Raw genomic sequence first — 55,910 nt, 5'->3', positions numbered from 1 at the left:
CTGTTGCGCCTATATCTGGTCGGACCGCCAAGTCCAATCGCAGCGTTTGCTGCGAGTTGAAAGGTTAACGTGCGAGGTTCTCAGGGGCAACAGGCAAATGGACGGGATCTAAAATTTGGATCATTCGCCTGTGCGGCAATCTGCTTTTCTGTGGGAGCTGGCTTGTTGTGGCGAGCAGGCTTGTCCTGCGTTGGGCTGCGAAGCGGCCCCGGCTTTTTCTAGCCACCGCGTCGACTGAATGGGGCGGCTTCGCCACCCAACGCAGGACAAGCCTGCTCGCCACAAGTCAGCTCCCGCATTTGATCACATGCGGTTTTAGACCCTTATAACGCAGCCAGCACCGCCTCGAGCTTCTCCTGATCCCGCGCAAACTGGCGAATGCCTTCGGCCAGCTTCTCGGTGGCCATCGCATCTTCATTCGACGCCCAACGGAACTGCGCTTCGGTCAATGGCTGACGCGCTTCACCCTCTGCACCTGGCGCCAATTTGCGTTGCAGCACGCCGTTATCGTCAGCCAGTTTTTGCAGCAGGTCAGGGCTGATGGTCAGGCGGTCGCAACCGGCCAGTTCTTCGATCTGGCTCAAGGTGCGGAAGCTGGCGCCCATCACCACGGTGTCGATTGTGTTGGCCTTGTAGTAGTTGTAGATACGCGTCACCGACTGCACGCCCGGGTCTTCGGCACCGGTGTAGTCCAGGCCGGTGTTTTTGCGATACCAGTCGTAGATGCGGCCCACGAACGGCGAGATCAAAAACACCCCGGCATCGGCGCAGGCCTGGGCCTGGGCGAAGGAAAACAACAGCGTGAGGTTGGTCTGGATGCCGGCTTTTTCCAGGCGCTCGGCGGTGCGAATGCCTTCCCAGGTGGAGGCCAGTTTGATCAGCACGCGGTCGCGGCCGACACCGGCCTGGTCGTACAGGGCGATCAGCTGGTTGGCCTTGGCCCACAGCGCGTCTTCGTCGAACGACAAACGTGCGTCGACTTCAGTGGAAATACGCCCCGGAATCACTTTGAGAATGCCCGCGCCCACCGACACCGCGAAGTGGTCGCAGGCCAGGTCCACATCGCCTTTGGACAGGCTCACGGCATTGCGCAGCAGCTCGGCGTATTCCGGGATGGCGGCGGCCTTGAGCAGCAGCGACGGGTTGGTGGTGGCATCCACCGGGCGCAGGCGGCTGATGGCTTCCAGGTCGCCGGTGTCGCAGACCACGGTGGTGAATTGCTTGAGTTGTTCGAGCTTGGACGTCATGAGCGGCAGTCTCCAGAATAGGGTTAGTGGTTGAGGGCCTGGGCGGTGTCGAGGTCGGTGATCAATACATCGAGGTAGCCGCCCTTGAGCGCGCCGCGAATGGCCTGCACTTTGTTCAGCCCGCCGGCCAGGCCGAGCACGCGTTGGATCGAGCGCAACTTGGGCAGCGCCACCGACACTACAAATTCTTCGTCTTCATCCAGTACCGGTTTGCCCTGGGCATCGAAGTAGCGCAGGCAGATATCACCCACCGCGCCGCGTTCGGCCAGCAGGCGCAGCATGTCTTCGGTGTAGTAGTTGCCGCTGTTGCGCAGCAGTTGCGAGGGCTCCAGGTCGCCAATGCCGACAATCGCCAGGGTGATGCTGTCAAAGCGCTGCAGCACCTCCTTGACCTCTTCCATCTCGACAATACGCTGCTTGCTTTCCACCGATTGCTCGATGCTCTGCGACGGCAGCAAAAACGCCGGGCAGTTGAGCAGGGTGGCCAGGCGCTGGGTGAGCAAGGTGGCTTCAAACGCGCCTTTGTTGCCGACGCCGCCGAGCAATTGCACCACTTCCTGGGCGCCTTGCTTGCCCGGTTGCGCATGCAGATGGCCGACCATGGCGCGAATGGTGCTGCTCCACGACGAAATGCCGATATGGTCCTGGGGCGACAGGCTGGTCTCCAGGTAATGCGCGGCGGCCGAGCCGATGGCCTGCTTGATGCTTTCGTCGTTGCCTGGCTCGGTGGCTTCCACCACGACCACCTGGCGCACGCCGTAGCGGCGCTGCAACTGGGTTTCCAGCTCCAGGTGCAGGCCTTGCAGGCGCATCACGCTGATCTTCACTACGCCTTCCTGCAGCGCCCGGCGCAGGGCGCGGCTGATAAAAGACTGCGAAAGGTCCAGCTGCGCGGAGATTTCGGACTGCTTGAGCCCTTCTTCGTAATAGAGGCTCGCGATCTTGGTGATCAGGCGCTGTTCTTCGATCTGGCTCATGAAGGCCTCAGTTGATGTTTCAATGCCGGTGAGGATACCAAACCCTTACGACATGATCAGGCCGCCGTCGATATTGATTGCCTGGCCTGTCAGGTACGCCGCGTCATCGGAGGCCAGAAACGCCACCAGCCCGGCCACATCCGAGGGTTTGCCGGCGCGGCGCAGCGGGATGTTCTTGACCCATTCGGCCATCAACTCACCTTTGCCATAACGTTTTTCCTCGGTGCTGAGGATCTCGCCCCACACGCGATCGTTGTAGTCCCACATCTCGCTTTCGATGATGCCGGGGCAGAACGCGTTGACCGTGATGTTATGCCGCGCCAGTTCCAGCGCCAGGCTCTGGGTGATGCCGATCACGCCCATTTTGCTCGCGGCGTAGTGCGGCGTGTAGATAAAGCCCTGGCGGCCCTGGCCGGACGAAGTATTGATCAGCCGCCCGCTGCCTTGCTTGACCATGTATTTGGCGGCTTCACGGCAACCGAGCCACACGCCGGTGGTGTTGACTTGCAGCACCTTGTCGAAGTCGGCGCGGGGCATTTTGTCGTAGTGGTCGATGGTGATGATGCCGGCGTTCTGCACCGATACATCAATGCTGCCAAAGCGTGCGTGGCCTTCGCGGTAGAGCTTTTCGATGTCACTTTCGCAGGTTACATCGATGCCCAGGGCGAGGGTGTCGACCTGGTATTCCTTGGCCAGTTGCTCGGCGGTGAAGGTCACGCGCTCAAGGTCGTTGGAGGCCAGCACCAGGTGGGCGCCTTCCTGGGCGAAACGCTCGGCAATCCCGGCGCCGATGCCACGGCAGGCACCGGTGATGACTACAGTTTTACCGCTGAATCGTTGCGACATGACAGGCTCCAAAAAGAGGTTTACCAGCAGACAAAACCGCCATCGACCAACAAGTCGACGCCGGTGCAGAACGACGACGCCTGGCTGACCAGAAAGATCGCCGGGCCGACCATTTCGTCTACGCTGGCCATGCGGCCCATGGGCGTGGTCTGTTCAAAGATCTTCACCTGGTCGGCGACTTCCGGCCGCGAGTTCATCGGTGTGGCGGTGTAGCCGGGGCTGATGCAGTTGACCCGCAGGCCCTTGTCAGCCCATTCCATCGCCAGGCTTTTGCTCAGATGGATCACGCCGGCCTTGGAGGTGTTGTAGTGCGCCTGCAGCAGGCCGCGATTGACGATGCTGCCGGACATTGAGGCGATATTGACGATGGCGCCTTTGCCCCGCGGCAGCATCACGGCGGCCTGGGCCTGGCAGCTCAAGAAGATGCCGGTGAGGTTGATGTCCAGCGTGGCTTGCCAGCGTTGCAGTTCCAGGTCTTCGGCGGCCTGGGCATTGGCGATGCCGGCGCAATTGACCGCCACGCTCAACTCGCCCAGTTCGCTTTCGGTGCGGGCCACGGCGGCGTCGAGGGTGGCGCGGTCGGTGACCGTGCCGCTCAAGGCCAGAGCGCGACGGCCGAGGGTCTGGATGCGCTCGACGGTGCTGGCAATGCCGGGGCTGCCGGGCAGGTCAAAGCAGGCTACGTCGGCGCCGGCTTCGGCCAGGCCCACAGCGATGGCCTGGCCGATGCCGCTGCCTGCGCCGGTCACAAAAGCGACTTGGCCGTGAAGACTAAAAAGTTGCATGCATTACTCCATTCGTGAAATCACAGTACAACCCCTGTGGGAGCTGGCTTGCCTGCGATAGCGATAGTTCAGTCACATCCGTAGTGGCTGGGCCACCGCTATCGCAGGCAAGCCAGCTCCCACAGTTGATCTCTAGTGTTTGTAGGTTAAGCGGTGGCCATTTCCATCACCGAAACCGGCGTGGCCTCGCCGCGCTCCAGAATCCCCATCTGCCGCCCCCGGCTCATGACCATTACCCGATGGGACAGCCCCAGCACTTCATCCAGATCCGAGCTCACCACAATCACCGCCATGCCCTTGGCCGCAAGGTCCGCGATCACTTCATAAATCGCGGCGCGTGCGCCCACGTCGATGCCGCGTGTGGGTTCATCGAGGATGAACACCTTGGGGTTGCGCGCCAGCCACTTGGCAATGATTACCTTCTGCTGGTTACCACCGGACAAACTCGAAATCCGCGACTGCGGCGCGCCTTTCACGCCCAGGCGCGCCACCGCCGTGCGCGCAAACTCGCGCAGTGGGGCAGGGAACACCCAGCCGCGCTGATCGAGCAGGTCGGTGTTGCCATAAATCAGGTTGTCTTCGATGCGATGTTCCACCACCACGCCTTGTTGCTTGCGGTCCTCGGGCACCAGCACCACACCGGCCTGGATCGCTTCGAACGGCGAGCGCAATTGGCGAACTTCGCCATCGAGCTGCATGTGGCCCTGGATGTCCTGGGCCGCACCGGCAATGGTGCGTACCAGTTCGGTGCGCCCGGCACCGACCACTCCGGCAATGCCGAACACCTCACCGGCGCGCACGCTGAAATCAATGTCGTGCAGGGCAAACTCACGGCAACTCAAGCCCTTGACCTGCAACATCACCTGCTCTTTGGGCGCCTGCAACGAGGGGAAAATCCGCTCCAGGCTGCGCCCGACCATCTGCTCCACCAACTCACGCACCGGCACCTGGGCCGTGGCGTGCAGGGCGATCTGGCGACCGTCGCGCAGCACCAGCACGCGGTCGGCGATGCGTGCTATTTCTTCCAGGCGATGGCTGATATAGATAAACGACACGCCCTCAGCCTTGAGCCGCTCGACCTGTTGAAAGAGCAACTCGGTTTCTTCACCGCCCAAGGCGGCGGTCGGTTCATCCAGAATCAACAAACGCGCTTTAAGGGTCAGCGCCTTGGCGATTTCCACCAGTTGCTGCGCCGCCACGCTGAGCCCTTCGACCTTGCGCGAAGCCGGCACGTCAAGCCCCAGGCGCTCCAGCTGGATCTGCGCCTGGGCCTCGATGTATTCGCGGTCGACCCGCCCGTAACGCATGGGCAGGCGGCCGACAAAGATGTTCTCGGCAATCGACAATTGCGGCAGCAGGCGGATTTCCTGGTGGATCAAGCCGATCCCCGCGCTCAACGCCGCACCCGGTGAGGCGGGTGCATAGGCCTGGCCCAGCCAGGTCATGCTGCCGCCGGCTTCGGGTTGCACCAGCCCGGCGATAATCGACGACAAGGTGGATTTGCCCGCGCCGTTCTCGCCGAGCAAGGCCAGTACTTCGCCGGGACGGATATCCACATTGACCTGCGACAGCACCTGCACCGGGCCATAGGCCTTGCTGATGTTGCGCAGGCACAGCACCGCGTCGGCTGCTGTGTCCAGAGCTGCTGCTTGCATGGCGACCTCCCAGGTTTACGGGTGCTGTTGCAGGAACGGCGCGACGTTGTCTTTGGTGGTCAGCACGGTGGGCAGCAGTTGCTCCTTGGGCACGGCTTTACCGGCTTTGAGGTCAATCGCCGAGGCCACGGCCAGGCGGCCCATCTTCTGGGTCTGCTGGGTCATGGTGGCATCCAGCACGCCGCTTTCCACGGCCTTGAGGCCGGCGACGTCGCCGTCAAAACCGACCACCACGACCTTGTGGTCGAGGTTGCCGACTTTTACCGCCTGGGCAGCGCCCAAGGCCATGGCGTCGGCGCGGCCGAAGAACACGCTGATATTCGGGTCCCGCTGGAGCAGGTCCTGGGCCACGGCGAAGCCTTTGTCCTGAGCCCATTCGGCGGGTTGCTGGGCGACAATCTTGAGGTCCGGGAAGGCTTTCAGGCCCTCTTCAAAGCCTTTGGCGCGGTCGATCTCGGGCGTGGTGCCGAGCTGGCCTTGCAACACGGCGATGCGGCCCTTGCCGTCGGTGATTTTGCCGACGTATTCAGCCAGCGCCTTGGCACCGGCGACGCTGTCGCTGGCGATGAACGTGTCACCCGGCGCGTCAGGCGCGTTGCGGTCCACGGCGATCACCGGGATGCCCGCAGCCTTGGCGGCTTTAACCGGCACCCCCGCGGCCGTGGCGCCGGCCGGGATGTAGATCAGCACGTCGATTTGGCGGGTGATCAGGTCTTCAATCTGGCTGACCTGGGTGGAGGAGTTGCCCTGGGCGTCCACGGTGATCACCTTGATGCCCTTGGCCTTGCCCTCGGCTTCCACCGATTGCTTGATCTGGTTGAAAAAGTCGGCCTGCAGGTTAGCCACGGCCAGGCCGATGGTCAGGTCCTTGGCCCAGGTGGTGCCGGCGGCGGTAAGCGTTGCGGCAGCCAAAGCAGTAGCGATAAGCAGTTTCTTGGGGCTGAACATGTCGGTGACTCCTGGTTTTATTGTTGGAGGGTGTCAACTGTCGAACAGGTTTAACGGGCAGTGCTGGAGCGGCGTCGCAGGGTGTCGATGGTCACGGCGAGGGCGATGACCACGCCGATCACCACTTGTTGAATAAAGGGCGAAACGCCCAGCAGGTTGAGGCCATTGCGCAGCACGCCAATGATCAGCACGCCGACCAGGGTGCCGCCGATGCTGCCCACGCCACCGCTGAGGCTGGCGCCGCCGATCACCACGGCGGCGATGGCGTCCAGTTCCAGGCTCAACCCGGCGCTCGGTTGCGAAGAGTCCAGGCGCGCAGCCAGGGTTACGGCGGCGATACCGGCCAGCGCACCGCTCACGGCGTACACCCACAAGGTAATGGCGCGCACCTTGATGCCCGACAAGCGCGCCACTTCCGGGCTGCCGCCCATGGCGTAGAGGTTGCGGCCACCGGCACGAAAGCGCAGGAACACCCAGGCGACCACCAGCATCACCAGGAACAGGCCGACGGTTGCCGACAGGAAACCAAAGTGCCGCACCGTGGCCAGGCTGGTGAACCAGTCCGGGTAGCCGACGATCTGCCGGCCTTCGGTAAGAATGTTCGCCAGGCCACGGGCCACCGACATCATGGTCAGCGTGGCAATAAACGGCGGCAGCTTGGCGTAGGTGATCAGCCCGCCGGACACCAGCCCGGCGAGCATGCCGCTGGCAATCGCAATCGGAATCGCAAAGCCCAGCGGCACCGCCTGGTCCTGATACAACCAGCCGAGCATCATCATCGAGAAGGCCAGCACCGACCCTACCGACAAGTCGATGCCGCCAATCACGATCACCGCCGTCATGCCAATCGCCAGAATGCCCAGCACGGTGACCTGATCCAGGATGTTCAGGCCATTACGCAAGGAAAAGAAGAATTCGGAGCTGAAGGAGAAGACCAGCACCAGCAGTACGAGGCCGATCAGCGGGCCGCCGATATTACTGGGGAGCAATTTCACCAGCCGCGGGCGGCGGGTCGGCTTGAGATCGGCCGGATGGACAGAGGCTTTGGCGTCCACTTTGTTCTCCTGACTTATTTTTTTTGGAGTTCATTCAGGCGCCTTGAATATTTATGCATGCCTGACTGTTAATTCAGATTCTAGTGACACCGTGTCAAAGTCAAGCGCTTAATTTTTCATGCAGGCGGTAAAACGGCTGTTCGCGTTGGCCGCAAAGCCACGGTTTAGAGTAGCGCGTGGCGGATTTTGGCCGCTGGTCCGAGGGGGTTTAGCAAGGTTTATTTGATTTTTCCGCCGATCACTCACTTGACCTGCTGACGGATCGGCGTCTAAATAGAAATATATTGTCAGCGCTGAATAAATATTCAAATGCAGTGCTGAACACTTTCACCCCGCGTGGTCAGCCTCAAAGGAGCCGCTGCATGAATGCCTTCCAGTACGACGCCCACCAGATCAAAGAACAGGCCCGCCTGATCCGGCGCCACGTGATCCGCCTGAACGCCGACTCACCGGCGGGCGGGCATACCGGGGCCGACCTGTCGGAAACCGACATCCTCGCCACCCTGTATTTCCGCATCCTCAACACCGGCCCGGAACGCACCCAGGACCCGGAACGCGATATCTATATCCAGAGCAAAGGCCATGGCGTCGGCGGTTTGTACTGCTGCCTGGCGCAGGCCGGCTACATCCCCACCGACTGGCTGGCGACCTACCAGCACTTCAACTCACACTTGCCCGGCCACCCGGTGCGGCAGAAAACCCCTGGCATCGAGTTGAACACCGGTGCCCTCGGCCACGGCTTGCCGGTGGCGGTGGGGCTGGCGTTGGCGGCAAAGATGTCGGGCAGTAAAAAGCGCATTTATGTGCTGACCGGCGACGGCGAACTGGCCGAGGGTTCGAACTGGGAAGCGGCGATGGCGGCGGCCAAGTACGGGCTGGATAACCTGTTTGTGATCGTCGACAAAAACAAACTGCAGCTGGCGGGTTTGACTGCCGAGATCATGCCGCTCGACCCGCTGGACGTGAAATGGGCCGCCTTTGGCTTTCGCGTCAGCGAGTGCGACGGCAACGATGTGAGCCAGTTGATCCCGGCGCTGGAAAGCATGCAGAGCCAAACCGGCGCCCCGCAGGTGTTGATCGCCCACACCATCAAAGGCAAGGGCGTGTCCTTTATCGAAGCCCGCCCCGAATGGCACCACCGTGTGCCCAAGGGCGATGAAATCCACGCAGCATTGGAGGAGTTGAGTCATGGCGAGTGAACATCTGGCGAGCGTCATGGTGGAGGCTTTTATTGCTGCGGTAGAGGCGGGCCTCGATGTGGTGCCGGTGGTCAGCGACTCCACCTCCACGGCCAAGATCGGCCCGTTTGTGCAGCGCTTTCCCGAGCGGCTGATTAACGTCGGGATTGCCGAGCAGTCACTGGTCAGCGTCGCGGCGGGCCTGGCGCTCGGCGGCAAGATCGCGGCCACCTGCAATGCGGCGCCGTTCCTGATTTCACGCGCCAATGAGCAGATCAAGGTCGACGTTTGCTACAACCAGGCCAACGTGAAAATGTTCGGCTTGAACGCGGGCACCAGCTACGGCCCGCTCGCCAGCACTCACCACAGCCTCGACGATATCTCGGTGATGCGCGGCTTCGGCAATGTGCAGATTTTCGCCCCGGCCGATGCCATCGAATGTCGCCAGATCGTCGATTACGCGCTGCGCTATCAAGGCCCGGTGTACATCCGCCTCGACGGCAAAGCCTTGCCGGATGTGCATGGCACCGACTATCAGTTCCGGCCAGGCCAAGTGGATATCCTGCGTCAGGGCGCGGATGTGAGCATCGTCGCCCTGGGCTCGGTCGTGCATGAAGCGGTGGAGGCGGCGGCCTTGTTGGCGGAGCAGGGCATTGAGGCGCAAGTGATTAACCTGTCGTCGATCCGGCCGTTGCAGCGTGAGGTGTTGCTCAATGCCCTGCGCGGCACGCATGGGGTGGTCAGCGTGGAAGAGCACAACATCAACGGCGGCGTCGGCAGCCTGGTGGCCGAAGTGCTGGCCGAGGCCGGGCTGGGCGTGCCTTTGATCCGCCTGGGCATCGGCGACGGTGAATACGCTGCCGCCGGTGCACGCGAACCCACCCGCGCCTTGCATAACATTGATGCGGCTGGGATTGTGGCGGCAGCCACTCGCGTGCGGTGAATTCAATGACTGACAATAAACCGCTGATCCTGGCGATAGATGAAGGCACCAGCAATGCCAAGGCCGTGCTGGTCAATGAACTCGGGCAGGTGATTGCGCGGGGTTCGCGGCCACTGAGTATCAGCCATCCCGGCCCTGGGTTTTCCGAACAGGACCCGCTGCTGATCTGGCAGAACACCCTGGCGGCCATTGATGAATGCCTGGCTCAAGTGGATCGGCCGATCACCGCACTGGCTGTCAGCAACCAGCGCGAATCCGTGGTGGCGTGGGACCGTGCGACCGGCGAGCCGCTGTCGCCGTGCATCAGTTGGCAATGCCGACGTTCAACGGCGCTGTGCACTGAACTGCATGCGCAAGGCCACGAAGCCGTCATTCTTGAGAAAACCGGCCTGGCCTTGGACCCGATGTTCTCGGCGGGCAAGTTTCGCTGGATTCTCGATCACCTGGACAACGGCCATGCCCGCGCCGCTGCCGGTGAAATCTGCCTGGGTACCGTCGACAGTTGGCTGTTGTGGCAACTCAGCGGCGGCCAGGTCTTTGCCACCGACTATTCCAACGCGGCGCGCACGCAACTGTTCAACCTGCACACCTGCGCCTGGGACCCGGTTTTGCTCGACCTGTTCGGCATTCCGCTTGCCGCGCTGGCGCCGATCCGGCCCAGCGCCGGCTTTTTCGCTGAGACCGTCGCAGCCGGTGGCTTGCCCGCAGGTATCCCGATCATGGCGATGATCGGCGACTCCCATGCCGCGTTGTATGGGCAGGGCGGGTTTGTACCGGGGCTGGTCAAGGCCACCCTCGGCACCGGCTCATCCTTGATGACGCCCATGAGCGGCGCGATTGCTTCCACCCATGGCCTCTCAACCACTCTGGCCTGGCATGACGGCGCTAAACCCACGTTCGGCATGGAAGGCAACATCGTGCACACCGGCGCCGCCGTGCAATGGGCCTCGCGGCTGGTGGCGGGTGAATCCCTGGATGCCCTGGCCGAGCAGGCCGCGCAGTTGCCGGACAATGGCGGCGTGTACTTCGTGCCGGCGCTGTCCGGGCTGGGGGCGCCGCACTGGAAAGCCGATGCGCGTGGCTTGATGTGCGGCCTGAGCGAAGCCACTACCGGTGCGCATCTGGTGCGCGCGTCGCTGGAGTCCATCGGCTATCAGATCCGTGATGTGTTCGAGGCGATGCAGCAGGATATCGGCAGCCCGCTCAAGGAGCTTTGGGTGGACGGCGGCGCCACGCGTAACCGCTGGTTGATGCAGTTTCTGGCCAACCTGCTGCAACGCCCGGTGGTGCGCAGTTTGTCACCGGAAGTCTCGGCACTCGGTGCGGCGCACCTGGCGGGCAGGGCGCTTGGAATTTGGGCCAGCGACGAGGCGCTGGCAGCACTGGAGCGCCAGCGTGAGCGGTTTGAGCCGCAGGCGGATGGGCAAATGTCAGCGCGTTACGCCGACTGGAAAAAGGCCTTGGCCCGCACCCTGCTCTAAAGACCGATCGAGATCAAACTGTGGGAGCTGGCTTGCCTGCGATAGCGCTCTGTCAGCCACCACCGCTATCGCAGGCAAGCCACCTCCCACCTGAACCGCGCCAACCTTCACGGCTTCCAGGTATCCACATCCCTGGCGTCCACCGCCTTGGGCAACAACCCCGCCTTGAAGAACGCATCCGCAATCTTCTGCTGCTCACCCAACTGCTCCACCGTCACCGGTTGCACCTGATAACTGCGGTGCGCATTGGCCGCTTCCACCGTGGCCACATCCAGGTTGCCCCACAGCGGGCCGAGTACTTTGGCCGCGTCCTGCGGGTGGGTTTTCACCCACTGGCCGGCCTTTTCCAACTGCTCATACACCACCTTCAAGACCTCAGGGTGCGCCTTGGCATAAGGCGTGCCCGTCAGGTAGTAGCGCTTGTAGCTGGCAAGGCCTGCACCGTCGGCCAGCGTGCGTGTCGGCAATTGTCGCTGCACGCTGGTGAGGAAGGGTTCCCAGGTCACCCAGGCATCCACCTTGTTGTTCTCGAACGCCGCACGACCATCGGCGGGCGATAAATAAGCCGGTTCAATGTCCGAAAACGCCAGGCCGGCTTTAGCCAAGGCAGCGATCAACAAATAGTGGGTGCCGGCCGCTTTGGTCACGGCGATTTTCTTGCCTTTCAAATCCGCCAGCTGCTGGATCGGCGAGTCCTTGCGCACCACGATGGCCTGGGCCGATGGCGAGGGCGCTTCCTGGGCGAAGTAGGTGAGTTTGGCCTGGGCCGCCTGGGCGAAGATCGGCACGGTGTCGGCCACGTCGGCGCTGATGTCCACGTTGCCCACATTCAGCGCTTCAAGCAACGGCAGTCCGCTGGGGAATTCGTGCCAGCTCACGTCAATATTGTCGGCCTTGAGGGCTTTTTCCAGGGTGCCCTGGGTTTTCAGCAAGGTGATCAGGGTCGAGGATTTCTGGTAACCGATGCGCACGGTTTCCTGGGCCGCGGCACTCACCGCGACAGAAAAAGCCAATAACCCGATAACAGCGGCGAGGGGACGACGAATAGACATGGCGCGCTCGTTCTTCAGCGAAATAGCGCCAAGCTTAAAGTTATGAAAAGCATTCGATAAATACTCTTTCGATCTGAGCTTAGGGCGCTTTTTGCAACATCCGACCAATCGGTCATAACCATAGAGTTATATGATTCTTTCATAATCGTGCGTGATTAATATAATCAAAAGCGAACTTCCTAACGAAGACGCTTTATGACCACACGCCGCCAGATCCATTTGTCAGCCTTCCTGTTAAGCGGCCCGGTGGTACACAGCCATGCGGTGTGGCGCCACCCGCAAACCGTGGGCAATTACCTCGACCCCGAGTACTACACGCGCATCGCCAAGGTCGTGGAAGAAGGCCTGTTCGATTTCCTGTTCTTCGCCGATCGCCTGGCCGTGGGCGACCAGATGGGCGGCTCCCGTGAGTTTGCCTTGCGCTACGGCGCCCAGGACGCCACGCGCCTGGACCCGTTGCCGATCCTGTCGTACCTGATCGGCCAGACCACCCGGCTTGGGCTGGGCGCGACCCGTTCCACCACCTATTACGAACCGGCGCACATTGCCCGTGAATTTGCCACCTTGGACCACCTGTCCAAGGGCCGCGCGGCGTGGAATATCGTCACCTCGATGAATGACAGCGAAGGGCGCCTGTTCGGCAAGGCCAAGCACCTGGAGCATGACCTGCGCTATGACCGCGCCGATGAGTTTGTCGAGGTCGCGCTCAAACTCTGGAACAGCTGGGGCAAGGACGCGCTCAAGCTCGACCGCGAAAGCGGGGTGCTCGCCGACCCGGCATTGATTACCTCGGTGCAACACCGGGGCGAGTGGTTCCGGGTCGAAGGCCCGCTGAATATCCCGCGCTCGCCCCAGGGCCGGCCGGTGCTGATCCAGGCCGGTTCGTCCGGGCGGGGCCGGCGCTTTGGCGCGCGGTGGGCCGAGGCGATTTTTACCATTCACCCACACCTGGCGGCGATGCGGGCGTTTCGCGATGACGTGCGCGCCCAGGTGGTGCAACAAGGCCGCGCCGCCGACAGCTGCAAAATACTCACGGCGGTGATGCCGTTTATTGGCGGCAGCGAAGCCGAAGCCCGCGCCAAGCGCGACCAGCACAACGCCCTGGCGCGGCCGGAGCTGGGGTTGGTGACACTGGCTTCGCAATTGAATGTGGACCTGTCGCCGTTCCCGCTGTCGGCCACCTTGGCCGAGGTGGCGCAATCGCCGCTGATCCACGCGGCGGCCGCTGAAAAGCTGCTGATGCAAGGCTCTGAGCTGACCCTGGAACAGCTTGGCCGGATCTTCGCCAGCAGCGTGCGCGTGCCGCAGCTGGTGGGCACCGGCGCGCAGATCGCCGACCAATTGGCCGAGCTGTTCGAGCAAGGCGGTTGCGACGGCTTTGTGATTTCGCCGGGGTACTTGCCGGGCTCGTTCACCGAATTTGTCGAGAGCGTGATTCCGCATTTGCAGCGCAAGGGCCTGTTCCGCACCGCGTACGAAGGCTCGACGCTGCGTGAGCACCTCGGGCTCGACTGAATGCGTTCTATGTGGGAGCTGGCTTGCCTGCGATAGCGGTGGGTCAGTTTGCATCGATGTTGACTGACACTGCGCTATCGCAGGCAAGCCAGCTCCCACATTTGGACCGTGGTGGTTTTTTTATTGGTTACATCAATTTAAAGGAATAGTGCGCATGGCTGCTTTCGATCACTTGACCCGTCGCCGCTTGCTCGGCATGGCAGGCATTTCCATGGCCGGCCTGGCGCTGCCCAGCCTGGGCTTTGCGGCCGACGAGCACGCCGGGCACGGCACGCCTGCGGAACCAGCAGGCACCGGCGAGTTCATCCGCCTTGATGCGCCGCGCAAGCTCAAACTGGCGGTCAACCTCAACGCTGTGTGCCTGGCGCCGGTGGTGATCGCCCACGGCCAGGGCTTTTTCACCAAACACAACCTCGATGTGGAGCTGGTCAACTTTGGTAACTCCACCGAAGTGCTGCTCGAAGCCATCGCCACCGGCAAGGCGGACGCCGGTATCGGCATGGCGCTGCGTTGGCTCAAGGCACTGGAACAAGGCTTTGACGTCAAGCTCACGGCCGGCACCCACGGCGGTTGCTTGCGCTTGCTGAGCGCCGCGAACGGTGGCGTGAATAAGCTCGAAGACCTCAAGGGCAAGGCCATCGGCGTCACCGACATGGCCAGCCCCGACCGCAACTTCTTTTCGATCCTGCTGAAAAAGCACGGCGTCGACCCGGTGCGCGACGTCGAATGGCGCCTGTACCCGGCCGACCTGCTGGGCACCGCGCTGGAGCGTGGCGAAGTGCAGGCGGTCAGCGGCAGTGACCCGTTCATGTACCGCCTGATCAAGTCCGGCGTGGCGCGGGAGTTGTCCACCAACCTGGTGGAGGAATACGCCAACCTCAGCTGCTGCGTGGTCGGCGTCACCGGCAAGCTGGTCCGTGAAGACAAGCGCGTAGTCGCGGCACTGACCCAGGCGATTCTGGAGGCCCATGATTATTCCGTGCAGCACCCCGAAGAGGTCGCCAAGGGCTTCCAGGCCTATGCGCTCAATACCACGACAGAAGAAGTGCAGGCGATCCTGCACGATCACACCCACGGTCACCATGCGGTCGGCGCGGCATTGACGCAGGAAATCACCACCTATGTGACCGACCTGAAAACCGTCGAGGTGATCAGCAAGGGCACCGATCCGGTGGAGTTTGCCAAGGAGATCACCGCTGATGTCTTCAGTTGATGCAACCACCCTGAACCCAAGCCTGGCATTCAAGGCCGGCTGGCAGGGCGCAACGGTGGTGGCTGCCTGGGTGGCCGTGGCGCTGTTGATCAGCTATTGGCCCAATGCCGTGCGCCATTGGCCAATGACCCAGGGTCTGGCCAATGTGTGCGTGGCGGTGGCTGCGCTGTTCATCGTGTTGAGCCTGCTGGGCCTGCGTTTTTCGCGGCTCGGCCAGCGCCTGAAAAACGCCGGGCCGTGGCTGATTGCCTTGCCCGTATTGCTGGGTATCTGGGAGCTGCTCACCGCCAAACTGGCGCTGCTGCCGGTGCCGTTTTTTGCGCCGCCCCAAGCCTTGCTCGCGGTGTATACCGAAGACTACGCGCGCCTGGCCGACAGCCTGCTGCATTCGGCCTTGCTGCTGGGTTCGGGCGTGGCGTTGGGCGCTGCCACCGGGTTTGTCGCGGGCGTCTCCATCGGCTGGTCCACGCGCATCGGCTATTGGTTGCACCCGGTGCTGCGCATCCTCGGGCCGGTGCCGTCGACGGCATTGCTGCCACTGTGTTTTTTCCTGTTTCCCAGCAGCTGGAGCGCGAGTGTGTTCCTGATCGCGCTGGCCACCTGGTTTCCGGTCACGGTGCTGACCTGGTCCGGCGTGGCGAGTGTCGATAAAGCTTATTACGACGTGGCGCGCACCTTGGGCGCCAAGCCGGGCTTCCTGATTTTCAAAGTGGCGATTCCCGCCGCGTTGCCCCACGTGTTTGTCGGCTTGTTCATGGGCCTGGGCGCCTCGTTCTCGACCTTGGTGGTGGCGGAAATGATGGGGGTTAAATCCGGCATCGGCTGGTACTTGCAATGGGCTCAGGGCTGGGCCGCCTACGCAAATATGTACGCGGCCCTGTTGATCATGGCGCTGGCGTGCTCGGGGCTGATCACCGGGTTGTTCCTGGTGCGCGACCGGTTGTTGGCCTGGCAGAAAGGAGCGATGAAATGGTAGCGCTGGCACAGGCAGTTCAACCCTCGTCGGGGCTCGCGCTGCGCATTGAAAACCTCAGCCATGGCTTTGCACTGGACGGCCAGCATTTGCCGGTATTGGAGCGGGTTTCCCTGGAGGTGGCGCCCGGTGAATTCGTGGCGTTGCTGGGCCCTTCGGGCTGCGGAAAATCCACTTTGCTGCGCCTGGTGGCCGGGTTGGAACCGGCTGACTCCGGCCGCTTGCTCGCCGACGGGCACGCCATCACCGGCCCCGACCCGAGCCGCGTGGTGGTGTTCCAGGACCCGACCCTGTACCCGTGGCGCCGCGTGTGGGACAACGTCGCACTGGGGCTGGAGGCTCAAGGCTTGCTCAAGACCCACTCGGCCAAGGTCGATCAAGCCCTGGAGAAAGTCGGCCTCAGCGCTTTCGCGCGCGCCTATCCTCGGCAACTCTCTGGCGGCATGGCCCAGCGCGTGGCGCTGGGCCGTGCGCTGGTCAACCAGCCACGGCTGCTGATCCTGGATGAACCCCTGGGCAAGCTGGACTCGCTGACGCGTATCACCCTGCAAAAGGAGCTTATCGACCTGTGGCAGCGCCAGGGCTACACCGCGCTGCTGGTGACCCACGACGTGGAAGAAGCCCTGCTGCTGGCCAACCGCGTGATCGTATTCAGCGATCGCCCGGCGAAGATCCAGGCGCAGTTGACCATCGACCGGCCCTATCCTCGGCATCGCGATGATGCCTATCTGGTGGATTTACGCCGGCAGATTCTGGGGTTGTTGGGGTTGGGGGAGAGCTGGTAGTTGTCAGTCTGATCGTTCCCACGCTCTGCGTGGGAATGCCGCTTGGGGCGCTCCGCGTCCCGCACCCCCACAGTCTGACTGCATAGTCCTTGACACCGCCAACCCCAACGCGCAAGGATCAACTCAATTTTAGAAAATTGAGTTTCAGCCATGGCGAGAATCCATAAGCCAACCGAATTCGCCGACTTGTTAAAGCAATATGGCCTGGAGGTTTTCGAGCTGGCGCGCGTCTACAAAGCGGTCGACGGCAAAGGTCGATACTTGCACTGGGATGAATTTCGTCGATATCCCGCGCCGGGCATCAATAAAGACGCTGCCTGGGCCGCGATCAAAATGTCGCGGGCCTGCGCAAGCAAGACCCTTGAACTGCGCAGCGAGTGTGGCAGCCCTTTTTTTGTGTGCACCACGGATTTCTGTGACGCGGTCGTTCACGCCGTGGAGTCGGTGACGTCAAGGTTGGGCGGGGCGGCGGCGTCGTCTCCTCAATACCGGGATAACACCCGCTACCTGGTTGACGCCTTGATGATGGAGGAAGCCATCGCCAGCGCCCAACTGGAAGGCGCCGCGACGACCCGTAAAATCGCCAAGGACATGTTGGCCAAGGAGCGCCCGCCTCAGGATGATGATGAGCGGATGATCCTGAATAACTATCAGCTGATGAAGCATGCCAAATACAACAAGGACGAAAGTCTGTCGCTCGGGTTGATCTGCGAGTTTCATGGCATTGCCACGGCGGGCATTGATGAGGCGCATGTTCATCCGGGGGCCATCAGGGACGAAGACGATGTGTTTGTCGGTGGTGCGGGCAATGACATTGTGCATCAGCCGCCCAAGGCCGCCTTGCTGCCAGCCAGGCTTGAAGCGCTCTGCCGGTTTGCCAATGAGCGGCATGATGGGCAGGAGGGCAGGCACTTTATCCACCCGGTGGTGAAAGCCATCATCCTGCATTTCATGCTGGGCTATGAGCATCCATTCAGGGACGGGAACGGGCGCACCGCACGCGCGTTGTTTTATTGGTTCATGCTCAAAAGTGGTTACTGGCCGTTTGAATATATTTCTATCAGTACGCTGCTTAAAGAGGCGCCAATGCAATATGGGCGTTCCTATGTCTACACGGAAACCGACGCCTTCGACCTGACCTATTTCGTGATTTACCAATTGCGCGTCATTGAGCGTGCTATGCAAGCGTTCATGACGTATTTCGAGGCCAAAAGGAAAGAAGCCACCGCGCTGATGGGCTGGCTGGATACGCTTGAATTGAAAGATGCACTCAATTATCGGCAGGGGCATTTCCTGAAAAAGGTGCTGCAACACCCAGGGCGTACCTTCACGCCCAAGGAGATCACCCATGACTATGACGTTTCGGAAAATACCGCGCGTAAGGACCTGGAGAAGTTGGTCGGCATGAAGGTGCTGTTCAAGGTCCAGGAAGGCAAAAGCTTCCTTTATCTGGCCAGGGATGACGCCGAAGCCAACCTGAAGAAACTCGCATCCAAGGCCTAGGTGCGCTTAAACCTGCTCCTCCGCCCGCAACTGCACGCTCATGTCATCACAACTGTTTGCCCAGTCGCTCAGCCATTGCGGCATGGGCGGTGATGCTTCGGCCAAGCCGAGTTCGCGCACAAAGTCGGCAGGAGGCAAGGTGCCTTTGGCGGAGCGGAACAGGCCGCGCATCACCACCACGCCCACCACTCGGCCCCGGCTGACAAAACGGTGCTCCATCAGGCTCCATTTGTGGTCCCAGCCGAGCATGCGGGTGTGCACCTCGAACACTTCAAAGAGCTTCAGCTCGCGGCGGAACTTGCCCCAGGTGTCGCCCACGACGGGCAGCGCCTTGTTGCGCAGGGCCACACGGAAAGCGCCGGTACGCAGCACGAAATCCATCCGCGCAACGTCTGCCAGGGTGAAATACCGGCCATTGGTGACATGCCGGTTGATATCCAGATCCAGCGGCCACACGCGCATGCGCACCACCGTGGTGTCCAAAGCCTGCACGGGCTTGCGCCAGGGACGACGGAACAACATAAACAGCAATCGAAACCAGAGATTCATACACGTGCCAGGCAGTTGATCAGAAGCCGCACTGTACGGAGCCGGAATCGGCTAAGGTAGGTGCGCAAATGACTTATTACATGCGAAAAGCGCAAACAGGTTTTTTATGCACATTACCTTGCTCCTGGCTGATGATTGTTCTGCCGCCAACGCCACCCTGGTCCTGGAAATGCTCAGCGCTGCCAATCTGTTTGCCGACAGCCCGCCCTTTGAGGTTGTGGTGGTCTCCCTGGACGGCCGGCCCGTCACCACTTGGAGCGGGCAGTGCATGCAGGTGGCGTGCGCGGCGGCGCAGGTGCGCCGCACCGACCTGGTCCTGATCCCCGGTTTCCTGTTTACCCTCAAGCAGGCCTTGCCCACCTTTCCTGCCTACGGCCCGTGGTTGCGCGAGCAATATGCCCAGGGCGCGGTGCTGGCATCGATGTGCACCGCAGCTTTTTTGCTGGCCGAAAGCGGCCTGTTGCAAGGCTTGCGCGCTACCACCCACTGGGCGTTTGCCGAGCTGTTCCGGCGCCGTTACCCCGACGTGACCCTGGAGGACGGGCAGATCCTGTGTGAAGAAAACCGCGTGATCACCAGCGGTGGCGCCAGCGCGGCGATGGACCTGATGCTGCACCTGATCCGCCGCTTCGGTTCACCAGAGCTTGCGCATACCTGTGGCAAATACCTGCTGATCGACGGCGTGCGCACCGAGCAGTCGGTGTACGCCCTGTGGTCGTTGCCCAAGAACCACGGCGACGGCGAGATCCTGCGGGTGCAGCATTGGCTGGAGCAGCACTTTGCCCAGGCGTTGGTGATTGACGACGTGGCGCGGCGCTTTGGTTTTGGTGTGCGCAATTTCAAGCGGCGTTTCAAGGAAGCAACCGGCTATACGCCCGTGGGCTATGTGCAAACCCTGCGCCTGGAGCGGGCCAAGCAAATGCTGGAGTCCACGCGCATGACCCTCGAAAGCATCACCTACGCGGTGGGGTATGAAGACAGTAATTCGTTTCGCCGCCTGTTCCAGCAGCGCGTGGGGATGCTGCCGGCGGCGTATCGCAAGAAATTCCTCGCCACGGCCTGAATCAGCGGCGTAGCTGCGCCTGCGCTTCAATGCATTCCACCAGAAACTCCATCACCACCTTCACCGACGGTGAACGGCGCATATCCGGGTAGACCGTCAGCCAGATATCACGCGCCGGGCCGTCGCTGGGCGTGGGCAGCCGCATCAACAGCGGGTCGGTATCGCCCACCAAGGTGGGCAGTACCACTGCGCCGACCTGCGCACGGGCGGCCATTTGCTGGGTGATCAACTCGCTGGCGGCAAACACCACGGGGCGCGGGCCGCGCAGTTGGTGCAGCCACGCTTGCTGGGGCAGGTGATCGCGGCTGGGGTCGTAGGCGATGAAGGTCCATTGCGCCGCCGGCAAGTGCTCGATCGCAGGTGCGGCGTACAAGCCGAAGCGCACCACCCCGACCTTGCGCCGCACCAGGGCCGCTTCGTCGGGGCGCACGGTGCGCAAGGCGATGTCGGCTTCGCCCCTGTCCAGCGCAGCCAGTTGAGTGGACGGCATCAGCACCAGATTCAGCTGCGGGTAGTGGGCGCGCAACCGCGCAAGCTGAGGGGCAATGCAGTGATTGGCGATGGAAGGCGGGCAGCTGACGCGCACTGTGCCGGCCAGTTCGATGGAGGCCACGCGCGACAGGCGCATCACCTGCGTGGCCATATCGCCCATGCCCGCCGCCACGTGCGCCAAGGCCAGGCCTTGTGCCGTGAGCGGGCGGCTGCGGGGCAGGCGGTCCACCAGTTTTACGCCCAGGGCTTTTTCCAGCGCATCGACCCGGCGCCCGACGGTGGCGTGCTCCACCTGCAACTCACGGGCGGCGGCCGACAGTGACTGGGTGCGCGCCAGCACGGTGAAGTAGTAGAGGTCCTGCCAATCGAACATCGGGTTATTTCCGCACAGAGGCTGGGAAAGATTGGGGAATATTCCAACCGAGTAAACCCTTTTACCATGGCCGCTTCCCAGTGCAAAACGGAGTTGTTCCCTGATGAAAGCCATCACCCTGCAAGCCTACGGCGGCCCCGACGTCGCCCTACTGCGCCATGATGTGGCCAAGCCCCAAGTCACGGCGGGGCATGTGCTGGTCAAGGTGGCCTGCGCCGGGATCAATTTCATGGATATTCATACCCGCCAGGGCAAATACGCCGCGTCAATGACTTACCCGGTGCGCTTGCCCTGCACCTTGGGCATGGAAGGCGCCGGCGTGGTGGTTGAGGTCGGCGCCGGCGTGAAGCATTTGGCCGTGGGCGACCGGGTGGCCTGGTGCATTGCCTGGGGCGCCTATGCCGAATATGCCAACGTGCCCGCCGATAAAGTTGCGCAGATCCCCACGGCCATCCGCTTCGATCAGGCCGCAGCGGCGATGTTTCAGGGTTGCACCGCGCACTACCTGGTTGAGGACGTGGCACGCTTGCAGGCCGGCAGCAGCTGCCTGATTCACGCGGCGTCCGGCAGCATCGGCCAGTTGCTGGTGCAGATGGCACGGCAGCTGGGCGCGACGGTGTTCACCACCGGCAGCAGCGCCGAAAAATGTGCGATTGCCCGGCAACGTGGCGCCCATCAGGCCTGGACCTATGACGGCTTTGCCGATCAGGTGCTGCAAGCCACCGATGGGCGCGGAGTGGATGTGGTGTTTGATTCACTCGGCAAAACCACCTTGCGCGAGAGTTTCCGCGCTTGCCGCACGCGGGGATTGATCGTCAATTATGGCAACGTGTCGGGCTCGCTGAGCGACCTTGATCCGATTGAATTGGGCGAGGCGGGCTCGCTGTTGTTGACCCGACCACGCCTGGCCGAACATATGGCCGACGGGGCGACCGTGCAGCGGCGTGCCAATGCGGTGTTCGCGGCGATGCTGGAAGGGGCGTTGAGCGTCGAGATCGAAGGCCATTACGGCCTGGAGACGGTGCAACAGGTGCACGCCCGCATCGAGGCACGCCAGCAGATCGGCAAGGCGGTGTTGTGGGTGGACCGCGACTTGCGCTGATTGGTGGGGTGAGCAGGCTTGATTGTGTGAGTAGGTTTGTTGGGGTGAGTGGGCTTGTTGTGGCGAGCAGGCTTGCCCTGCGTTGGGCTGCGAAGCGGCCCCAGTGCGGCTAATCCGATTTTTCAGTTAAACCGCGTGTTCAGGTTTCAGGGCCGCTGCGCGCCCCAACGCAGGGCAAGCCTGCTCGCCACAACGGCCCGTTAACCAGACGTTGGGTTGGGTACATGGCCAGATCGCAGGCGAAAAAAAACCGGCTGATCAGGCCGGTTTGGGGTGCCTCGCCAACCGCGAGGGTTATACGTGGTTGCTCTGCAGACGGTCCGAACCGCCTTCAGCCAAGCCGCGTTCCTGCAAACGATCAGCACCGCCTTCAGCCAGACCGCGTTCCTGCAGACGATCAGCACCGCCTTCAGCCAGACCGCGTTCCTGCAAGCGATCAGCACCACCTTCAGCCAGGCCGCGTTCTTGCAGACGATCAGCGCCACCTTCGGCTATACGGCGTTCCTGCAGACGGTCAGAACCATTTTCGGCTACGTGGCTGCCTTGCAGGCGATCCGCGCCGCCTTCAGCGACAACCGGGTGGGCAAAAGCGTTGGCAGCCAGTACCGAGAAAGCGAGGCTAAGCAAGAGTTGGCGTTTCATGGTGGTGTGCTCCGAGAGTTGTAGTTGGGTGTTGCCGGGTATGGGTTTGATGGTACGCGTTGGATTTTTTAAGAGAACTTCATTGCGCTGATGGTGACTATCGACGCCAGCGATGGCCCGTTTTGGCGGGCCATCGTGCAGGCGCTCAAGGCATCTGCGGCAGTTCCTGAGGGCGCAGGTCAAACACCAGCACCTCGGCGTCTTCGCCCTGGCTCAGGCGGATCTGCCGTTCATTGCGCAGCCGTGCGCCGTCGCCTTCCTGCAAGCGTTGGCCATTGAGTTCGACGCTGCCACGGGCCACATGCACGTACATATGGCGGTCCGCCGGCACGTCCAGGGTCGTGGCTTCGTCGCCGTTGAACAGCCCGGCATACACCCGTGCATCCTGGCGAACATTGAGCGAGCCATCGCTGCCTTCCGGCGAGATGATCAACTGCAAGCGCCCACGTTTCTGCGCCGCGCTGAAGTGCTCCTGCTGGTAGCGCGGTTCGGCGCCGACCACATTCGGCACAATCCAGATCTGCAGGAAGTGCACGCCATGGCTCTGGCTGTGGTTGAACTCGCTGTGGGCCACGCCGCTGCCGGCGCTCATCAGTTGCACGTCGCCAGGGCGGATCACCGAGCCGGTGCCCAGGGTGTCCTTGTGTTCCAGGGCGCCTTCGAGCACATAGGAGAAAATCTCCATGTCGCGGTGCGGGTGCTGGCCGAAGCCTTTGCCGGCGGCGACACGGTCATCGTTGATCACCAGCAGGTCGGAAAAACCCTGCTCCTTGGGATCCCAATAGTTGGCGAACGAGAAGGTGTGGAACGACTTCAACCAACCGTGATTGGCGGCGCCGCGTTCCGAGGCTTTGCGAAGGGTCAGCATGGTCTTGTCCTCAAGTGAGCGCTGGCTGCGAAATGCAGGGCGCTTGCGTTGAGAAGAAGGTTAATGGTTTTCCACGGATTCATTAATAAGCTGAAAATTGAATTAATGTCTCATTTTGGTTGACAGTTCGGGCGTGCCATAATGCCGTCCCGACTCCCGTTACGATGGACTTGCTCTTCATGAAAACCGTGGCCATGGTGCTGTTTTCAGACTTCCTGCTGCTCGATATGGCCGGGCCGCTGGAGGTGTTTTCCATCGCCAACCGCTACCTGCCGGCAGCGGAGCATTATCGGATCCTGACGATTGGCACTGAGCCGGGCCCGCTGCGCGCCTCCAATGGCGTGCACGTGCATGCCGACCTGCCACTGGAGCAGGCCGACGAGGCCTACGACCTGCTATTGGTGCCCGGCGGGCCCGGCGCTTATAACGAATGCCATCCGGCTTTGCTGCCTTGGCTTGGGGCCGCAGCGCCACGGGCACGGCGCTTCGGTTCGATCTGCACCGGCGCCTTTGTGCTGGGGCACGCCGGGCTGCTCGACGGCCACCGCGTCACCACGCACTGGCACTACACCGACCGCTTGATCAAAGGCTTTCCCAAGGCCATCGTCGAGACCGACCGCATTTACTTGCAGGATGGCCGCTTGATTACCTCCGGCGGGGTCACTGCCGGCATCGACCTGGCGCTGTCGATCATCGCCCAGGATCACGGCCGACAGGTGGCGGTCGACGTCGCCAAGGTGTTGCTGGTGGTGATGAAACGCCAGGGCGGTCAGGCGCAGTTCAGCCCGATGACCGCCGCCGTCGCGCCGCTGGAAACCCCGATCACCCGTGTGCAGAACCAGGTGCTGGCGCAGTTGGACCAGCCATTGAGCATCGTGTCCATGGCCGCGCTGGCGGGCATGAGCGCGCGCCATTTTGCGCGGCTGTTCGCTAAAGAAGTGGGGATGACGCCCATGGCCTTTGTGCAAGGCGCGCGCATCGACCGTGCCCGGCACCTGCTGGAAAGCACTGACCTGCCGCTCAAGACCGTGGCTTTCCGCGCAGGCTTCGGCAGCGTGCGGCATATGCGCTTTCTGTTCAGTGAAAAACTCGGCCTTAACCCCACGCAGTACCGACAACAGTTCAGTTGACGCCGGAATGTCCGTCTGGCTGCCCTGATTGTCCGTGTCGCTCCCTGTGCCAGCATTGTCCTGTCACGCATAGCTGGCAAGATAGCCCCAGGCCCCTAGAAAGGAGGCGCAGACGCCCAAGGCCGGGTGTTCCAGCGCTGTCAGCAGATGAACCATGCACACACGGTGAGCTTTGGCCCCTATACCTTTCATCGCGATCAACGCCTGGTCAGCAAGTCCGGCCTGCCGGTGCCATTGGGTGGGCGTGCGCTGGATATTCTCGCGGTGCTGTTGGAGGCGCCGGGGCAATTTGTCAGCAAGGACACTTTGATCGGCCGGGTCTGGCCGAACAGCGTGGTGGAAGACAATAATTTGCGCGTGCACATCGCCGCCCTGCGTCGTGCGCTGGACGGACAACGCTATATCCTCAATGAACCGCAACGCGGCTACTGTTGCGTGGCGCCGTCACCGGCACCGCGGCCTCGGCACAATCTGGCCGCACGGCTCAGCCCGTTGATCGGCCGCGACGAACTGCTGGGCAGCCTGGTGCGACGCCTGGGCGGCCAACGGCTGATGATGCTCACCGGCTGCGCCGGAATCGGCAAGAGCAGCGTGGCGCTGGCCCTGGCAGAACGGGTGTTGCCGCGTTACCGCGATGGCGTGTGGTGGCTGGACCTGGCAACTGTGCAGGCGCCGGCCCGTTTGCTCGACTCTCTGACCGAAACCCTGCACCTGCAACCCTGTGACAGCATCCATGCGCTGTGCGAGCAACTGGCCGCCCGGCAACTGTTGCTGGTGCTCGACGGTGCCGATGTGTTGCTGGGTGCCTGCCGCCACCTGGTGCATACGCTGCAAGCCAGAGCGCCACAGGTGAGCGTGCTGCTGACCAGCCGCGAAGCCTTGCAGGTGCCCGGCGAATGGGTGCAACACGTGCCTCGGCTGGCGTTGCCGACGCCGACTGACTGGCGCAGTGTCGAGCAGGCCATGAGGTATCCCGCCCTGCAATTGTTCGTGGCACGGGCGCGTGCCGGTCAGCAGGGGTTTGTCGTGCGGTCTCAGGACCTGGCGCCGTTGCGCGATATCTGCCGGCGCCTGGACGGCATCCCGCTGGCTCTTGAACTGTCGGCGGCCCAGGTTGAAGCCCTGGGAGTACGCGGGTTGCAAAAGCAGTTACACAAGGGCGTGCACGTGTTGAGGCGTGGCCGACGCACGGCGGTCGAGCGCCATCAATCGCTGACGGCAGCGCTGGATTGGACGTATCAACGCCTGAGCCTGCCGCAGCGTTGGCTGTTCCTGCAATTGGCGCTGTTCAAAAACGCGGTGACGTTGCCGGCCTTGACCGAACTGGTGGCCGGTACTGAACTTGCGCACGCCGACCTGGCTTACCTGCTGGCACGTCTGACTGCGACGTCCGCCCTGGCGGTCGAGCCCGGCCCCGGCCCGCGGCGCTATCGACTGCTCAACAGTGTGCGCAGCTACGCCCTGGCGCAACTGCGTGACCCGTTGCAGGTGGCGCGTTTGCAGCAGGGCTATGGGCATTACCTGGGGCCATTTTCAGGCCGGCCGTTTCTCCTGCAACTGGTCGAGCAGGCTGCGCACGCGGACTAGATCCTGGGTGGCAAAGCCTTCGGTAAATTGCCCATAGACCGAACTCAACAGCTCACGTGCCTCCCGCACACGGCCCTGGCTTTGCCACAGGCGGGCCAGCGAGGTCGCGCAGCGCAGCGCCCAGGCCAGTGCGCCTTGTTCGTGCGCCATGCCCAATGCTTCCAGCAGCAGCGATTCGCGCGTGCGCAGATCGGGCAGGGCCTCGGCTTGCACCCGGAGAATCTCGGCCGTGCACCAACCGGCCGCGCCGTTTCTGGCGCGCTCAAATACCCTGTCATCTACCTGCGTGGCATTGAAGGTCACCCGTATGTCCTGAACCAGGCCCAGGCCTTGCAATGCCTCAAGGGGCGCGGTGCCCTCGTAGTGCCGCGCCCAGGTATGGAACAACTGCGCCGAATGTTTCTGTGCGTGTTCCAGCAACAGCGCCAGCAGCGTGTGCGCCGCGTCGCTGTCACCGTTGTAGTGGGCAATCGGTACGCCGGCCAGGGCCAGGGTGTAGCAGATCGAGGTGCCGTGGTTGATCTGCAACGCCAACGCCAGCGCCTGGTTGGCCGTTCGCGCGGCCCGCTCGGGAAACCCGCGCAGCCACAGGATGCGCGCCAGTACCGTCAGCGACGCCACACTCTGGTCGTATTGCACGCCAAAGCCATGGGTGAAACGGTTGAGATGGCCGCTGTGGGCCATGCGCTGCAGCACTTGTTCGGCATTGTGCAGGGCCAGGACCTGGTCGCCCGCGAAATGCTGGGCCAGTACCCGTAAGCGTTGGGCACTCAAGTCCAGCAACGGATCGGTGCGCGGGTCGAGGCGGTCGAACTGTATGCTCTGCTGCAGCGCCTCACGGTAGTGGCCGGCACACAGGTTGACCGCCATGTGCCCGGAGATGGCGCGCAACTGGCCGCCATTGTCCTGGAGCGCCTCAGCCAGGCGCCGGGCCGCCACGAAGGCAGCGATGGTCTGCGGCGCGGCCCCCAGGGCGTGATAGGACAGGCTGCCCAGGGCCAGTTGCAGTTGCATGGTCAGCTGCGTGCAGGGCGCGTCCGATTGCAGCATCAGCGCCAGGGCCTGGTCTACGTACAGCCCATGTTCGCGCAGCAGCGACAGCTCTTGCCACAGGGGCATGGCGCTGACCGTCAGGCGAATGCCCAGCAGGTGCGCGCCGTGTTCGCCCAAGCCCCAGTCGAGGGCGGCGCGGATGTCCTCGCGCAACGGCGCATAACGGTTGATCCACAGCTCGGTGGCAGTGAATTCCCAGTCTTCCCGCGCCTGCTCCATCAGCGCCAGGCAGCGCGCCCCATGGCGCTCGCGTGTGCTGTCGAGTTCAGCCGCGAGGGCGAGCTTTTCCAGGGCATAGCTACGGGTGATATCCAGCAGACGATAGACCATTTCATCATCGCCGGCCTCGACGTTGAGCAGCGACTTGGCCACCAGCTGGCTGATCGCGCCCAGCACTTCGGCCGGTGCGATCTGCTCCCCGGCGATGACCGCCGCCGCGCTCGCCAGGCTGAACCCGCCGCGAAACACCGCGAGGCGGCGCAGGCAAATCTGTTCGCAGGCGGTGAGCAGGTCAAAACTCCAATCCAGCGTGGCGCGCAAGGTTTGCTGACGGGGCAGGTCGCTGCACCGGCCGCGGTTAAGCAGGCGCAGGTTGTCCTCCATTTGCACCAGCAAGCCCGGCAAGCCGAAACGCTCGATCTGCGTGGCGACCAATTCGATTGCCAGGGGAATGCCGTCCAGGCGCTTGCAGATATCGATCGCCAGGGGCAGTTCCGCCTCGCTGAGCTCAAAACTGTCCTGGTGCGACATGGCGCGCTCGATCAGCAGTTGCAACGCCGGGTAGCCGAGGGCCTGGGCGCGGTTGCCGGTGGCGGGTGGGCAGGCCAGCGGCTCCAGGCGCTGCACGTACTCTCCCTCGGCGCGCAGGGCTTCGCGGCTGGTGGCCAGAATGTGCAGCTCGGGCACATGGCGCAGCAGGGTTTCGCTGATCAGGGCGATGTCGTCCAGCAGGTGTTCGCAATTGTCGATCACCAGCAGCAACTGTCGTGCGTGCAGGTTGCGGGCCAGGCTCAGCAGTGGCTCATGTTCGCTGGGGGCGAGGTCGAGCAGGGCGGCCAGGTTGGGCAGGATCATCGACGGCGTGCTGAGCGACGCCAGATCCAGCAGGCGAATGCCGTCGCGGTAATGACCGATCAATAATTCCGCCACACGCAGCGCCACGGTGGTCTTGCCGATGCCGCCCGCCCCGGTCAGGGTGATGAAGCGTTGCTGCGGCAGTTGCTGCACCAGCGTGTCGATCAATACCTGGCGGCCGATCATCCGCGTACGGCGCAGCGGCAGGTTATGGCCCTGGTTGTGGGGAATACCGTCGATGGCAGTGGTCATCGGTTCGATGCTCAGGGGAGCGACAAAGCTGTAACCGCGCTGGGCGACGGTGACGATATAGCGCTGCCCGGCCTGACCATCGCCCAGAGCCTTGCGCAATGCGGCCACATGCACACGCAGGTTGCCGTCTTCGACCACCGTTTTGGGCCATACCCGCGTGATCAGTTCCTGCTTGCTCACTACATTGCCGGCGTGCTCCAGCAAGATCAGCAAGATTTCCATCGCGGGCCGGCCCAGCCGCAAAGGGCGGCCAGCCTCCAGCACCAGGCGCTGGCGCGGGTGGACCCGGTAGGGACCGAAATGCACGGCCTGGTCGCTGAGGTCACTCATGCTGGCCCCCTGTTCTGAAAAAAGTCCGGCCAGCATATTCCAGGCAGGTGCAGACCACTAGGCTGCAACCCCCGGTGATTTTTGACGAATGTGGTGATTTCGCCAGGTCATCGGGTTCACGCCCTCGCTGCGCGTGAACATATGGCAGAAGTGCGCCTGGTCGCAAAAACCGCACTCCAGGCTGATCTGGGTCAGGCTCAAGGACGACCCGGTGATCAGTTCCTTGGCCCGCTGAATGCGCTGTTGGCGAATCCATTCCTGGGGCGACAGCCCCGTGGTGCACTTGAATGCACGGGAAAAATGGCTGCGCGACAGCGCACAGGCCTGCGCCAGCTCGGCAATCGCCAGGCTTTCGCCGAGGTTGGCGAGGATCAGTTGCTTGGCAATTCGCTCGCGCCGGGGGCATAAACCACCGGTGACGCCAAAGCGGGGGGCACAGTCATCAAGTCGGGCCATGACAATTATCCGTAGTCGATGGGAGCGTTCCCGGTGAATGGATGCAGTGTAGACCGCTGTATTTTTGGCGCCGGGCCGTCTGGCTGGCGAGTTAATCGTTGTTAATTTCGCCAGGTGCGCGCCCGGAAAAGACAGCACAGGCATGCAATCGTCGATCCGTACGACATGCTTACCTGACGGCCTGATAACCGTTTGGATACCGCCATGAACCGCAACGATCTGCGCCGCGTCGACATGAACCTGTTGGTGATTTTCGAGGCGCTGATGTTCGAGAAGAACCTGACCCGGGTCGCCGAAAAGCTCTTCATGGGCCAGCCGGCCGTGAGTGCCGCGCTCGGGCGCCTGCGCGACTTGTTCGACGACCCATTGCTGTTGCGCAACGGGCGCGGCATGGAGCCCACGCCACGGGCGGTGGCCATACTCAAGGAGCTGCAACCGGCGATGGACACCATTTCAGGCGCGGTCAGCCGCGCCAAGGATTTCGACCCTTCCACCAGTTGCGCAGTGTTTCGTATCGGCCTGTCCGACGATGCCGAGTTCGGTCTGTTCCCGCCGTTGCTCAGCCAGCTGCGCGAAGAGGCACCGGGGATCATCGTGGTGGTGCGCCGCGCCAATTACCTGTTGATGTCTTCGTTGCTGGCCAGTGGCGAGATTTCCGTGGGCGTCAGCTACACCACCGAGCTGCCGGCGAATGCCAAGCGCAAGAAGCTGCGGGATATTCCCTGCAAGGTACTGCGCGGCGACGACGGCGCGGCGCCGTTGACACTGGATGACTACTGCACGCGGCCCCACGCGATGGTGTCGTTTTCGGGGGACTTGAGCGGCAATATCGACCTTGACCTGGCCCGCATCGGCCGGGCGCGCAGGGTGGTGCTGGCGGTGCCGCAATTCAGCGGCTTGCGCGCACTTTTGGCGGGCACGCAAATCATCGCGACAGTGCCCGACTACGCCGCCTGTGCCTTGACCGAAGGCACCGTGCTGCGCGCCGAGGACCCGCCGTTCGCGATTGAAGCCTCGGAATTGTCGATGGTCTGGAGCGGCGTGCATGACAACGACCCGGCGGAGCGCTGGTTGCGCTCGCGCATCGGTGAGCATATGGCGCGGATGGCGTGAGCGCGCCAGGCGAGACAGCACAAACATCCAATTCCCGCCCCCGGTTCCCCGCCAGACTCCCCCCATCGCTCAACTCTCCAGGGGGGAAACACACCATATGGACCCGACACCTGAAACCAGCCCCGACGAAGTCGTCACCCTGGTCGTCAAACACCTGATCAAGGCCGGCCGTGAAGCCGATTACGAGGCCTGGCTGCGGCGCATCGTGCGCATCGCCGGTGAGCGCCCCGGCCACCTCGGTGTGGATGTGGTGCGCGGCAAGCAGGGCGGGCAGGCGCTGTTTACCTGCGTCTTGCGCTATCGCTCCACCGACGCGCTGCAACGCTGGCTCGACTCCCCCGAACGCCAGGCGCTGATCGCTGAAGCGGCGCCGATGCTGGCCGACGGCGACAAAACCGAAATCGGTGCCGCCAACGAGTTCTGGTTCGCGCCCCTGGCCGACAGCGCCGCCAAACCGCCGCGCTGGAAGCAGGCCGTGGTCAGCCTGTGCGTGATCCTGCCGCAAACCCTGCTGTTGCCGTTTATCTGGGGCCCGATCCTGCGCTTGCACCCGTTCCTGTCCAACTATGTGGTGTCCACTTTTCTGGTGACGCTGACCATCGTGTTGCTGGTGGTGTACCTGCTGATGCCGGCCGCCACCCGCCTGTTCGCTCCCTGGCTTGAAGCCTCTGTAAAGGAAACCCTATGAACGCCGATCTGATTCTGTTCAATGGCCAGTTCCACACCGTGGACCGTGAAAACCCACGGGCCACTGCGGTCGCAATCCACCAGGGCCGCTTTGTCGCGGTCGGCACCGACGGCGAGGCCATGGCCCTGCGCGGCAGCGGCACCCAGGTCATTGACCTCAAGGGCCGCACCGTGATCCCCGGCCTTAACGACTCGCACTTGCACCTGATTCGTGGCGGGCTGAACTACAACCTTGAACTGCGCTGGGAAGGCGTGCCGTCACTGGCCGATGCGTTGCGCATGCTCAAGGATCAAGCCGATCGCACGCCCACGCCGCAATGGGTGCGCGTGGTGGGGGGCTGGAACGAATTCCAGTTCGCCGAAAAACGCATGCCGACCCTGGAAGAGTTGAACCAGGCCGCGCCGGATACGCCGGTGTTCGTGCTGCACCTGTATGACCGTGCCTTGCTCAACCGCGCCGCCCTGCGCGTGGCCGGTTACACCAAGGACACGCCGAACCCGCCGGGCGGCGAGATTGTGCGCGACAGCAACGGCAACCCCACCGGCATGCTGGTGGCGCGTCCCAACGCGATGATTTTGTATGCAACCCTGGCCAAGGGGCCGAAACTGCCGTTGGAATACCAGGTCAATTCGACCCGCCAGTTCATGCGTGAACTCAATCGCCTGGGCCTCACCAGCGCCATCGACGCCGGGGGGGGGTTCCAGAACTACCCCGATGACTACGCGGTGATCGAACAACTGGCCAAGGACCAGCAGTTGACGGTGCGCATCGCCTACAACCTGTTCACGCAAAAGCCCAAGGAAGAGCTCAGCGATTTCAAGCACTGGACCGGCAGCGTCACCCTGCACCAGGGCGACGATTACCTGCGCCACAACGGCGCAGGCGAGATGCTGGTGTTTTCGGCGGCGGATTTCGAAGATTTCCTTGAGCCACGCCCCGACCTGCCGTTGACCATGGAGCAGGAACTGGAACCGGTGGTGCGCCATTTGGTTGAGCAGCGCTGGCCGTTCCGGCTGCACGCCACGTACGACGAATCCATCTCGCGCATGCTCGATGTGTTCGAGAAGGTCAACCGCGACATTCCGTTCAATGGTCTGCCGTGGTTCTTCGACCACGCCGAAACCATTACGCCGAAAAACATCGAGCGCGTCCGGGCCCTGGGCGGGGGTATCGCGATCCAGGACCGCATGGCGTTCCAGGGCGAATATTTTGTCGAGCGCTACGGCGCCAAGGCCGCCGAAGCCACGCCGCCGATCAAGCGCATGCTCGCCGAAGGCGTGCCGGTAGGGGCGGGCACCGACGCCACACGGGTCTCGAGCTACAACCCCTGGACTTCGCTGTACTGGATGGTCAGCGGCCGCACCGTCGGCGGCCTGGAACTGCACGCCGAAGGCCTGCCGCGCCTCACTGCGCTGGAATTGTTCACCCACGGCAGCGCCTGGTTCTCCTCGGAGCAGGGCAAGAAGGGCCAGATCAAGGTCGGCCAGTTGGCGGATGTGGCGGCCCTCTCGGCGGACTTCTTCAGCGTGGATGAAGAAGCCATCAAATGGATTGAATCGGTCCTGACCGTGGTCGGCGGCAAGGTGGTGTACGGCGCCGGCGACTTCGAAGATTTCGCCCCGCCCCAAGTGCCGGTGCTGCCGGACTGGTCGCCGGTGGTCAAGGTGCCGGGGCACTGGCGCCCAGGTTCACCGGTGCAAGCTCAAGTTCACCACTGCAGCGGACCGTGCGGCGTGCATGCCCACGGCCATGAAAAAGCGCGGCTTTCCAGCGTGCCGGTCAGCGATTTCCAGGGTTTCTGGGGTGCGTTTGGTTGCTCGTGCTTTGCCTTCTGATTTTAAAAACACCCAAAGGAGTTCACCCATGACTTACAAGCGCTTGAACAAAGATGACGCCGTTGTACTGCTGGTCGATCACCAGACCGGCCTGATTTCCCTGGTGCAAGACTTCTCTCCGAACGAGTTCAAGAACAACGTGTTGGCCCTGGCCGACGTGGCCAAGTTCTTCAACCTGCCGACCATCCTCACCACCAGTTTTGAAAGTGGCCCTAACGGCCCGTTGGTTCCGGAACTCAAGGCACTCTTCCCGGATGCGCCTTACATCGCCCGCCCTGGCCAGATCAACGCGTGGGACAATGAAGATTTCGTCAAGGCTGTAAAGGCCACCGGCCGCAAGCAGATCATCATTGCCGGCGTGGTAACGGATGTGTGCGTCGCGTTCCCGACCCTGTGCGCCCTTGCTGAAGGCTTTGAGGTGTTCGTGGTGACCGACGCCTCGGGTACCTTCAACGAAACCGTGCAACAAGCCGCTTGGGCACGTATGACGGCCGCCGGCGCGCAACTGGTGAACTGGTTCTCTGTCGCCTGTGAGCTGCAAGTCGACTGGCGCAACGATATGGAAGGCCTCGCTAACCTGCTGTCGCCGCGCATTCCCAACTACCGTAACCTGATGAACAGCTACTCGGCGTTTACGGCCAAGTAAGCGGCGCTTGAAGGGGTAGATTAACCCCGTAGGAGGGGGCAAGCCCCTCCTGCATTTGATTGTGTCGTAGCGGCTGACAGGCTATAAACCAGCCAAATGTCCACCGAGAAGCGACAATGAACCCCTTTGAAGACATGCGCCTGTTCTGCCAGGTCATGGAATCCGGCAGCTTCACCGCCGCGGCCGAGCAATTGGGCTTGTCCAAACAATTCGTCAGCCGCCGCCTGATCCAACTGGAAGACCGATTGGGCGTGCGCCTGCTCAATCGCTCCACACGGCGGTTGGACGTCACACCGCTGGGCCAGAGCTACTACGAATCGGCCTTGCGCCTGCTCAGCGAAGTCGAGCAAGTAGAGCAGGGCATCGCCGGCCAGAACAGCGAGCCGCGTGGCACGATTCGGCTCAGCGCGCCGTTGTCGTTTGCCATGGCCCATTTGGGCTGCTTGTTGCCGCAGTTCCTGCAACGCCACCCGCAGGTGTCGGTGGAAGTCGACTTGAGTGATCGCCCGGTGGACCTGATCGGCGAGGGCTACGACCTGGTCTTGCGCATTGGCACGCTGGAAGACTCGACCCTGATCGCTCGACGCATCGCCAGTGTGCAGCGAGTGTATTGCGCCAGCCCTGATTACCTTGCCGCGCGGGGTACGCCGCTCAAGCCCGAAGACCTGGCCGACCACGACTGCCTGCCCTACGGCCATGGCCGCCAAGTGCAATGGCGCTTCAAAGGCAAGTTGCAGGCGCTCAATGTCAGTGGTCGCATGCGCGTGAACAATGGCGAGTTGCTGCGCGACACCGCAATCTCCGGGTTGGGCGTGACCTACCTGCCGACTTTTATTGTTGCCGAGGCGTTGAAAGACGGGCGCTTGGTCACCCTGCTGGACGACTTCGCCCCCGAAGCCCTGACCTTGTCGGCGGTGTACCCGCAGCACCGGCAAAGTTCGCGGCCAGTGCAGGCGCTGGTGGAGTTTTTGCGCGAGCGCCTGGCCGGCGGTTGCTGACCCACACGCATCTATTGTGAAGACTGGCTTGTGTGGGAGCTGGCTCCCACACATATTCAAGGGGTGACAAGATTGGCCAACGTTGAACCCTGCACATACCGCTCCAGATTCGCCAGGAACGTATCGGCAATCTCCTGCTGGCTGTTGGTCGAAATCGCCGAGGTATGCGGCGACAACCGCACCCGCGCATGGCTGTACAACGGGTGCCCCGGCGGCAGTGGCTCGGGTTCGGTCACATCCAGCGAGGCCAGACCGATCTGACCGTTATCCAGGGCTTCCAGCAGGGCCTCCTGATCCAGCAAGCCACCGCGTGCAATGTTGATCAGGTGCAATCCCGGCTTGGCGCTGCCGAGCACATCACGGTCGACAATATGCCGCGTGGCCTCGGTGAGCGGCGCCGCCAGCACCAGGTGGTCGGCGCGGGCGAACAGGTCGTGGATGTCCTTGGCGGCCTCAACATGGTCCACCTCAAAGGGCGCCTGGCTCTGGCGCAGCGCAACCACGTTGATCCCCAGTGCCAGGGCTTTTTGCGCCAGGCTTTTGCCGATTGCACCAAAGCCCAGAATCCCCAATGTAGTGCCCTTGAGCGGGCGCATGGCGGTGAATGTCCACTGGGCATCTTTGACCCATATATCCGGCAAATGCTTGGCCGCCGCAAAGATCGCCGCCAGGGCGAACTCGGCAAGGTTATCGGCCGCACTGCCCCGTGAGGTGGTCACCGGCGGGCCGTTGAACAGCCACTGCGGGTAGAAGTCGATGCCCGACGACACCAGGTGCACCCATTGCGCGCCATACGGCCAGCCCGGCGGCGGGGTGTCGGGCGCGGTGTAGCCGCGCACGTTGATCGGGCGCAGCAGCAGGATATTGGCCTGGGGCGGCAGGTCGCTGGGCACGCCGGCCGGCACGCCGATGACCTGGGCCTGGGGGTGGATCGAGGCAAGGCGTTCGCGCAGTACCTCGTTGTAGTCTTCGTCCAGCTGGCTGGCGATAATCACCTGACTCATGAGCGTTCCTTATTCACTGTTGCGCACGTTGAGCGAACACCGCTTTACCCACACCTTGCAGCACTGCGTCGTTCTGCGGTGTATGCACGCGGCTGCACAGCACGTCGCGGTAATGCCGTTGCAGCGGGCTATGGCGCGACAGGCCAGGGTTGCCCGAGGCTTCGATGGCAAGCTCCACGGCGCGGATCGCATTGCCGGTCACCAGGTATTTAAGCTGCGCCGCATTGGCGGCTGGCGTGTGGCCCTGGGCGGCGGCATCGAGCAGGCTGCGGTTGGCGAACAGCAGGGTGTCGATATGGCCGACGGTTTCCTGAAAACGCGGCAGACTCGACAGCGCGGCGCCGAGGTTGGACGGCTTGCGCTGCTCCAGCCAATTCACCAGCCAGTCCCGCGCAGCCTGGGCCACGGCGTCATACACCGACGACAGCAGCACCGACATCCACAGGAACCCGTCGCCATCCAGCTCCGGTTGCGGTGCGCTCCAGGGGCTCACGCTGACGGCATGGTCCAGCGGCACCAGGACGTTATCGAGCACCACTTCGTGGCTGCAGGTGGCGCGCATGCCCAGGTGGTCCCAGGTGTCGATGATGCTCACACCAGGGCTGTTTTTCGGCACCAGCCAGGCGCCCACCAGCGGGTCGACATCATCACTGCGCGCCCACACGCTGAACCAGCTCAGGCCGTGGCTGCCGGTGGAGTAAATCTTGCGGCCGCTGATGCGCCAGCCGTCGGCGGTGCGCACCGCCGTGGTCGCCGGCAGCCCGCCACGGGCCGGGGTGCCGAGGTCGGGTTCGACGCGCAGCGCGTTGATCAACGCTCCGTTGCGCACGGCGTCTTCGGCGACCTGCACGCGCAGGTGCCGGGGCCAGGTCTTGCTGTCTTGCAGGCGTGTGTGCTGCAGGTACTGCATCACCAGAATCAGCGCGGTAGACGGCTCGCCCCTGGCAATTGCGCTGATGGCCTTGCGCGCCTGCGCCAGGCTGGCGCCGCCACCGCCCAGGGCCTTGGGCACGGTGAGGGCGACCAGGCCATGTTCATGCAGCCGCTTGAAGTTGGCGTGGGGGAAGGCGCCGCTTTCGTCATACAGGTGCGCGGTGCCGGCCAGCTCGGCGCTGAGGTGTTCGAGCAGGGCGTCGAATTGCGCGACTTCCACTGAGCGTAAAGACGGTTGAGTCATAAGTCTGTACTCGGTCAAAAATGTGGGAGCGGGCTTGCTCGCGAATGCGGTGGGACAGTTACAGGTGAATTGACTGACCCACCGCATTCGCGAGCAAGCCCGCTCCCACAGGGGATAGCGTTTAAGCCCGTGCTTTCAGGGGTGTTTCAATCACGCTGTACCGATTGCTCGGCACCTCCAGCCCCAGGTTATCGCGCAAGGTCTGGCCGCTGTATTCGCTGCGAAACAGCCCGCGTTGTTGCAACACCGGCACCACCAGTTCGGTGAAGTACTGCAAGCCATCCGGCAGTACCGAGTTGATGATGAAACCATCGCTGGCGCCGGATTCGAACCAGGTTTGAATCGCATCGGCGACCTGCTCCGGAGTACCGACAAAATCGCGCTTGGGCCGCGAAAAGCGCAAGGCCACTTCGCGCAGGGTCAGGCCTTCGTCCCGAGCCAGTTGCTTGATACGGTCGGAACCGCCTTTCTGGCTGTTGCTGCCCAGGTCACCAAGCTCCGGGAAGGGGGCGTCCAGTGGGTATTGGCTGAAGTCGTGGTCGTTGAACGGGCGGCCCAGCGCCACAATCGCATCTTCGACGGTGACCAGGTCCACGGCCTGCTGATAACGGCGTTCCACCTCGGCGGCATCGCGCCCGACAATCGGGCGAATGCCCGGCAAAATCGACAGGCTCGCCGCATCACGGCCAAACCCTTTGGCGCGGCGTTTCAAGTCAGCCGAGTAAGCCTTGCCTTCTTCGAGCGTCTCCACATGCACAAAAATCGCATCGGAATGCTCGGCGGCGAAGTTGCGCCCATCTTCAGAGGTGCCCGCCTGGAAAATCACCGGCTGGCCCTGGCGCGAGCGGGCGATGTTCAGCGGGCCTTTGACCGAGAAAAATTCGCCCTTGTGGTTCAGCGCGTGCAGCTTGTCGGGGGTGAAAAATTTGCCGCTCTGCTTGTTGTAGGCAAAGGCGTCGTCTTCCCAGGAATCCCACAGGCCCTTGACCACGTTCAAGTGTTCCTTGGCGATGCGGTAGCGTACGGCGTGGGGCGGGTGCTCGGCTTTGCCGAAGTTGTCGGCGGTGCCGCTCAGCCAGGAAGTGACCACGTTCCAGCCGGCGCGGCCGCCGCTGATATGGTCCAACGAGGCGAACTGGCGCGCCACCTGGTAGGGCTCGGTGTAGCTGACGGTCACGGTGGCGACCAGGCCGATGTGGGTGGTCAACGCGGCAAGGGCCGAGAGAAGGGTCAGCGGCTCGAAACGGTTGAGGTAATGCGGGCTGGATTTGGCGTGAATGTGCAGGCTGTCGGCGATAAACACGAAGTCGAACTTGGCCGCTTCGGCCAGTTCAGTTTGTTGTTTATAGAAGCCAAAGTTCGTACTGGCATTCGGTTGCGCTTGCGGATGGCGCCATTCGCCCCAGCCGTGACCGACACCGTGGACCATAGCGCCCAGTTTCAGATGACGTGGCGTGCTCATATGCGGCTCCTTGCTTAGCGCGATGCTTGGGAAGTGGGAAAACGTTCGGCGTTAAAGCTGGTGTCGAAACCCTGGGACACGTCGATGCGCTTGGGCAGCAGGCCTTCTTGCTGATAGGTGTCGGCGGTGGCTTGCAGGCCCTTGATCACGCTGTCGTCAATCACCACAGGGTTCAGTTGCGTGTCTTTGGCCACCTCCAGGTGCACCGCCAAGGGCAGGCCGGTAATTTTGGCTTGGGCAGCGGCGTATTCATCCGGGTGTGTGTTGGCCCAGGCGTAGGCACGGTCGACGCGGGCCACGAAGTCATCCAGTTGCGGGCGTTTGTTGGCGATGGCCTGGCTGGTGGCGGCGAAATACAGGTGGTTGCTCAACAACTGCTTGCCGCTGACCAGGACCCGGGCGTGGCTTTGTGAGGTGACCACCGTGGTGTAGGGGTCCCATGTCGCCCAGGCATCGACGGTGCCGTTATCGAGTACCAGCCGGGATTCAGCGGGCAACAGAAAAATGAATTGCACATCCTTGCTCGTCAGGCCCGCGCTGGCCAAGGCCCGGATCGCCAGGTAGTGCCCGATGGAGCCGCGTCCGGTGACGATTTTCTTGCCCTTGAGGTCGGCGGCGGTCTTGATCGGCGAGTCCTTGGGCACCACCAGGGCGGTGGTGTTGCGCCCTTCGGCGTGGATGATGCTGACCACCTTGAGCGCGGCCCCGGCGCCCAAGGCGAACACATACGGCGCATCGCCGAGGGCGCCGATATCGACGGCACCTGCGTTCAGGGCTTCGCCCAGCGGCGAGGCGGAAGGGAACTCCGACCACTGGATTGTGTAGGGCACGTTTTTGGTTTCGCCAGAGGCTTCCAGCAGCGCCTTGATCGTGGATTTCTGGTTGGCCACCCGCAGCGGTTGCAAGTCGGCGGCGTGTGCAGTGCTGATCAGGCCGAGGGCCAGGGCGCTGCTCAGGAGCAGGTGTTTGAAGGGCGTGCTAAAGACCATGATGGATACATCCCAGGCGAAGTGAAAAAGTGTGGGTTACCTCCGCCTGGCAAGGGGTCGGTGCGGCCTGCCCCGGTGTGGGGCAGGCGTGAAGGTGGTTCAGATCACGTAGAAACCGTGGGTGCCATCGCGTGCCAGCTGGTCGACCAGGCCGAATTCCCAGTCCAGATACGCCTGCATGGCTTCCTTCGGGCTGTCGGTGCCTTCGTACGGGCGGCGATAGCGGTCGATACGCGGTGACGCGAGATGGGTTTCGCCTTCTTCCAGCGGCAGTTTTTCGGCGATCCAGTTAAGCGTGCCCCCTTGCAGCAGGAACACCGGCTTGCCGGTGATGGCTTCGACGTCGGCGACCGCCAGGCGCGCCAGTTGGCTGGTGCCGCAGGTCAGCACATAACGTTCGGCGGGCGGCACCTTGGCCAGGGCCTGGGGCAATTGCGCACGCAAGGCCCAGAAGGCACCGGGGATATGGCGTTTGACGTAGTTGACGCTGGGGGTGAAATCCAGCACCGCCGTGTCGCCATGGGGCAGCCACTCGGCGAGGGTGTGGGGGCTGATCAGTTCGGCCTGCAAGGGCGCCGGCACCGGCGCTACCCAGGCGCCTTGTTCGCTGAAGTTCGCTGGCTGCAGGTCGTCCAGCACGTACACCTCCCAGCCCAGTTGCGCGAGCCATGAGGCGGACATATTGGCCCGCACGCCGTCGTCATCGGCCAGCACCAGGCGCGCGCCGCGCACGCTGGCCACGTGGTCGGTTTCCTGCACCAGCTGGCCGCCGGGTGTTGAGCGCGCGCCCGGCAAATGGCCGGCTTCGAATTCCTCCGGCGTGCGCACATCGAACAGGTAGGTGGTGCGGGTCGGCTCCTGCTGCCAGCGTTGCAGGTCGTTAAGTGTGGCGCGGCCGACGCGTGCTTTGTCGGCGACGCGGCGTGCGTCTGCGGCGGCGATTTGACGGTGTTCTTCCGAGGTCGGCGCAAAGCGGCGCGCTTGGCCATGGGCGAGTTTCTGCCCGGCCAGGGTCCAGCCGATAGTGCCGTTGCGCAGTGCCGACACCGGGTTGGCGATGCCTGAGTTGATCAGCGACTGGGTGCCGATAATGCTGCGGGTGCGCCCGGCGCAGTTGACGATGATGCGGGTGGCCGGGTCCGGTGCCAGTTCACGGGCGCGCAGCACCAGTTCGGCACCCGGCACGCTGATGCCGGTGGGAATGCTCATGGTCTGGTATTCGTCGAAGCGGCGCGCGTCGAGCACCACCACATCGGCCTGGCTGTCGAGCAGGGCTTGCACTTCTTCGGCGGCCAAAGACGGCGTGTGGCGCTCGCTCTCCACCAACTCGCCGAAGGCTTTGCTCGGTACGTTGACGTCGATAAACAGCTCGCCACCGGCGCGGCGCCAACCGTCGAGGCCGCCTTCGAGCAGGCTGACCTGGGTGTAGCCCAACGCAACCAGGCGCGCGGCGGCACGTTCGGCCAACCCTTCGCCATTGTCGTAGACCGTCACTTGGGTATCGCGACGGGGAATGCGCGCATACACCTCCAGCTCCAGCTTGGACAGCGGGATATTCGCAGCGAACAGCGGGTGCGACTCGGCAAAGGGCGCTTCTTCGCGCACGTCGACCAAGGCGACTTCTTCACGGTCCAACAGGGCCTGGCGGATCTGGGCGAAGCTGCGGTTCGATACGGTGGTCATAGGGCAGGGCTCTTTTCTTTGGACAAATCCCAGATGTTCGGGAGGTAGGCGTTGGAATAACCGGAAATAAACAGTTTCTCGCTGCCGTCGGGCTGATACACCGCACGGCGCACGGCACCGATATTGGCGCCGTACACGTGAATGCTGATCGACACCTGGTCGCTGTGGGCATTGCTGACTTGATGGATATCACCGACTTTGGGCGACACCGCCTCAACCTGGCCGGGCAGCAGTTGAACCGGTGTGCCTGCGGCCACCAGGCTGCCATCGGGCGCGCGTTCAAACCCTTGGGAAAACTCCGCACCGCGCAACATGCCGATCAGGCCCCACACCCGATGGTCGTGAATCGGCGTGCGCTGGCCCGGCCCCCAGACAAAGCTGACGATGCTGAAACGCTGGCGCGAATCGGCATGCAGCAAAAACTGCTGGTAGCGCTCGGGGTCGGGTTGGGCGTACTCGTCGGGCAGCCAGTCGTCATGGCTGACCAGTTGCGCCAACAGCTTGCCGCCACGGTGCAACAGGTCGCCTTCGCGTGGGTTGCCGTCGATCAGTTCCGCCAGGGCGCCTATAAAGGCTCTGAGTCTTTCGGGGTGTCGGGACTGGGTCATGGCAATTCCATCATGGCGGTTATGGGGATGGCGTGATGGGTTTATATAAGCATAATGTTTATAGTTAATATGCTATTTTTTAATGATTAGCTTATAGCTTTAGGTAATTTAGAACCGGTCTGAATAGCGTTAGTCGTTATCGATCACAGCGCAGGCTATCCAGACAGCCGTGTGGCAACTATGCTTGCCACACATCTTAATGACTGTTCTCTATGTGCGGCCCAAATGAAAATTGACGATATCGATGCCTTTGTCGAAGTGATTCGTTGCCAGTCCATCAGCCACGCCGCCGAGTCGTTGCAGTTGACTCAGCCGGCCATCACCCGCCGTGTGCAGAACTTCGAGCAGGCGCTGGGCGTGGAGCTGTTCGACCGCAACACCAAACCGCTCAAACCTACGCTGATCGGCACCCGTGTGTATGAACAATGCCGGCTGATCCTGCGCGAGATGGATGCCCTGCGTGAGCTGGTGGCCACCGATGCACCGCCCACCGGCGTGTTGCGCCTGGGCGTGCCGCAGACTATCGGCGATGTGGTGCTGCTGGATGCACTCAAGCACCTGCGCAGCGAATACCCCGACTTGCGCGCCCAGGTCGCCACGGGGTGGGGCAGCCAACTGGTCGGCAAGATCGAGCGCGGCGAGCTGGATGCGGCGGTGGCGTTGTTCCCGGCGGGCAAGATCTTCCCGGACAACATCGTCGGCGAGTCCATCGGCAAGATGGAGTTGGTGGTGGTGTGTGCCAAGGCACAATTGCCGAAAAAGCCCTGCAAGTTGGCTGATGTGTACCAGGGCGGCTGGATTCTCAACCCGGATGGCTGTGGTTTTCGTGCCGGCTTGCAGCGCACCTTGTCCGACCAGGGGTTGGCGCTGCGGGTGAACCTGGAAACCTTCGGCACCGAATTGCAACTGGGCCTGGTGGCGGACGGCCTGGGCCTGGGGCTGGTGCCGCGCCCGCTGCTGGAGCGCAGCGCGCACCTTGAGCAACTGGCGGTGGTGCCGCTCAAGGACTTCAAGCCGGTGATGGATTTGTGGCTGATCTACCCGCACTTCCTGGGCAACCTGCAAGGGCCGGTGGATGCGTTCGGGACGCTGGTGGCGGCCTCTTTACACAAGATCCGCAATGCTGCGTGAGCCTGGGAGGCTGCAGACTGATCGTTCCCACGCTCTGCGTGGGAATGCCTCCTGTGACGCTCTGCGTCACGCTTTGGGACGCGGAGCGTCCAGGGCTGAATTCCCACGCGGAGCGTGGGAACTATCTATGTAGTAGCTGGTTTTTTTATAAAAAAAAATAATAATTAGCTTAGATTAAAATGTGCTTTTTATTATTTTTGGCCATCCCCTAGGCTGACTGGAAGTCCTTAAGGCCATCCAGGAAGTTTTGCCATGAGCAGCGTTACCTCGCTTTCCAGTGTTTCCAGCAATGTCCGCCAGCGCGTCACGCCAGAAGAGTGGGAGGTGCGCGTCAAGCTGGCCGCGGCCTATCGACTGGCGGCGCTGTACAAATGGACCGACCACATCTACACGCACTTCTCCGCCCGTGTGCCGGGGCCGGATGAGCATTTCCTGATCAACGCCTACGGGCTGTTGTTCGATGAAATCAACGCCTCCAACCTGGTCAAGGTCGACCTCGACGGCACGATTGTCGACGACCCGACCGGCCTGGGTATCAACTACGCAGGTTACGTGATCCACAGCGCCATCCACGGCGCGCGCCATGACTTGCAAGCGGTGTTGCACACCCATACGCGTGACGGCATTGCGGTGTCGGCGCAGAAGGATGGCCTGCTGCCGATCTCCCAGCACGCCATCGCGTTCTCCGGGCGCGTGGCCTACCACGGTTATGAAGGCGTGGCGCTGGACCTGGATGAGCGCGAGCGCTTGGTGGCTGACCTGGGCGACAAGAGTGTGATGATTTTGCGCAACCACGGGCTGTTGACCGCTGGCATCGGCGTGGAACACGCCTTCCAGCAACTGCAAGGGCTGGAGCGCGCCTGCAATATCCAGATCGCGGCACAGGCGGGCGGCAATGCCGAGCTTATCTTCCCGCGGGCAGAGGTGGTGGCCAAGGTGGAGGAGCAGGCCAAGGTGTTCAGCAATGGCGCAGGGCCGGGTGTGGCACGGCATTGGAATGCGTTGATTCGGCAGTTGGAGCGTACGGATACCGACTACAAAAACTGAACTTGAAACCACTGAAGATCAAAAATGTGGGAGCTGGCTTGCTCGCGAATGCGGTGGATCAGTCAATATTTGCGTTGACTGACACGCCGCATTCGCGAGCAAGCCCGCTCCCACATGGGTTGTGTGGTGTTCTTTAGTTAGGCGACCTGTTTGGCTTGTTCACGCTCGGCGACCAGCTGGCGGGTCAGCGGGATCAGCCGCTTGCCGTAGTCGATTGCGTCGTTGAGCGGGTCGAACCCGCGTATCAGGAAGGTGGTGATACCCAGGTCGTAGTAGTCCAGCAATGCCTGCGCGACTTGTTCGGCGGTGCCGACCAATGAAGTGGAGTTGCCCTGCGCGCCCAGCAACCCGGCGATCCCGGTCCACAGGCGCTTGTCCAGGCGCGAACCCTGCGCCGCCGCTGCCAGCAAGCGGCGCGAGCCTTCGTTGGGTGGTTCGCGGCGCACGAAACCCTGCTTTTCGGCCAGTGCGGTCGCCTGCTGCAAGATCGTCTCGGCACGTGCCCAGGCCAGCTCCTCGGTTTCTGCGAGGATCGGGCGCAACGACAAGCTGAAGCGAATCGTGCGCCCGTGCTTGGCCGCTTCTGCGCGCACCTGGGTCACCACTTCGCGCACCTGCTCGTAGGTTTCACCCCACAGCGCATACACGTCGGCATGCTTGCCGGCCACCGCAATCGCGGCCGCTGAAGAACCACCGAAATACAGCGGGATATGCGGCTGCTGCGGCGACTTCACCGTCGAATGCGCGCCTTCGACCTGGTAGTAGGTGCCTTTGAAATCGAACGGCTGCTCGTGGGTCCATTCCTGGCGCACCACGCTGAGGTATTCGTCGGTGCGTGCGTAGCGTTCGTCCTTGCCGATATGGCTGCCATCGGCGCGCAGTTCACGGTCATCGCCGCCGGTGATGATATGCACGGCCGTGCGCCCTCCGTTGAACACGTCCAGGGTCGCGAACTGGCGTGCGGCCAGGGTCGGCTGGGCAAAACCTGGGCGATGGGCGATCAGGAACTGCAGTTTTTGGGTCACGCTGGCAGCGTGCGCGGCGATCAGCGTGCTGTCCGGGCTGTTGGAATGAAACGCCACTAGCGCGCGGTCGAAACCTGCTTCTTCGTGGGCGCGGGCCACGGTTTCGACGTAGTCCGGTTGCAGGGTAGGGCCGCTGCGCGGGTGAATCTCGGAAGCTTGATGGCCGCCGATATAGCCGATAAATTCGATGCTCATGGTCTGTCCTTGTGGTTTGCGCGATTAACACCTCCTCCGGGCGTGGGGTCGGTCACTCGGGTCAAAAGTAAGGGCAGTGGCGGGGTCTGTAAAATGCCTGTTGGTTCTAACCTAATTATTAAAAAATGGAATTATCATGCGTAAGTTTTATTAAAGCTGTGCATTCAATGTGGCGAGCAGGCTTGCCCTGCGTTGGGTGGCGAAGCCGCCCCAATTCAGACGGCGCGGTGAATCAGCTGGAAGGGGCCGCTGCGCAGCCCAACGCAGGGCAAGCCTGCTCGCCACAGAACAGTGCGCTAAAGACTCAAACGAATCTCGGCACACAAGCCGCCCTCAGCCCGATTACTCAAGGTCAGCGTGCCGCCGATCGCCACCGCCAGTTGCTGGGCAATCGCCAACCCCAGCCCGGTGCCGCCGGTGCCGCGATTGCGTGAGCTTTCCACCCGATAGAACGGCTGCAGCACCTGCGCCAGCTCGTCTTCGGCAATTCCCGGTCCTCGGTCCAACACCTTTATCGACAGCTGCCCATTCACTGCGCAGCCGACCTCCAGCTCGGCGTTGCCGGCGAATTTAAGGGCGTTATCCACCAGGTTCACCAACACGCGGCGCAGCGCGTGGGGGCGAGTGTCGAGGATCAGCGCGCTTTTGCCGCGCAGGCTGACCTGCTTTTGCAGGTCCTGATAGTCAAACACCAGGCTGTCGAGAAAGGCGTCCAGATCAATGCGGTGGCTGGCCTCGGTGGCGCCGTGAACGCTGCGCGCATACGCCACGCCCTCACGCACCAGGTGCTCCATTTCGCTCAGGTCGCTCCACAGTTTTTCGCGGTCGGCGCTGTCATCCATAAACTCGGCGCGCAGTTTCATGCGGGTAATCGGCGTTTGAAGGTCATGGGAAATCGCGGCGAGGATCTGCATGCGTTCCTTGAGGTATTCGGCAATGCGCCGTTGCATGGCATTGAACGCCGCAGCGGCATGCGCGACTTCACTCGGGCCGGTTTCGTCCAGGGGCGTGGGGTGGGCGTTTGGGTCGAGGGTTTCGACCGCACGCGCCAGGCGTGTCAGCGGGCGCACGGCCAGGCGCACCGCAACCCAGGTGCAGCCGAGCAGCAGCGCCAGTTGCAGCACCAGCACCACCGGCAACCAATAGGCTACAGGCGGGGCGGCGGGGCGTACGTCGAGGGTGATCGGGTTGCCATCGGCCAGGGTCAGGTGCACCTGGAAGTGTTTCTGGAGGCCGGGAATTTCGCGGAAGGTCAGGGCGTAGTGCTCGCCCAGGGCGTCCGCAATCGAGGTGGCGGCCATTGGCACGTCGTGGCTGCTCATCGGTTCACCGGCCTCGCCGGCGTTGAGCAAGTAGCGGTAATTCTGCCGGTCGAGACGCGCCAGCCAACTGGCGCGCTCGTTGGCGGGCAGGCGGTCGAGGATGGCCACCGAGGTGGACACGTCGTTTTCCAGATTGCCGAGCATCACCGTGCGCGCGCTGATGTAGCGCTCGTAGAACTGCGCACTGAATGACAACCCATGGGCACACAGCAGGCTGATCAGAAAAATCAGCGACAGTTGGGATGCCAGTGTGCGCGGCCAGCCAAACCGCCATGGCCTCATTGCTCGGCCCCGAGGATTTGCACCGGCAGTGAAAACACATAACCCTCACTGCGCACGGTTTTGATATAGGCCGGTTCGCGGGCGTCATCCAGCAAGCGTTGACGCAAGCGGCTCACCAGCAGGTCGATGGAGCGATCGAACAGGTCGGCGTCACGCCCCTGGGTCAGGTTCAGCAATTGGTCGCGGTTGAGCACGCGCTGCGGGTGGTCGAGAAACACCCGCAACAGGCGGTATTCGGCGCCGCTGAGGGCCACCAGGGTGTCGTCCTCGTCGAGCAGGTGGCGGGCGGTGGTGTCCAGGCGCCAGCGGCCAAAGCGGATCAGCCGCCCGGTTTCACTCACCACCAGGTTCGGCGGCAGCATGCGGGTGCGCCGCAGTACGGCGTTGATGCGCGCAAGCAGTTCACGCGCGGCGAACGGCTTGACCAGGTAATCATCGGCGCCCATTTCCAGGCCGATGATGCGGTCGGTTTCATCGTTGCGCGCCGTGAGCATCAGCACTGGCGTGGCTTTGTGCTTGCCCACCCGCAGTTCGCGGCACAGCTGCAAGCCATCGTCGCCGGGCATCATGATATCCAGCACGATCAGGTCCACGGGCGTGGTGTCGAGGAAGCTGCGCATCTGGCGGCCGTCGGCAACCACGGTGGTGCGCATGCCGTTTTTTTTCAGGTAATTGCCCACCAGTTCGCGGATTTCCCGGTCGTCATCGACGATCAGGATGTGATCGACATGATCCATGCTGCCTTCCTCGTTAAATGCTCTTGGCCGCAGTCTAGCCATCGCCGCAGGCTTTGCCTTGTGCCCTTTGTATTGCAGTGTATCTGGCGCTGACCAGATACACGGCGAAGCAAAAATCAGTGGCGCACAGCCTTGAGCAACAGCGCCTCGAACACCCGCTGGGCGCGCGGCTCATCAGTATGGGCGACATTGAAACGCATCGAATTGAGGTGCGCCGGGTCGTAGCCGAACAGCGCGCCCGGCGCCAGCACCAGGCTGCGTTTCAACGCCTCCTGGGCCAGCAGTTCACCGTTTACCCCATCGGGCAGGCGCGCCCAGATAAACATCCCGCCTTCATACGCCATCGGCAGCTCGCAGCCGCAGCGCTTGAGCCATTGTTCGACGCGCCCGCCGGACTCCATCAAGCGCTGGACCATACGCTTGCGGTGCTTGGCGTAGCTGCCTTCGCTGAGCATGCGGTAGACGATCTGCTCGAACAGCTCCGAGGTCACGCCGCCGCTCATGAGCTTCATGTTGGTGAGGTTGGCGGCCAGTTGCGGCGCGGCCACCACGTAGCTGACGCGGGTGTTGGCGCTGAGGATCTTGGAAAACCCCGACAGGTAGGTGACCTGATCCAGCCCGGCGAGGGCGGCCAGGCGCGGTGGCGGGTTGGGGTGCAGGTCGCCGTAGAGGTCGTCCTCGACGATGTGGCAATGGTACTGCTGGGTCAGTTGCAGCAGGCGAAACGCCTGGCCGGGGCTGAAGGAATGGCCGGTGGGGTTATGCAGCACGCTGGTGGTCAGGTACAGGCTGGGGCGGTGTTCGGCCAGCAGCTGTTCTAGCGCGGCAAAGTCAAAACCGTCGGGGCGTCGCTCGATGGTCACCACTTTGACCCCGTGCAGGGCCAGGTTGGCGTGGAAGTTGAAGTAGCACGGCGCGTCCAGCAGCACCGTGTCGCCGGGGCGCGCGAGCAGGCGCATGAGCATGTCCAGGCCCTGCACGGTGTTGGGCGTAGTGATGATCTGTTCCACCGGCACCGACAGGCCCTCGCCGTGCAGCTTCTGTTGCAGCGCCTGGCGCAAGGGCAGCAGCCCGGCCGGTGTGCCCAGGCCGGCGATGCGCAGTGACGGCGCGCGCACCACGCTGCGCATCGTTTGGCGGATGGCCTCGCCGTTCAACCAGTCCTCCGGCAAGTGCCCGCCACCGGGGCGCAGCTCGCCGCTGGCGGTGACCAGCGGGCGGCGCAGCACGCTGAGCAGGTCCTGGGGCAGCAGGTCGACCCAGGTCGCGGCGGCTGGGCGTGCGGTTTCCATCGCCACAAAATAGCCGCGGCCCTGGCTTGAGGTCAGCAGGTGGCGCCCGCGCAGGCGGTCCAACGCTTCGTTGAGGGTGAACTTGCTGACGCCCAGGGTCTGGGTCAGCTCACGCACCGACGGCAACTTGCTGCCGGGTGCCCATTCACCGCCCTCGATGGCCTGGCTGAAGGCGTCGACGATCTGCTGCACCTTGGGCGTGCCTTCCACAAAAGCGATGGCGGATACAAACATAAACCTTCCTTGTCTTTGCCGGTGCTTTTACCGGTGAAGTTAGGCCGGATTAGGCACCACTTTACCTGCCTTGTGCAATGACGCTGCCCTAGACTGCGCGCCATCTCGCCGGTAATTGGCGAAGTTTCTTACACGCGAGCAATGGATTTCGCATTCTCATGAAGACTTATATGTGCGCACCCTGCGGTTTTATGTACGTAGAAGAATTGGGTATTCCGGAGGACGGAATCCCGGCCGGCACCCCTTGGGAAGAGGTGCCGGAAGACTGGACATGCCCTGACTGCGGCGTGACCAAGGCCGACTTCATGGCCATTGAACTCTAACCCTCCATCAACGAAAGGAATCGCTCCATGGAAAGCAAACTGATCAACCCCACCGTACCGTTCTGTACCGGCGTGGCGCACCAGAAATACCTCAGCGCCGAAAAAGGCCTGCAAACCGCCATCGAGGGCGATTGCACCCATTGGTACATCGACGGCAGCCTGTTCGGCGAGATGGTCGACGACTGGACCGATGCGCGCATTGAAAGCCTGCAGGCGCAAATCGCCGCCACCGGCGTCACGCCGATTTTCCACGGCAACTTCAAGGCGCCGCTGGGCAGTGACGTCGAGGCGTTCCGCGCGGCGGCGGTGGACTACGTAAAAAAAGAGATTGATATCGCCAGCCGCCTCGGCGCGCCGTTGATCATCCACGGCGGCTGCATCGTCGAGCCAAAAATGGTGCTGATGGCCAAGAAGGTTGCGCTGGAACATTACCTCAAGTCGGTCCAGGAACTGGCGAGCTATGCGCAGGACAAGGGCACGGATATCTACCTGGAGAACCTGTCCAACTACGTCAACTACCGGCCATTCCACTACATCTTTACCCATGAGGCCGAATACGCCTTTGTGTTCGAGCGCCTGCAGGCCCATGGCAACGTGTACTTTTTCCTGGATGCGGGCCACGCCAACATCGAGAACGGCCTGCCGGCCGAAGTGGTGCGCAAGTATCACCACTTGATCAAGGGCATTTCCTTCAGCAACAACAATGGTGTGCAGGATCAGCACTTCGGCATTCATGACGGCAACTGCGATTACGCCGACGTGGTGCAGGCCATCGTTGAAACCAACTGGAAGGGCCTGGTGGCGTTCGAAACCCGCAACCAGACCGCCAAGGCTGCCCTGGCCGACCTGGCGCTGATGTACCGTGAATCCCTGACCACTGAAATTGCCGTCGCCTGACAGGCCCAGGGGCGCGAGCTTTAAGCGCGCCCCGTTGTTGTTTTTTTCACTCCAAGGTTCTGGCCCATGACAAGTGCGTTAACGCTGTCTTCGTTTCTCTACTTCCTGCTGTTTTGCGCCACCATGACCTTCAGCCCCGGCCCCATGACCCTGTTGCTGCTAAGCCTGGGCTTGAAGGACGGCTTGCGCAGTTCGATCCCGGCGCAGATCGGCGCCAGTGTGTCCTACCTGATTTCCATCCTGATCTTTGCCGTGGGCTTTTCGGAACTGATCAAGGGCAACCTCGCCATTACCCAGACCATCCAGTTTGTCGGCGTGGCTTATATTCTGTACCTGGCCTACAAGCAGTGGACCAGCAGCGGTGTGTCGATCAACCAGGGCGGCGCCGTGGAAGGCTCGCGCAGCCTGTTCGGCAAGGGGTTGCTCACCGGGTTTTCCAACCCCAAGACCATCATCATGTTCAGCGCGGTGTTCCCGCAGTTTGCAGGGGCAGGCGAGCACAGCTCGGCGGCGGATATCGCCATCCTCGGGCTGACGTTTCTGACCCTGCAGTTTGCCAGTGGCTGCCTGTACTGCTATTTCGGCCAGCGCATCAAGCACGTGCTGGAAAACCCCAAGCGCCGGGTGCTGTTGCAACGGATCACGGCGGTGCTGCTATTGGGTGTTGCGTTGATGTTGGCGCGTGGGTTTTCGCACTGAAGTATTAGCAGGTAAGCAGTAGTGGCGCTTTGACGTTACCCTGATAGACTCCAGGCAATCATTCAGGATTGCCGCCACCATGCCAGCCGTCGGAGGAAATGGACTTCCGCTCGCTTCGCGCCTGTTCAAATCGCGGCTCTTGGGGCTGACGCTGGGTTTCGTCTGTGTGGTCTTCGGCATGCACCCCTTGCACCCGTCGCTGTGGGTGTGGGCCTGGATGCTGATCAACGCCTTTGTGTGGCCGCACCTGGCCTACCAGTTGTCGCGCCGGGCGAGCAACTCACTGCGCAGCGAACGGCGTAATTTACTCTTCGATTCGTTCTGCGGCGGCTTCTGGGTCGGTGCCATGCACTTCAACCCGCTGCCCAGCGTGACCACGCTGTCGATGATGACCATGAACAACGTCGCCATCGGCGGGCCGCGCTTTATGCTCGCCGGCTGGGTGGCGCAGGGGCTGGGCATCGGCGCCGCGCTGTTGGTGTTCGCGCCGGCGTTTATCGCGGTGACCAGCGAGGCGCAACTGTATGCGTGCCTGCCGATCCTGATGCTGTATCCCCTGGCGCTGGGCTGGATCTGCTACCGCCAGGCCTTGACCCTGGCTCGCCATAAACGCGAGTTGCTGGCCTTGAGCCGCACCGACAGCCTGTCCGGCCTGCTCAATCACGGCGCCTGGAAGGACCATCTGGAAATCGAGTTCCAGCGTTGCCGCCGTGAACAGGTGGGCGCGGCCATTGCGCTGATCGACATCGACCATTTCAAAACCATCAACGACACCTATGGGCATGTCACCGGCGACATCGTGCTGCGCCAACTCAGCAAGGTGTTGCGCCAGAACCTGCGCGCGTCCGACCTGGCCGGGCGCTATGGTGGCGACGAGTTCTGTGTGATTTTGCCAGGCATGCCGCTCAACCGCGCCACCGAAGTGATGGACGCTTTGCGTGACCGCTTCAGTGCACTGGCCTATGCGCAAGACCCGACCCTGCGCGCCAGCTTGAGCATTGGCCTGGCGCCGTACCAGCCGGCACACGCCGATTCCACCAGTTGGCTCAACGATGCCGACCAGGCGCTGTATGAAGCCAAGAGCAGTGGGCGCAACCGCGTCAGTTCGGTGCAAGGCAGTTGGTTACGCTCGGTTTAGTGGGGTAGGGTAGCGCAGCACCTCCCCACAACAACAAGGATCGGTCCATGCTCTTCACCTTCTCCCGTACCCTTCTGGCCGCCACCCTGGCCTTGTCCTTCGCCGTGCCGGCCTACAGCGCCGAACCCCACAAGCAAATCCAGGCGGATGCCGAACAGTACAAGGCCGAGGCCCTGAAACTGCTCGAGCGCCTGGTGAATATCGACTCGGGTTCAGGCTACGAGCCGGGCCTGACCCAAGTGCGCGACATTGCCGTTGATGAACTCAAGCAGCTCGGCTTCAGCATCGAACTGGTGCCGGACAAAGCGGCCAACAACAGCCATGTGATCGCCACCCTCAAGGGCACCGGCAAAGCCAAAATCCTGCTGATGGCGCACATGGACACCGTATTCAAGGAAGGCTCGGCCGCCGAGCGCCCGTTTCATATCAAGGATGGCCGTGCCTACGGCCCCGGCGTGATGGATGACAAGGGCGGCATCGTCGCCGGTATTTACGCGCTCAAAGTCCTGAAAAACCAGGGTTTCAAAGACTACGCGCAAATCACCTTCCTGCTCGACGCCAGCGAAGAAACCGGCTCAGAAGCCGCTTCCGAACTGATCCGCAAAACCGCCAAGGCCCACGACGTCACCTTGAACCTGGAACCCGGCCGCCCGGCCGACGGCCTGGTGGTATGGCGCAAAGGCAGCGCCACTGCGGTGGTCGAAGTCAAAGGCAAAGCCGCCCACGCCGGCGTCGCCCCCGAACTGGGCCGCAACGCTGCCATGGAAGCCGCGCACCAGATCCTGCAGTTGGGCAAACTCGGCGATGAAGAGAAGAAAACAACCATCAACTTCACCGTGATCAAGGCCGGCGACCGCACCAACGTCATCCCCGACCAAGCCACCGCCAAAGCCGACGTGCGCGCAGCGCTGCCGGAAGAATTTGATCGAATCGAAAAAGACCTGGCGCGGGTGTCAGCCAACAAGTTGATCCCGGACACCGAAGTGAAAACCAGCCTGCAGCGCGGCCTGCCGCCGATGCCACAGACGCCGGAGTCGGACAAATTGGTCGCGATTGCCCAGGGAATCTATGGCGAATTGGGTCGTAAATTGACCATTGAAGGCAGCGGCGGGGCCGCCGATGCGAGCTTGTCAGCTGGGGTCGGGACGCCGACGTTGGATGGGTTTGGGATTGTGGGTGGGAATATTCATACGCCGGAGGAATATGCCGAGGTGGAGAGCGTGGCGCCACGGGTTTATTTGTTGAGTCGGATGATTATGGAGTTGTCGAAGCGGTGAGAGGTTTGCAGGGCTCACTCAATAGGTAAACCTTCCTGTTCGCAAACTTATTATTTGGGTGAGCAGGCTTGTTGTGGCGAGCAGGCTTGCCCTGCGTTGGGCTGCGCAGCAGCCCCAAAACAGACGACACGGGTTTACGCTAGTATCTCGTTTTTTCCCTATTGGGGCTGCTTCGCAGCCCAACGCAGGGCAAGCCTGCTCGCCACAGTGATGGGGTGTTTCAGTGGTGTAGGTGGTGTTTTCACCATGTTGATGGGTCTTCAAGGCTGGCTTTTTGGAGGTCGTCTTTCCACCACTCATTCGTCATCCTATAGATGTCCTCAAAGAAACCTCTTGGATCCTCCATGTCGCTCCATCCCCAAGGTAGGGAACAGTAAAATCCAGGCGCCTGGTTCAAGGCTTGCGAAAAATCATAAGTTTCGTCTTCAAGAGCATCGCCTAAAGTGTCGACCAGGAGTTTTCGATGCCGATAATTCAAGTCTGTACTTTTGTCTATAATGTACTTTTTGATGAGTTTTTCCCTGTCGCGTTTATGATTGATGTTGTAGGTTGTAAATATTTCGCCCAGTGTTTCTTCACGATCATAGATGTCGAAGGGTGAAAGGAAGTGTCGAAATTTTGGCTGGTAGGGCTTGTTTAGAAAAGGGTGTTTTAGCATTGGTCGTCACTCACGGGGAATACGGTGTAGAGTTTTTTGGTTTCACGGTCGAATTTTGCAACGATGGTATTCATGTCATCATCATATACTGGGTTGGTCAGATCCTCTGGGTTAGGAATGTAGCCTTCTCCACAGCCTTGCAGTTCTATGCGGACGATGGGGTTTCCGTAGTAATCCTCTTCAGTGAAAGGCTCCAGTTTGCGGGCTGTTCTTGTGGTGACTTCATTCAGTGCTGCAAGTTGCATTTTGTGGCTTTTGAATTTAGTACTTAGTTGCATAGGTTGGTTTTGCCTTTGAGTTGGGTTTAGTGGGTGCCGTCTTGTATCGGTTTAGCTGAGAGCGCTTCGCTCTTGTAGATTTTAAGGCGTTCGAGCAGCACAGTCATAAAAGCTCTTTTGTCAAGTATTTCATCTCCGAAGTAGGTGTCAAATAAGTAAAAAACAGATTCGAAATCTTCATCTGTAGATAAAAAATGTTCAAGTGTATCTATGTACCATTGTTGCTCATCTTCTCTGTAGGAGAAATATTCTGATTTGGTCAATGCATCGAAAAGCTCCGCTAGCTCTTTAGGGTTGTTGACGTCTTTCGATACTATGATTCCTTCTCTTTCTACATCTGTGGTGTTTTCTATGCAGTAAGTGAATAACAGGCCGCGTAGTATTGTGAGCTTTGGTTGTCTTTTCATTTTTAGAACTCCGTGAATGCAGTGATCGGTTTTCCATTACTATTGAAATACACTATGGCTTTTCTCTGTTTTCCGTATTCTAGACTATCTCTTTTATAACCCTCGCCTATAATCTTTCCCATGTCCATTGGAGCCTGTATGTCTGCTCTGCCGTTGAGTTTGAAAATTAGTATTGCACGATCGATTGCGTTTAATTGATCTCTATGGCTCAGAAAATGTGTAGCTGCGCTTGGAGGTCTAGGTTGTCCTGCGTTCCTTCCTCTGGTAAACGTTTCAATTTCCCCAGTGGTAGGGTTTCTAGCTGTAATCACTCGCTCAAGTTGAGATTCCAGGGACGTTTGAGCACCGTGTTTTTCCAAGAAGTGCGCCCCTGGGATTGACCTTTCCAGTTCTGATAAGCGCCGGTGAGCGTTGGCCTCTCCAAGCTCATTAATGCGTGCTTGTCGCTGTGCGCGTCCCAGTTGAGGTAAAGCGGGTTCGCCGTGCTCAACCCCTGCTATCGGATTTTGAGCAGAATTGTTTGGCTTGCATCCATCCGTTCCGGGACAGGTATTCAAGCCTAACGGATCCACCCACCCCGTAGGGTTAGGCACATACCGGTACGCGTTAATCCCAGCCGCCAGCTTCACCGGATCCGGCGTCAGGTAGCGACCAATATCTGGATTGTAGTAGCGATGGCGGTTGTAGTGCAGCCCGCTTTCCGCATCAAAATATTGGCCCTGAAAACGCAGCGGATTGTCGATTTTTCTGACGTCTAGGCGGGCGATTTCTCCGTAGGCGCGGTAGTGCGCGGACCAGACGATTTCGCCTTCGGGGTTGGTCAGTTCCTGCGGTGTGCCGAGGTGGTCGAGTTGGTAGTGGAAGGGCTTTGTTTCTGTTGGGCCAAAGCCTTCCAGCAGGACCAACGGCCGAAAACTGTCTGGCTCGTAGATATAGCTGCGATGCCGATCCGCGTGGTGTTCGGCAATTAGCTTGTCGCCTTGCCAGAAAAACTCCGTGGTTATGTCGTTTACAGTTTTGCTGATCCGCCGCCCAAACGGGTCATAGCGATAGCTGGCGGTTTGCCCGTTGGGCTGTGTGATCCCTATCAACCGATGCTGGCAGTCGTAGCGGTATTCCGTTACGAGCTGATGACCCTTACCACGTCGCTGCCGGATCAAATTGCCGAAGGCGTCATAGTCGTAATGATGATCGCCCTGAATCATCAACCGATTCCCGGCCACGATGTCCGGGCCGGGGCGGTCTTGCATGAGCAGGTTGCCGATGATCGCCCTGAATCATCAACCGATTCCCGGCCACGATGTCCGGGCCGGGGCGGTCTTGCATGAGCAGGTTGCCGGCCGGGTCGTGGCCGAAGCGTTCCTGCACGTCTTGCGAATGGTCGGCGCGGGTCAGGCGGGCGAGGGGGTCGTAGTGGTAGTGGTGTTCGCCTTTGCGAGTATCGAGCAGGCGGGTGAGGTTGCCGCTTTTGTCGTAGTCGTATTGGCGTTGGTAGAGGGTGTGTTGCTGTTGGCTGACGGCGTGGGCGTGCAGGCGGTTCTGGTCGTCGTAGTGGTAGTGGCTGAGGAGTTGGCCTTGTTGGCGTTGGTGTTCGCGGCCGGTTTTGAACAGGTGGGAGGTGAGGGTTTCGCCGTTCAG

Annotated in this window: 51 protein-coding genes and 1 pseudogene; 24 read left to right on the top strand and 28 right to left on the bottom strand. The window is 61.9% G+C overall.

Annotation, left to right across the window (positions count from 1 at the left end; translation table 11 throughout):
- Window positions 1–323 precede the first annotated feature (323 nt).
- The 7 genes from tal to ASE80_RS04960 all read right to left on the bottom strand — a co-directional run bounded on the left by tal (window position 324) and on the right by ASE80_RS04960 (window position 7,513).
- Window positions 324–1,247: a transaldolase gene (gene tal / locus ASE80_RS04990; protein WP_056857919.1), complete on the bottom strand. Its 924-nt coding sequence runs from the start codon at window positions 1,245–1,247 to the stop codon at window positions 324–326.
- A 23-nt stretch (window positions 1,248–1,270) separates the two neighbouring features.
- Entirely contained in the window at window positions 1,271–2,224 is a 954-nt protein-coding gene (locus ASE80_RS04985) for a sugar-binding transcriptional regulator (RefSeq protein ID WP_056857918.1), read from the bottom strand.
- Between the two features lie 45 nt (window positions 2,225–2,269).
- Entirely contained in the window at window positions 2,270–3,070 is an 801-nt protein-coding gene (locus ASE80_RS04980) for an SDR family oxidoreductase (RefSeq protein ID WP_056857917.1), read from the bottom strand.
- Window positions 3,071–3,090: 20 nt separating this feature from the next.
- Window positions 3,091–3,855 (bottom strand): SDR family oxidoreductase, encoded by a 765-nt coding sequence (locus ASE80_RS04975; protein WP_056857916.1) that lies wholly within the window; start codon window positions 3,853–3,855, stop codon window positions 3,091–3,093.
- A 146-nt stretch (window positions 3,856–4,001) separates the two neighbouring features.
- Entirely contained in the window at window positions 4,002–5,510 is a 1,509-nt protein-coding gene (locus ASE80_RS04970) for a sugar ABC transporter ATP-binding protein (RefSeq protein ID WP_056857915.1), read from the bottom strand.
- A 15-nt stretch (window positions 5,511–5,525) separates the two neighbouring features.
- Entirely contained in the window at window positions 5,526–6,458 is a 933-nt protein-coding gene (locus ASE80_RS04965; protein ID WP_056857914.1) for a sugar ABC transporter substrate-binding protein, read from the bottom strand.
- Between the two features lie 50 nt (window positions 6,459–6,508).
- A complete protein-coding gene (locus ASE80_RS04960) occupies window positions 6,509–7,513 on the bottom strand; it encodes an ABC transporter permease (RefSeq protein WP_056857913.1) in 1,005 nt (334 codons plus the stop codon).
- A gap of 362 nt (window positions 7,514–7,875) precedes the next feature.
- Between ASE80_RS04960 and ASE80_RS04955 the strand changes: the two genes are divergently transcribed.
- The 3 genes from ASE80_RS04955 to ASE80_RS04945 are packed head-to-tail and all read left to right on the top strand — an operon-like array spanning window position 7,876 to window position 11,115.
- On the top strand, window positions 7,876–8,712 hold the full coding sequence (locus ASE80_RS04955) for a transketolase (RefSeq protein WP_056857912.1): 837 nt from the start codon (window positions 7,876–7,878) through the stop codon (window positions 8,710–8,712).
- Complete coding sequence (locus ASE80_RS04950) at window positions 8,702–9,634, top strand: transketolase family protein (protein WP_056857911.1); 933 nt, start codon at window positions 8,702–8,704, stop codon at window positions 9,632–9,634. Before ASE80_RS04955 ends, ASE80_RS04950 begins: the two co-directional genes overlap by 11 nt.
- Before the next feature lie 5 nt (window positions 9,635–9,639).
- On the top strand, window positions 9,640–11,115 hold the full coding sequence (locus ASE80_RS04945) for an FGGY family carbohydrate kinase (protein WP_056857910.1): 1,476 nt from the start codon (window positions 9,640–9,642) through the stop codon (window positions 11,113–11,115).
- A gap of 107 nt (window positions 11,116–11,222) precedes the next feature.
- Here ASE80_RS04945 and ASE80_RS04940 read toward each other — a convergent pair whose 3' ends face one another.
- Window positions 11,223–12,167, bottom strand: coding sequence for an aliphatic sulfonate ABC transporter substrate-binding protein (locus ASE80_RS04940; RefSeq protein ID WP_056857909.1), 945 nt, complete (start codon window positions 12,165–12,167; stop codon window positions 11,223–11,225).
- A gap of 195 nt (window positions 12,168–12,362) precedes the next feature.
- Here ASE80_RS04940 and ASE80_RS04935 point away from each other — a divergent pair, with 195 nt between their 5' ends.
- From ASE80_RS04935 to ASE80_RS04915, 5 genes are all read left to right on the top strand, one after another.
- The gene (locus ASE80_RS04935) at window positions 12,363–13,682 is read left to right on the top strand and encodes an LLM class flavin-dependent oxidoreductase (RefSeq protein WP_056857908.1); all 1,320 of its coding nucleotides are present in this window, start codon (window positions 12,363–12,365) and stop codon (window positions 13,680–13,682) included.
- A gap of 154 nt (window positions 13,683–13,836) precedes the next feature.
- The gene (locus ASE80_RS04930; RefSeq protein WP_056857907.1) at window positions 13,837–14,895 is read left to right on the top strand and encodes an ABC transporter substrate-binding protein; all 1,059 of its coding nucleotides are present in this window, start codon (window positions 13,837–13,839) and stop codon (window positions 14,893–14,895) included.
- Window positions 14,882–15,871 (top strand): ABC transporter permease, encoded by a 990-nt coding sequence (locus ASE80_RS04925; protein ID WP_082463558.1) that lies wholly within the window; start codon window positions 14,882–14,884, stop codon window positions 15,869–15,871. The genes ASE80_RS04930 and ASE80_RS04925 overlap by 14 nt, the downstream gene beginning before the upstream one ends.
- The gene (locus tag ASE80_RS04920; protein ID WP_056857906.1) at window positions 15,865–16,653 is read left to right on the top strand and encodes an ABC transporter ATP-binding protein; all 789 of its coding nucleotides are present in this window, start codon (window positions 15,865–15,867) and stop codon (window positions 16,651–16,653) included. Before ASE80_RS04925 ends, ASE80_RS04920 begins: the two co-directional genes overlap by 7 nt.
- Window positions 16,654–16,803: 150 nt before the next feature.
- Complete coding sequence (locus tag ASE80_RS04915; protein WP_056857905.1) at window positions 16,804–18,156, top strand: Fic family protein; 1,353 nt, start codon at window positions 16,804–16,806, stop codon at window positions 18,154–18,156.
- A gap of 6 nt (window positions 18,157–18,162) precedes the next feature.
- Here the strand turns inward: ASE80_RS04915 and ASE80_RS04910 are convergent, their stop codons facing one another.
- Complete coding sequence (locus ASE80_RS04910; protein WP_056857904.1) at window positions 18,163–18,705, bottom strand: acyl-CoA thioesterase; 543 nt, start codon at window positions 18,703–18,705, stop codon at window positions 18,163–18,165.
- Window positions 18,706–18,811: 106 nt separating this feature from the next.
- Here ASE80_RS04910 and ASE80_RS04905 point away from each other — a divergent pair, with 106 nt between their 5' ends.
- The gene (locus ASE80_RS04905) at window positions 18,812–19,768 is read left to right on the top strand and encodes a GlxA family transcriptional regulator (protein WP_056857903.1); all 957 of its coding nucleotides are present in this window, start codon (window positions 18,812–18,814) and stop codon (window positions 19,766–19,768) included.
- A 1-nt stretch (window position 19,769) separates the two neighbouring features.
- On the opposite strand, the gene ASE80_RS04900 is transcribed toward ASE80_RS04905, so the two are convergent.
- Window positions 19,770–20,633 (bottom strand): LysR family transcriptional regulator, encoded by an 864-nt coding sequence (locus ASE80_RS04900; RefSeq protein WP_056857902.1) that lies wholly within the window; start codon window positions 20,631–20,633, stop codon window positions 19,770–19,772.
- Between the two features lie 103 nt (window positions 20,634–20,736).
- Between ASE80_RS04900 and ASE80_RS04895 the strand changes: the two genes are divergently transcribed.
- Window positions 20,737–21,735, top strand: coding sequence for a quinone oxidoreductase family protein (locus ASE80_RS04895; RefSeq protein ID WP_056857901.1), 999 nt, complete (start codon window positions 20,737–20,739; stop codon window positions 21,733–21,735).
- A gap of 294 nt (window positions 21,736–22,029) precedes the next feature.
- On the opposite strand, the gene ASE80_RS31710 is transcribed toward ASE80_RS04895, so the two are convergent.
- Window positions 22,030–22,377 (bottom strand): hypothetical protein, encoded by a 348-nt coding sequence (locus ASE80_RS31710; protein ID WP_082463557.1) that lies wholly within the window; start codon window positions 22,375–22,377, stop codon window positions 22,030–22,032.
- A gap of 145 nt (window positions 22,378–22,522) precedes the next feature.
- On the bottom strand, window positions 22,523–23,245 hold the full coding sequence (locus ASE80_RS04885) for a pirin family protein (protein ID WP_056857900.1): 723 nt from the start codon (window positions 23,243–23,245) through the stop codon (window positions 22,523–22,525).
- A 179-nt stretch (window positions 23,246–23,424) separates the two neighbouring features.
- On the opposite strand from ASE80_RS04885, the gene ASE80_RS04880 reads away from it, so the two are divergent.
- Window positions 23,425–24,375 carry a GlxA family transcriptional regulator gene (locus ASE80_RS04880; RefSeq protein WP_056857899.1) on the top strand — a complete coding sequence of 317 codons (951 nt, stop codon included), beginning with the start codon at window positions 23,425–23,427 and terminating at the stop codon, window positions 24,373–24,375.
- A 147-nt stretch (window positions 24,376–24,522) separates the two neighbouring features.
- The gene (locus ASE80_RS04875) at window positions 24,523–25,962 is read left to right on the top strand and encodes a winged helix-turn-helix domain-containing protein (protein WP_056858070.1); all 1,440 of its coding nucleotides are present in this window, start codon (window positions 24,523–24,525) and stop codon (window positions 25,960–25,962) included.
- Here the strand turns inward: ASE80_RS04875 and ASE80_RS04870 are convergent.
- Window positions 25,909–28,671, bottom strand: a complete 2,763-nt coding sequence (locus ASE80_RS04870; RefSeq protein ID WP_056857898.1) for an ATP-binding protein — start codon at window positions 28,669–28,671, stop codon at window positions 25,909–25,911. The two genes, ASE80_RS04875 and ASE80_RS04870, sit on opposite strands and share 54 nt — an antisense overlap.
- A gap of 57 nt (window positions 28,672–28,728) precedes the next feature.
- Window positions 28,729–29,127, bottom strand: a complete 399-nt coding sequence (locus tag ASE80_RS04865) for a helix-turn-helix domain-containing protein (RefSeq protein WP_056857897.1) — start codon at window positions 29,125–29,127, stop codon at window positions 28,729–28,731.
- Window positions 29,128–29,331: 204 nt separating this feature from the next.
- Between ASE80_RS04865 and ASE80_RS04860 the strand changes: the two genes are divergently transcribed.
- The 5 genes from ASE80_RS04860 to ASE80_RS04840 all read left to right on the top strand — a co-directional run bounded on the left by ASE80_RS04860 (window position 29,332) and on the right by ASE80_RS04840 (window position 34,407).
- Window positions 29,332–30,240: a LysR substrate-binding domain-containing protein gene (locus ASE80_RS04860; protein WP_056857896.1), complete on the top strand. Its 909-nt coding sequence runs from the start codon at window positions 29,332–29,334 to the stop codon at window positions 30,238–30,240.
- A 97-nt stretch (window positions 30,241–30,337) separates the two neighbouring features.
- Entirely contained in the window at window positions 30,338–30,928 is a 591-nt protein-coding gene (locus tag ASE80_RS04855; RefSeq protein WP_056857895.1) for an antibiotic biosynthesis monooxygenase, read from the top strand.
- Window positions 30,925–32,763 carry an amidohydrolase gene (locus ASE80_RS04850; protein WP_056857894.1) on the top strand — a complete coding sequence of 613 codons (1,839 nt, stop codon included), beginning with the start codon at window positions 30,925–30,927 and terminating at the stop codon, window positions 32,761–32,763. The genes ASE80_RS04855 and ASE80_RS04850 overlap by 4 nt, the downstream gene beginning before the upstream one ends.
- A gap of 28 nt (window positions 32,764–32,791) precedes the next feature.
- Window positions 32,792–33,409, top strand: coding sequence for an isochorismate family cysteine hydrolase YcaC (gene ycaC, locus ASE80_RS04845; protein WP_017137757.1), 618 nt, complete (start codon window positions 32,792–32,794; stop codon window positions 33,407–33,409).
- A gap of 116 nt (window positions 33,410–33,525) precedes the next feature.
- A complete protein-coding gene (locus ASE80_RS04840) occupies window positions 33,526–34,407 on the top strand; it encodes a LysR family transcriptional regulator (protein ID WP_056857893.1) in 882 nt (293 codons plus the stop codon).
- Window positions 34,408–34,463: 56 nt separating this feature from the next.
- On the opposite strand, the gene ASE80_RS04835 is transcribed toward ASE80_RS04840, so the two are convergent.
- From ASE80_RS04835 to ASE80_RS04810, 6 genes are all read right to left on the bottom strand, one after another.
- Window positions 34,464–35,411 carry a D-isomer specific 2-hydroxyacid dehydrogenase family protein gene (locus ASE80_RS04835; protein WP_056857892.1) on the bottom strand — a complete coding sequence of 316 codons (948 nt, stop codon included), beginning with the start codon at window positions 35,409–35,411 and terminating at the stop codon, window positions 34,464–34,466.
- Between the two features lie 13 nt (window positions 35,412–35,424).
- Window positions 35,425–36,588: an acyl-CoA dehydrogenase family protein gene (locus ASE80_RS04830; protein WP_056857891.1), complete on the bottom strand. Its 1,164-nt coding sequence runs from the start codon at window positions 36,586–36,588 to the stop codon at window positions 35,425–35,427.
- Between the two features lie 121 nt (window positions 36,589–36,709).
- Window positions 36,710–38,050 (bottom strand): LLM class flavin-dependent oxidoreductase, encoded by a 1,341-nt coding sequence (locus ASE80_RS04825; protein WP_056857890.1) that lies wholly within the window; start codon window positions 38,048–38,050, stop codon window positions 36,710–36,712.
- A gap of 14 nt (window positions 38,051–38,064) precedes the next feature.
- Window positions 38,065–39,039: an ABC transporter substrate-binding protein gene (locus tag ASE80_RS04820; protein ID WP_056857889.1), complete on the bottom strand. Its 975-nt coding sequence runs from the start codon at window positions 39,037–39,039 to the stop codon at window positions 38,065–38,067.
- A 99-nt stretch (window positions 39,040–39,138) separates the two neighbouring features.
- Window positions 39,139–40,722, bottom strand: a complete 1,584-nt coding sequence (locus ASE80_RS04815; protein WP_056857888.1) for a rhodanese-related sulfurtransferase — start codon at window positions 40,720–40,722, stop codon at window positions 39,139–39,141.
- Complete coding sequence (locus ASE80_RS04810) at window positions 40,719–41,330, bottom strand: cysteine dioxygenase (protein WP_056857887.1); 612 nt, start codon at window positions 41,328–41,330, stop codon at window positions 40,719–40,721. The genes ASE80_RS04815 and ASE80_RS04810 overlap by 4 nt, the downstream gene beginning before the upstream one ends.
- A gap of 225 nt (window positions 41,331–41,555) precedes the next feature.
- Between ASE80_RS04810 and ASE80_RS04805 the strand changes: the two genes are divergently transcribed.
- Together ASE80_RS04805 and ASE80_RS04800 are read left to right on the top strand one after the other, a co-directional pair.
- The gene (locus ASE80_RS04805) at window positions 41,556–42,461 is read left to right on the top strand and encodes a LysR family transcriptional regulator (RefSeq protein WP_017137765.1); all 906 of its coding nucleotides are present in this window, start codon (window positions 41,556–41,558) and stop codon (window positions 42,459–42,461) included.
- Between the two features lie 252 nt (window positions 42,462–42,713).
- Window positions 42,714–43,508 carry a class II aldolase/adducin family protein gene (locus ASE80_RS04800; protein WP_056857886.1) on the top strand — a complete coding sequence of 265 codons (795 nt, stop codon included), beginning with the start codon at window positions 42,714–42,716 and terminating at the stop codon, window positions 43,506–43,508.
- A gap of 137 nt (window positions 43,509–43,645) precedes the next feature.
- Here the strand turns inward: ASE80_RS04800 and ASE80_RS04795 are convergent, their stop codons facing one another.
- From ASE80_RS04795 to ASE80_RS04780, 4 genes are all read right to left on the bottom strand, one after another.
- A complete protein-coding gene (locus ASE80_RS04795) occupies window positions 43,646–44,728 on the bottom strand; it encodes an LLM class flavin-dependent oxidoreductase (protein WP_056857885.1) in 1,083 nt (360 codons plus the stop codon).
- 296 nt (window positions 44,729–45,024) lie between these two features.
- Window positions 45,025–46,332: an ATP-binding protein gene (locus ASE80_RS04790; protein WP_056857884.1), complete on the bottom strand. Its 1,308-nt coding sequence runs from the start codon at window positions 46,330–46,332 to the stop codon at window positions 45,025–45,027.
- Complete coding sequence (locus ASE80_RS04785) at window positions 46,329–47,069, bottom strand: response regulator (RefSeq protein ID WP_056857883.1); 741 nt, start codon at window positions 47,067–47,069, stop codon at window positions 46,329–46,331. The genes ASE80_RS04790 and ASE80_RS04785 overlap by 4 nt, the downstream gene beginning before the upstream one ends.
- A gap of 116 nt (window positions 47,070–47,185) precedes the next feature.
- Window positions 47,186–48,595 carry an aminotransferase-like domain-containing protein gene (locus tag ASE80_RS04780; RefSeq protein WP_056857882.1) on the bottom strand — a complete coding sequence of 470 codons (1,410 nt, stop codon included), beginning with the start codon at window positions 48,593–48,595 and terminating at the stop codon, window positions 47,186–47,188.
- A gap of 158 nt (window positions 48,596–48,753) precedes the next feature.
- Between ASE80_RS04780 and ASE80_RS04775 the strand changes: the two genes are divergently transcribed.
- The 5 genes from ASE80_RS04775 to ASE80_RS04755 all read left to right on the top strand — a co-directional run bounded on the left by ASE80_RS04775 (window position 48,754) and on the right by ASE80_RS04755 (window position 52,929).
- Entirely contained in the window at window positions 48,754–48,918 is a 165-nt protein-coding gene (locus ASE80_RS04775) for a rubredoxin (protein ID WP_016968943.1), read from the top strand.
- Between the two features lie 27 nt (window positions 48,919–48,945).
- A complete protein-coding gene (locus ASE80_RS04770) occupies window positions 48,946–49,815 on the top strand; it encodes a sugar phosphate isomerase/epimerase family protein (protein ID WP_056857881.1) in 870 nt (289 codons plus the stop codon).
- Window positions 49,816–49,881: 66 nt separating this feature from the next.
- Entirely contained in the window at window positions 49,882–50,514 is a 633-nt protein-coding gene (locus ASE80_RS04765; RefSeq protein ID WP_017137772.1) for a LysE family translocator, read from the top strand.
- Between the two features lie 79 nt (window positions 50,515–50,593).
- On the top strand, window positions 50,594–51,652 hold the full coding sequence (locus ASE80_RS04760) for a diguanylate cyclase (protein WP_056857880.1): 1,059 nt from the start codon (window positions 50,594–50,596) through the stop codon (window positions 51,650–51,652).
- A gap of 47 nt (window positions 51,653–51,699) precedes the next feature.
- Window positions 51,700–52,929 (top strand): M20/M25/M40 family metallo-hydrolase, encoded by a 1,230-nt coding sequence (locus ASE80_RS04755; protein ID WP_056857879.1) that lies wholly within the window; start codon window positions 51,700–51,702, stop codon window positions 52,927–52,929.
- A gap of 241 nt (window positions 52,930–53,170) precedes the next feature.
- On the opposite strand, the gene ASE80_RS04750 is transcribed toward ASE80_RS04755, so the two are convergent.
- The 4 genes and pseudogenes from ASE80_RS04750 to ASE80_RS04735 form a co-directional block, all read right to left on the bottom strand.
- Complete coding sequence (locus tag ASE80_RS04750; protein ID WP_056857878.1) at window positions 53,171–53,587, bottom strand: hypothetical protein; 417 nt, start codon at window positions 53,585–53,587, stop codon at window positions 53,171–53,173.
- Complete coding sequence (locus ASE80_RS04745; RefSeq protein WP_056857877.1) at window positions 53,581–53,865, bottom strand: hypothetical protein; 285 nt, start codon at window positions 53,863–53,865, stop codon at window positions 53,581–53,583. The genes ASE80_RS04750 and ASE80_RS04745 overlap by 7 nt, the downstream gene beginning before the upstream one ends.
- A 26-nt stretch (window positions 53,866–53,891) precedes the next feature.
- The gene (locus tag ASE80_RS04740; RefSeq protein WP_056857876.1) at window positions 53,892–54,272 is read right to left on the bottom strand and encodes a hypothetical protein; all 381 of its coding nucleotides are present in this window, start codon (window positions 54,270–54,272) and stop codon (window positions 53,892–53,894) included.
- A gap of 2 nt (window positions 54,273–54,274) precedes the next feature.
- Window positions 54,275–55,910, bottom strand: a pseudogene (locus ASE80_RS04735) (RHS repeat domain-containing protein); the annotation flags it as partial.

The sequence above is a fragment of the Pseudomonas sp. Leaf15 genome (genome assembly GCF_001421425.1).
In the GTDB taxonomy this organism is placed as follows: Bacteria; Pseudomonadota; Gammaproteobacteria; order Pseudomonadales; family Pseudomonadaceae; genus Aquipseudomonas; species Aquipseudomonas salomonii.
The sequence above is the reverse complement of the archived record's forward strand: the minus strand, read 5'-3'. Positions and strand labels throughout refer to the sequence as shown.

What these genes read in the sequence shown, in the direction of transcription:
- tal (WP_056857919.1), bottom strand. Translation starts at nt 1,247, where the DNA reads ATGACGTCCAAGCTCGAACAACTCAAGCAATTCACCACCGTGGTCTGC.
- ASE80_RS04985 (WP_056857918.1), bottom strand. Translation starts at nt 2,224, where the DNA reads ATGAGCCAGATCGAAGAACAGCGCCTGATCACCAAGATCGCGAGCCTC.
- ASE80_RS04980 (WP_056857917.1), bottom strand. Translation starts at nt 3,070, where the DNA reads ATGTCGCAACGATTCAGCGGTAAAACTGTAGTCATCACCGGTGCCTGC.
- ASE80_RS04975 (WP_056857916.1), bottom strand. Translation starts at nt 3,855, where the DNA reads ATGCAACTTTTTAGTCTTCACGGCCAAGTCGCTTTTGTGACCGGCGCA.
- ASE80_RS04970 (WP_056857915.1), bottom strand. Translation starts at nt 5,510, where the DNA reads ATGCAAGCAGCAGCTCTGGACACAGCAGCCGACGCGGTGCTGTGCCTG.
- ASE80_RS04965 (WP_056857914.1), bottom strand. Translation starts at nt 6,458, where the DNA reads ATGTTCAGCCCCAAGAAACTGCTTATCGCTACTGCTTTGGCTGCCGCA.
- ASE80_RS04955 (WP_056857912.1), top strand. Translation starts at nt 7,876, where the DNA reads ATGAATGCCTTCCAGTACGACGCCCACCAGATCAAAGAACAGGCCCGC.
- ASE80_RS04950 (WP_056857911.1), top strand. Translation starts at nt 8,702, where the DNA reads ATGGCGAGTGAACATCTGGCGAGCGTCATGGTGGAGGCTTTTATTGCT.
- ASE80_RS04945 (WP_056857910.1), top strand. Translation starts at nt 9,640, where the DNA reads ATGACTGACAATAAACCGCTGATCCTGGCGATAGATGAAGGCACCAGC.
- ASE80_RS04940 (WP_056857909.1), bottom strand. Translation starts at nt 12,167, where the DNA reads ATGTCTATTCGTCGTCCCCTCGCCGCTGTTATCGGGTTATTGGCTTTT.
- ASE80_RS04935 (WP_056857908.1), top strand. Translation starts at nt 12,363, where the DNA reads ATGACCACACGCCGCCAGATCCATTTGTCAGCCTTCCTGTTAAGCGGC.
- ASE80_RS04930 (WP_056857907.1), top strand. Translation starts at nt 13,837, where the DNA reads ATGGCTGCTTTCGATCACTTGACCCGTCGCCGCTTGCTCGGCATGGCA.
- ASE80_RS04925 (WP_082463558.1), top strand. Translation starts at nt 14,882, where the DNA reads ATGTCTTCAGTTGATGCAACCACCCTGAACCCAAGCCTGGCATTCAAG.
- ASE80_RS04920 (WP_056857906.1), top strand. Translation starts at nt 15,865, where the DNA reads ATGGTAGCGCTGGCACAGGCAGTTCAACCCTCGTCGGGGCTCGCGCTG.
- ASE80_RS04915 (WP_056857905.1), top strand. Translation starts at nt 16,804, where the DNA reads ATGGCGAGAATCCATAAGCCAACCGAATTCGCCGACTTGTTAAAGCAA.
- ASE80_RS04910 (WP_056857904.1), bottom strand. Translation starts at nt 18,705, where the DNA reads ATGAATCTCTGGTTTCGATTGCTGTTTATGTTGTTCCGTCGTCCCTGG.
- ASE80_RS04905 (WP_056857903.1), top strand. Translation starts at nt 18,812, where the DNA reads ATGCACATTACCTTGCTCCTGGCTGATGATTGTTCTGCCGCCAACGCC.
- ASE80_RS04900 (WP_056857902.1), bottom strand. Translation starts at nt 20,633, where the DNA reads ATGTTCGATTGGCAGGACCTCTACTACTTCACCGTGCTGGCGCGCACC.
- ASE80_RS04895 (WP_056857901.1), top strand. Translation starts at nt 20,737, where the DNA reads ATGAAAGCCATCACCCTGCAAGCCTACGGCGGCCCCGACGTCGCCCTA.
- ASE80_RS31710 (WP_082463557.1), bottom strand. Translation starts at nt 22,377, where the DNA reads ATGAAACGCCAACTCTTGCTTAGCCTCGCTTTCTCGGTACTGGCTGCC.
- ASE80_RS04885 (WP_056857900.1), bottom strand. Translation starts at nt 23,245, where the DNA reads ATGCTGACCCTTCGCAAAGCCTCGGAACGCGGCGCCGCCAATCACGGT.
- ASE80_RS04880 (WP_056857899.1), top strand. Translation starts at nt 23,425, where the DNA reads ATGAAAACCGTGGCCATGGTGCTGTTTTCAGACTTCCTGCTGCTCGAT.
- ASE80_RS04875 (WP_056858070.1), top strand. Translation starts at nt 24,523, where the DNA reads ATGAACCATGCACACACGGTGAGCTTTGGCCCCTATACCTTTCATCGC.
- ASE80_RS04870 (WP_056857898.1), bottom strand. Translation starts at nt 28,671, where the DNA reads ATGAGTGACCTCAGCGACCAGGCCGTGCATTTCGGTCCCTACCGGGTC.
- ASE80_RS04865 (WP_056857897.1), bottom strand. Translation starts at nt 29,127, where the DNA reads ATGGCCCGACTTGATGACTGTGCCCCCCGCTTTGGCGTCACCGGTGGT.
- ASE80_RS04860 (WP_056857896.1), top strand. Translation starts at nt 29,332, where the DNA reads ATGAACCGCAACGATCTGCGCCGCGTCGACATGAACCTGTTGGTGATT.
- ASE80_RS04855 (WP_056857895.1), top strand. Translation starts at nt 30,338, where the DNA reads ATGGACCCGACACCTGAAACCAGCCCCGACGAAGTCGTCACCCTGGTC.
- ASE80_RS04850 (WP_056857894.1), top strand. Translation starts at nt 30,925, where the DNA reads ATGAACGCCGATCTGATTCTGTTCAATGGCCAGTTCCACACCGTGGAC.
- ycaC (WP_017137757.1), top strand. Translation starts at nt 32,792, where the DNA reads ATGACTTACAAGCGCTTGAACAAAGATGACGCCGTTGTACTGCTGGTC.
- ASE80_RS04840 (WP_056857893.1), top strand. Translation starts at nt 33,526, where the DNA reads ATGAACCCCTTTGAAGACATGCGCCTGTTCTGCCAGGTCATGGAATCC.
- ASE80_RS04835 (WP_056857892.1), bottom strand. Translation starts at nt 35,411, where the DNA reads ATGAGTCAGGTGATTATCGCCAGCCAGCTGGACGAAGACTACAACGAG.
- ASE80_RS04830 (WP_056857891.1), bottom strand. Translation starts at nt 36,588, where the DNA reads ATGACTCAACCGTCTTTACGCTCAGTGGAAGTCGCGCAATTCGACGCC.
- ASE80_RS04825 (WP_056857890.1), bottom strand. Translation starts at nt 38,050, where the DNA reads ATGAGCACGCCACGTCATCTGAAACTGGGCGCTATGGTCCACGGTGTC.
- ASE80_RS04820 (WP_056857889.1), bottom strand. Translation starts at nt 39,039, where the DNA reads ATGGTCTTTAGCACGCCCTTCAAACACCTGCTCCTGAGCAGCGCCCTG.
- ASE80_RS04815 (WP_056857888.1), bottom strand. Translation starts at nt 40,722, where the DNA reads ATGACCACCGTATCGAACCGCAGCTTCGCCCAGATCCGCCAGGCCCTG.
- ASE80_RS04810 (WP_056857887.1), bottom strand. Translation starts at nt 41,330, where the DNA reads ATGACCCAGTCCCGACACCCCGAAAGACTCAGAGCCTTTATAGGCGCC.
- ASE80_RS04805 (WP_017137765.1), top strand. Translation starts at nt 41,556, where the DNA reads ATGAAAATTGACGATATCGATGCCTTTGTCGAAGTGATTCGTTGCCAG.
- ASE80_RS04800 (WP_056857886.1), top strand. Translation starts at nt 42,714, where the DNA reads ATGAGCAGCGTTACCTCGCTTTCCAGTGTTTCCAGCAATGTCCGCCAG.
- ASE80_RS04795 (WP_056857885.1), bottom strand. Translation starts at nt 44,728, where the DNA reads ATGAGCATCGAATTTATCGGCTATATCGGCGGCCATCAAGCTTCCGAG.
- ASE80_RS04790 (WP_056857884.1), bottom strand. Translation starts at nt 46,332, where the DNA reads ATGAGGCCATGGCGGTTTGGCTGGCCGCGCACACTGGCATCCCAACTG.
- ASE80_RS04785 (WP_056857883.1), bottom strand. Translation starts at nt 47,069, where the DNA reads ATGGATCATGTCGATCACATCCTGATCGTCGATGACGACCGGGAAATC.
- ASE80_RS04780 (WP_056857882.1), bottom strand. Translation starts at nt 48,595, where the DNA reads ATGTTTGTATCCGCCATCGCTTTTGTGGAAGGCACGCCCAAGGTGCAG.
- ASE80_RS04775 (WP_016968943.1), top strand. Translation starts at nt 48,754, where the DNA reads ATGAAGACTTATATGTGCGCACCCTGCGGTTTTATGTACGTAGAAGAA.
- ASE80_RS04770 (WP_056857881.1), top strand. Translation starts at nt 48,946, where the DNA reads ATGGAAAGCAAACTGATCAACCCCACCGTACCGTTCTGTACCGGCGTG.
- ASE80_RS04765 (WP_017137772.1), top strand. Translation starts at nt 49,882, where the DNA reads ATGACAAGTGCGTTAACGCTGTCTTCGTTTCTCTACTTCCTGCTGTTT.
- ASE80_RS04760 (WP_056857880.1), top strand. Translation starts at nt 50,594, where the DNA reads ATGCCAGCCGTCGGAGGAAATGGACTTCCGCTCGCTTCGCGCCTGTTC.
- ASE80_RS04755 (WP_056857879.1), top strand. Translation starts at nt 51,700, where the DNA reads ATGCTCTTCACCTTCTCCCGTACCCTTCTGGCCGCCACCCTGGCCTTG.
- ASE80_RS04750 (WP_056857878.1), bottom strand. Translation starts at nt 53,587, where the DNA reads ATGCTAAAACACCCTTTTCTAAACAAGCCCTACCAGCCAAAATTTCGA.
- ASE80_RS04745 (WP_056857877.1), bottom strand. Translation starts at nt 53,865, where the DNA reads ATGCAACTAAGTACTAAATTCAAAAGCCACAAAATGCAACTTGCAGCA.
- ASE80_RS04740 (WP_056857876.1), bottom strand. Translation starts at nt 54,272, where the DNA reads ATGAAAAGACAACCAAAGCTCACAATACTACGCGGCCTGTTATTCACT.